The sequence below is a fragment of the Geofilum rubicundum JCM 15548 genome, from assembly GCF_000974365.1.
In the GTDB taxonomy this organism is placed as follows: domain Bacteria; phylum Bacteroidota; class Bacteroidia; order Bacteroidales; family Marinilabiliaceae; genus Geofilum; species Geofilum rubicundum.
Genome location: NZ_BAZW01000025.1, coordinates 1 through 55,214, shown reverse-complemented (window position 1 = coordinate 55,214; position 55,214 = coordinate 1). Strand labels below are relative to the sequence as shown.

Annotated in this window: 64 protein-coding genes and 1 pseudogene (1 of these 65 running past the window's edge); 30 read left to right on the top strand and 35 right to left on the bottom strand. The window is 44.5% G+C overall.

Translation table 11 applies throughout. The features are described 5' to 3' along the window. Both JCM15548_RS12050 and JCM15548_RS25505 read left to right on the top strand, forming a co-directional pair. Window positions 1–220, top strand: partial view of an AMP-binding protein gene (locus JCM15548_RS12050; RefSeq protein ID WP_262487025.1) — the 3' end only. It extends 1,310 nt beyond the left edge of the window; 220 of the gene's 1,530 nt are visible here — the last part of the coding sequence; the start codon falls outside the window, past its left edge; the stop codon is at window positions 218–220. Then, window positions 207–329, top strand: a complete 123-nt coding sequence (locus tag JCM15548_RS25505) for a hypothetical protein (RefSeq protein ID WP_369403698.1) — start codon at window positions 207–209, stop codon at window positions 327–329. The genes JCM15548_RS12050 and JCM15548_RS25505 overlap by 14 nt, the downstream gene beginning before the upstream one ends. Window positions 330–404: 75 nt before the next feature. On the opposite strand, the gene JCM15548_RS12045 is transcribed toward JCM15548_RS25505, so the two are convergent. The 5 genes from JCM15548_RS12045 to arfB form a co-directional block, all read right to left on the bottom strand. After that, complete coding sequence (locus JCM15548_RS12045; protein ID WP_062125659.1) at window positions 405–659, bottom strand: DUF3820 family protein; 255 nt, start codon at window positions 657–659, stop codon at window positions 405–407. 6 nt (window positions 660–665) lie between these two features. Then, window positions 666–1,499 (bottom strand): aldo/keto reductase, encoded by an 834-nt coding sequence (locus tag JCM15548_RS12040; RefSeq protein ID WP_062125657.1) that lies wholly within the window; start codon window positions 1,497–1,499, stop codon window positions 666–668. A 167-nt stretch (window positions 1,500–1,666) separates the two neighbouring features. Then, the gene (locus JCM15548_RS12035; RefSeq protein ID WP_062125655.1) at window positions 1,667–2,083 is read right to left on the bottom strand and encodes a DoxX family protein; all 417 of its coding nucleotides are present in this window, start codon (window positions 2,081–2,083) and stop codon (window positions 1,667–1,669) included. 92 nt (window positions 2,084–2,175) lie between these two features. Continuing rightward, window positions 2,176–2,652 carry a hypothetical protein gene (locus tag JCM15548_RS12030; RefSeq protein WP_062125653.1) on the bottom strand — a complete coding sequence of 159 codons (477 nt, stop codon included), beginning with the start codon at window positions 2,650–2,652 and terminating at the stop codon, window positions 2,176–2,178. A gap of 21 nt (window positions 2,653–2,673) precedes the next feature. Further along, entirely contained in the window at window positions 2,674–3,084 is a 411-nt protein-coding gene (gene arfB, locus JCM15548_RS12025) for an alternative ribosome rescue aminoacyl-tRNA hydrolase ArfB (RefSeq protein WP_062125651.1), read from the bottom strand. Between the two features lie 166 nt (window positions 3,085–3,250). On the opposite strand from arfB, the gene JCM15548_RS12020 reads away from it, so the two are divergent. From JCM15548_RS12020 to JCM15548_RS12010, 3 genes are all read left to right on the top strand, one after another. Then, window positions 3,251–4,531 carry a S28 family serine protease gene (locus JCM15548_RS12020; protein ID WP_062125649.1) on the top strand — a complete coding sequence of 427 codons (1,281 nt, stop codon included), beginning with the start codon at window positions 3,251–3,253 and terminating at the stop codon, window positions 4,529–4,531. A gap of 122 nt (window positions 4,532–4,653) precedes the next feature. Continuing rightward, complete coding sequence (locus JCM15548_RS12015; RefSeq protein WP_062125647.1) at window positions 4,654–4,953, top strand: hypothetical protein; 300 nt, start codon at window positions 4,654–4,656, stop codon at window positions 4,951–4,953. Between the two features lie 88 nt (window positions 4,954–5,041). After that, on the top strand, window positions 5,042–5,689 hold the full coding sequence (locus tag JCM15548_RS12010) for an energy transducer TonB (protein WP_162198228.1): 648 nt from the start codon (window positions 5,042–5,044) through the stop codon (window positions 5,687–5,689). Window positions 5,690–5,806: 117 nt separating this feature from the next. Here JCM15548_RS12010 and JCM15548_RS12005 read toward each other — a convergent pair whose 3' ends face one another. Next, the gene (locus JCM15548_RS12005; RefSeq protein ID WP_083985113.1) at window positions 5,807–7,969 is read right to left on the bottom strand and encodes a PAS domain-containing hybrid sensor histidine kinase/response regulator; all 2,163 of its coding nucleotides are present in this window, start codon (window positions 7,967–7,969) and stop codon (window positions 5,807–5,809) included. 366 nt (window positions 7,970–8,335) lie between these two features. Here JCM15548_RS12005 and JCM15548_RS12000 point away from each other — a divergent pair, with 366 nt between their 5' ends. Further along, on the top strand, window positions 8,336–9,523 hold the full coding sequence (locus tag JCM15548_RS12000) for an arginine--tRNA ligase (protein WP_262487024.1): 1,188 nt from the start codon (window positions 8,336–8,338) through the stop codon (window positions 9,521–9,523). Then, on the top strand, window positions 9,520–10,128 hold the full coding sequence (locus JCM15548_RS24000; protein ID WP_262487023.1) for a DALR anticodon-binding domain-containing protein: 609 nt from the start codon (window positions 9,520–9,522) through the stop codon (window positions 10,126–10,128). The genes JCM15548_RS12000 and JCM15548_RS24000 overlap by 4 nt, the downstream gene beginning before the upstream one ends. A 50-nt stretch (window positions 10,129–10,178) precedes the next feature. On the opposite strand, the gene JCM15548_RS11995 is transcribed toward JCM15548_RS24000, so the two are convergent. From JCM15548_RS11995 to JCM15548_RS11980, 4 genes are all read right to left on the bottom strand, one after another. After that, complete coding sequence (locus tag JCM15548_RS11995; RefSeq protein WP_062125640.1) at window positions 10,179–10,664, bottom strand: hypothetical protein; 486 nt, start codon at window positions 10,662–10,664, stop codon at window positions 10,179–10,181. Between the two features lie 81 nt (window positions 10,665–10,745). After that, window positions 10,746–11,966, bottom strand: coding sequence for an ornithine--oxo-acid transaminase (rocD, locus tag JCM15548_RS11990; protein WP_062125638.1), 1,221 nt, complete (start codon window positions 11,964–11,966; stop codon window positions 10,746–10,748). Between the two features lie 326 nt (window positions 11,967–12,292). Beyond that, window positions 12,293–14,275, bottom strand: a complete 1,983-nt coding sequence (locus JCM15548_RS11985) for a TonB-dependent receptor plug domain-containing protein (protein WP_083985112.1) — start codon at window positions 14,273–14,275, stop codon at window positions 12,293–12,295. Further along, a complete protein-coding gene (locus JCM15548_RS11980; protein ID WP_062125634.1) occupies window positions 14,248–14,664 on the bottom strand; it encodes a carboxypeptidase-like regulatory domain-containing protein in 417 nt (138 codons plus the stop codon). Before JCM15548_RS11980 ends, JCM15548_RS11985 begins: the two co-directional genes overlap by 28 nt. A gap of 374 nt (window positions 14,665–15,038) precedes the next feature. Between JCM15548_RS11980 and JCM15548_RS25500 the strand changes: the two genes are divergently transcribed. The 6 genes from JCM15548_RS25500 (at window position 15,039) to JCM15548_RS11965 (ending at window position 19,572) form a co-directional block, all read left to right on the top strand. After that, window positions 15,039–15,653 (top strand): class I tRNA ligase family protein, encoded by a 615-nt coding sequence (locus JCM15548_RS25500; protein ID WP_262487022.1) that lies wholly within the window; start codon window positions 15,039–15,041, stop codon window positions 15,651–15,653. After that, window positions 15,650–17,461 (top strand): class I tRNA ligase family protein, encoded by a 1,812-nt coding sequence (locus JCM15548_RS11975; RefSeq protein ID WP_262487021.1) that lies wholly within the window; start codon window positions 15,650–15,652, stop codon window positions 17,459–17,461. Before JCM15548_RS25500 ends, JCM15548_RS11975 begins: the two co-directional genes overlap by 4 nt. After that, a complete protein-coding gene (locus JCM15548_RS26730) occupies window positions 17,458–18,138 on the top strand; it encodes a class I tRNA ligase family protein (protein ID WP_500778317.1) in 681 nt (226 codons plus the stop codon). Before JCM15548_RS11975 ends, JCM15548_RS26730 begins: the two co-directional genes overlap by 4 nt. Before the next feature lie 20 nt (window positions 18,139–18,158). Beyond that, the gene (locus tag JCM15548_RS26725; protein WP_500778316.1) at window positions 18,159–18,455 is read left to right on the top strand and encodes a DUF5915 domain-containing protein; all 297 of its coding nucleotides are present in this window, start codon (window positions 18,159–18,161) and stop codon (window positions 18,453–18,455) included. 28 nt (window positions 18,456–18,483) lie between these two features. After that, on the top strand, window positions 18,484–18,861 hold the full coding sequence (locus JCM15548_RS11970) for a TraR/DksA family transcriptional regulator (RefSeq protein ID WP_062125631.1): 378 nt from the start codon (window positions 18,484–18,486) through the stop codon (window positions 18,859–18,861). A 105-nt stretch (window positions 18,862–18,966) separates the two neighbouring features. Then, on the top strand, window positions 18,967–19,572 hold the full coding sequence (locus JCM15548_RS11965) for a lipoprotein signal peptidase (protein ID WP_062125629.1): 606 nt from the start codon (window positions 18,967–18,969) through the stop codon (window positions 19,570–19,572). A gap of 47 nt (window positions 19,573–19,619) precedes the next feature. On the opposite strand, the gene JCM15548_RS23990 is transcribed toward JCM15548_RS11965, so the two are convergent. Genes JCM15548_RS23990 through JCM15548_RS23985 form a run of 3 tightly spaced genes read right to left on the bottom strand, consistent with a single transcriptional unit; the run spans window position 19,620 to window position 21,753 of the window. After that, window positions 19,620–20,186, bottom strand: a complete 567-nt coding sequence (locus JCM15548_RS23990) for an HDIG domain-containing metalloprotein (RefSeq protein ID WP_262487020.1) — start codon at window positions 20,184–20,186, stop codon at window positions 19,620–19,622. Further along, window positions 20,156–21,583: a hypothetical protein gene (locus JCM15548_RS11960; RefSeq protein ID WP_262487026.1), complete on the bottom strand. Its 1,428-nt coding sequence runs from the start codon at window positions 21,581–21,583 to the stop codon at window positions 20,156–20,158. The genes JCM15548_RS23990 and JCM15548_RS11960 overlap by 31 nt, the downstream gene beginning before the upstream one ends. A gap of 20 nt (window positions 21,584–21,603) precedes the next feature. After that, window positions 21,604–21,753: a hypothetical protein gene (locus JCM15548_RS23985; protein WP_227625750.1), complete on the bottom strand. Its 150-nt coding sequence runs from the start codon at window positions 21,751–21,753 to the stop codon at window positions 21,604–21,606. Between the two features lie 295 nt (window positions 21,754–22,048). Here JCM15548_RS23985 and JCM15548_RS11955 point away from each other — a divergent pair, with 295 nt between their 5' ends. Next, entirely contained in the window at window positions 22,049–22,822 is a 774-nt protein-coding gene (locus JCM15548_RS11955; RefSeq protein ID WP_062125627.1) for a C40 family peptidase, read from the top strand. Window positions 22,823–22,882: 60 nt separating this feature from the next. On the opposite strand, the gene JCM15548_RS11950 is transcribed toward JCM15548_RS11955, so the two are convergent. From JCM15548_RS11950 to JCM15548_RS11925, 6 genes are all read right to left on the bottom strand, one after another. Then, window positions 22,883–23,536 (bottom strand): WbqC family protein, encoded by a 654-nt coding sequence (locus tag JCM15548_RS11950; RefSeq protein ID WP_062125625.1) that lies wholly within the window; start codon window positions 23,534–23,536, stop codon window positions 22,883–22,885. After that, the gene (locus JCM15548_RS11945; RefSeq protein ID WP_062125623.1) at window positions 23,520–23,822 is read right to left on the bottom strand and encodes a LapA family protein; all 303 of its coding nucleotides are present in this window, start codon (window positions 23,820–23,822) and stop codon (window positions 23,520–23,522) included. The genes JCM15548_RS11950 and JCM15548_RS11945 overlap by 17 nt, the downstream gene beginning before the upstream one ends. A gap of 64 nt (window positions 23,823–23,886) precedes the next feature. After that, the gene (locus tag JCM15548_RS11940; RefSeq protein WP_062125621.1) at window positions 23,887–24,840 is read right to left on the bottom strand and encodes a PfkB family carbohydrate kinase; all 954 of its coding nucleotides are present in this window, start codon (window positions 24,838–24,840) and stop codon (window positions 23,887–23,889) included. Between the two features lie 212 nt (window positions 24,841–25,052). Beyond that, complete coding sequence (locus JCM15548_RS11935; RefSeq protein WP_062125619.1) at window positions 25,053–25,595, bottom strand: hydrolase; 543 nt, start codon at window positions 25,593–25,595, stop codon at window positions 25,053–25,055. Between the two features lie 40 nt (window positions 25,596–25,635). Next, window positions 25,636–27,168 (bottom strand): phosphohexomutase domain-containing protein, encoded by a 1,533-nt coding sequence (locus JCM15548_RS11930; protein ID WP_062125617.1) that lies wholly within the window; start codon window positions 27,166–27,168, stop codon window positions 25,636–25,638. Between the two features lie 6 nt (window positions 27,169–27,174). Next, window positions 27,175–27,792: an SIS domain-containing protein gene (locus tag JCM15548_RS11925; RefSeq protein ID WP_062125667.1), complete on the bottom strand. Its 618-nt coding sequence runs from the start codon at window positions 27,790–27,792 to the stop codon at window positions 27,175–27,177. A 163-nt stretch (window positions 27,793–27,955) separates the two neighbouring features. On the opposite strand from JCM15548_RS11925, the gene JCM15548_RS11920 reads away from it, so the two are divergent. Beyond that, window positions 27,956–28,348: a secondary thiamine-phosphate synthase enzyme YjbQ gene (locus tag JCM15548_RS11920; RefSeq protein ID WP_062125615.1), complete on the top strand. Its 393-nt coding sequence runs from the start codon at window positions 27,956–27,958 to the stop codon at window positions 28,346–28,348. 73 nt (window positions 28,349–28,421) lie between these two features. Here the strand turns inward: JCM15548_RS11920 and JCM15548_RS23980 are convergent, their stop codons facing one another. Together JCM15548_RS23980 and JCM15548_RS23975 are read right to left on the bottom strand one after the other, a co-directional pair. After that, window positions 28,422–28,763 (bottom strand): HAD family hydrolase, encoded by a 342-nt coding sequence (locus tag JCM15548_RS23980; protein ID WP_369403697.1) that lies wholly within the window; start codon window positions 28,761–28,763, stop codon window positions 28,422–28,424. Next, window positions 28,733–29,110 carry an HAD family hydrolase gene (locus JCM15548_RS23975; RefSeq protein WP_227625749.1) on the bottom strand — a complete coding sequence of 126 codons (378 nt, stop codon included), beginning with the start codon at window positions 29,108–29,110 and terminating at the stop codon, window positions 28,733–28,735. Before JCM15548_RS23975 ends, JCM15548_RS23980 begins: the two co-directional genes overlap by 31 nt. A gap of 114 nt (window positions 29,111–29,224) precedes the next feature. On the opposite strand from JCM15548_RS23975, the gene JCM15548_RS11910 reads away from it, so the two are divergent. The 3 genes from JCM15548_RS11910 (at window position 29,225) to JCM15548_RS11900 (ending at window position 31,256) form a co-directional block, all read left to right on the top strand. Then, complete coding sequence (locus JCM15548_RS11910; protein WP_062125613.1) at window positions 29,225–29,923, top strand: B3/B4 domain-containing protein; 699 nt, start codon at window positions 29,225–29,227, stop codon at window positions 29,921–29,923. 64 nt (window positions 29,924–29,987) lie between these two features. Continuing rightward, on the top strand, window positions 29,988–30,746 hold the full coding sequence (locus JCM15548_RS11905; protein WP_062125611.1) for an MBL fold metallo-hydrolase: 759 nt from the start codon (window positions 29,988–29,990) through the stop codon (window positions 30,744–30,746). A gap of 12 nt (window positions 30,747–30,758) precedes the next feature. After that, complete coding sequence (locus tag JCM15548_RS11900) at window positions 30,759–31,256, top strand: MarR family winged helix-turn-helix transcriptional regulator (protein WP_062125609.1); 498 nt, start codon at window positions 30,759–30,761, stop codon at window positions 31,254–31,256. A gap of 4 nt (window positions 31,257–31,260) precedes the next feature. Here the strand turns inward: JCM15548_RS11900 and JCM15548_RS11895 are convergent, their stop codons facing one another. From JCM15548_RS11895 to kamA, 5 genes are all read right to left on the bottom strand, one after another. Next, a complete protein-coding gene (locus tag JCM15548_RS11895; protein ID WP_062125607.1) occupies window positions 31,261–31,956 on the bottom strand; it encodes a GDSL-type esterase/lipase family protein in 696 nt (231 codons plus the stop codon). Between the two features lie 36 nt (window positions 31,957–31,992). Then, window positions 31,993–32,844 (bottom strand): sodium:solute symporter family protein, encoded by an 852-nt coding sequence (locus JCM15548_RS23970; RefSeq protein WP_227625748.1) that lies wholly within the window; start codon window positions 32,842–32,844, stop codon window positions 31,993–31,995. Further along, window positions 32,793–33,398, bottom strand: a complete 606-nt coding sequence (locus tag JCM15548_RS23965) for a sodium:solute symporter family protein (RefSeq protein WP_262487018.1) — start codon at window positions 33,396–33,398, stop codon at window positions 32,793–32,795. The genes JCM15548_RS23970 and JCM15548_RS23965 overlap by 52 nt, the downstream gene beginning before the upstream one ends. Before the next feature lie 71 nt (window positions 33,399–33,469). Then, window positions 33,470–34,234 carry a putative beta-lysine N-acetyltransferase gene (gene ablB / locus JCM15548_RS11885; RefSeq protein ID WP_227625747.1) on the bottom strand — a complete coding sequence of 255 codons (765 nt, stop codon included), beginning with the start codon at window positions 34,232–34,234 and terminating at the stop codon, window positions 33,470–33,472. Continuing rightward, window positions 34,221–35,546, bottom strand: a complete 1,326-nt coding sequence (gene kamA, locus JCM15548_RS11880) for a lysine 2,3-aminomutase (RefSeq protein WP_062125665.1) — start codon at window positions 35,544–35,546, stop codon at window positions 34,221–34,223. The genes ablB and kamA overlap by 14 nt, the downstream gene beginning before the upstream one ends. A gap of 538 nt (window positions 35,547–36,084) precedes the next feature. On the opposite strand from kamA, the gene JCM15548_RS11875 reads away from it, so the two are divergent. Further along, window positions 36,085–36,582 (top strand): NanQ anomerase/TabA/YiaL family protein, encoded by a 498-nt coding sequence (locus JCM15548_RS11875; protein ID WP_062125605.1) that lies wholly within the window; start codon window positions 36,085–36,087, stop codon window positions 36,580–36,582. 2 nt (window positions 36,583–36,584) lie between these two features. On the opposite strand, the gene JCM15548_RS23960 is transcribed toward JCM15548_RS11875, so the two are convergent. Continuing rightward, window positions 36,585–37,352, bottom strand: a complete 768-nt coding sequence (locus JCM15548_RS23960) for a M3 family metallopeptidase (RefSeq protein WP_227625746.1) — start codon at window positions 37,350–37,352, stop codon at window positions 36,585–36,587. Beyond that, window positions 37,282–38,622, bottom strand: coding sequence for a M3 family metallopeptidase (locus JCM15548_RS11870; protein WP_227625745.1), 1,341 nt, complete (start codon window positions 38,620–38,622; stop codon window positions 37,282–37,284). The genes JCM15548_RS23960 and JCM15548_RS11870 overlap by 71 nt, the downstream gene beginning before the upstream one ends. Before the next feature lie 282 nt (window positions 38,623–38,904). On the opposite strand from JCM15548_RS11870, the gene JCM15548_RS11865 reads away from it, so the two are divergent. Further along, on the top strand, window positions 38,905–39,882 hold the full coding sequence (locus tag JCM15548_RS11865) for a DUF6588 family protein (protein ID WP_062125603.1): 978 nt from the start codon (window positions 38,905–38,907) through the stop codon (window positions 39,880–39,882). An 80-nt stretch (window positions 39,883–39,962) separates the two neighbouring features. Here JCM15548_RS11865 and JCM15548_RS11860 read toward each other — a convergent pair whose 3' ends face one another. Beyond that, window positions 39,963–40,496, bottom strand: coding sequence for a nitroreductase family protein (locus JCM15548_RS11860; protein WP_062125601.1), 534 nt, complete (start codon window positions 40,494–40,496; stop codon window positions 39,963–39,965). Window positions 40,497–40,701: 205 nt separating this feature from the next. On the opposite strand from JCM15548_RS11860, the gene JCM15548_RS11855 reads away from it, so the two are divergent. Further along, the gene (locus JCM15548_RS11855) at window positions 40,702–41,472 is read left to right on the top strand and encodes a head GIN domain-containing protein (protein ID WP_062125599.1); all 771 of its coding nucleotides are present in this window, start codon (window positions 40,702–40,704) and stop codon (window positions 41,470–41,472) included. Window positions 41,473–41,475: 3 nt separating this feature from the next. On the opposite strand, the gene JCM15548_RS11850 is transcribed toward JCM15548_RS11855, so the two are convergent. Further along, window positions 41,476–41,679, bottom strand: a complete 204-nt coding sequence (locus JCM15548_RS11850) for a hypothetical protein (RefSeq protein ID WP_062125597.1) — start codon at window positions 41,677–41,679, stop codon at window positions 41,476–41,478. Window positions 41,680–42,015: 336 nt separating this feature from the next. On the opposite strand from JCM15548_RS11850, the gene gdhA reads away from it, so the two are divergent. The 3 genes from gdhA to JCM15548_RS23955 all read left to right on the top strand — a co-directional run bounded on the left by gdhA (window position 42,016) and on the right by JCM15548_RS23955 (window position 44,678). Continuing rightward, window positions 42,016–43,371, top strand: a complete 1,356-nt coding sequence (gdhA, locus tag JCM15548_RS11845) for an NADP-specific glutamate dehydrogenase (protein ID WP_062125594.1) — start codon at window positions 42,016–42,018, stop codon at window positions 43,369–43,371. A 102-nt stretch (window positions 43,372–43,473) separates the two neighbouring features. Continuing rightward, entirely contained in the window at window positions 43,474–44,469 is a 996-nt protein-coding gene (locus JCM15548_RS11840; protein WP_227625744.1) for a uracil-xanthine permease family protein, read from the top strand. 14 nt (window positions 44,470–44,483) lie between these two features. Then, entirely contained in the window at window positions 44,484–44,678 is a 195-nt protein-coding gene (locus JCM15548_RS23955) for a hypothetical protein (RefSeq protein ID WP_227625743.1), read from the top strand. A 46-nt stretch (window positions 44,679–44,724) separates the two neighbouring features. Here JCM15548_RS23955 and JCM15548_RS11835 read toward each other — a convergent pair whose 3' ends face one another. Continuing rightward, window positions 44,725–45,258: a UpxY family transcription antiterminator gene (locus JCM15548_RS11835; protein ID WP_227625742.1), complete on the bottom strand. Its 534-nt coding sequence runs from the start codon at window positions 45,256–45,258 to the stop codon at window positions 44,725–44,727. A gap of 291 nt (window positions 45,259–45,549) precedes the next feature. Between JCM15548_RS11835 and JCM15548_RS26345 the strand changes: the two genes are divergently transcribed. The 3 genes from JCM15548_RS26345 (at window position 45,550) to JCM15548_RS11825 (ending at window position 48,710) form a co-directional block, all read left to right on the top strand. After that, complete coding sequence (locus JCM15548_RS26345; RefSeq protein ID WP_305047390.1) at window positions 45,550–46,947, top strand: ATP-binding protein; 1,398 nt, start codon at window positions 45,550–45,552, stop codon at window positions 46,945–46,947. Between the two features lie 2 nt (window positions 46,948–46,949). Further along, window positions 46,950–47,516 carry a toprim domain-containing protein gene (locus JCM15548_RS26625; RefSeq protein WP_305047389.1) on the top strand — a complete coding sequence of 189 codons (567 nt, stop codon included), beginning with the start codon at window positions 46,950–46,952 and terminating at the stop codon, window positions 47,514–47,516. 99 nt (window positions 47,517–47,615) lie between these two features. Beyond that, complete coding sequence (locus JCM15548_RS11825; RefSeq protein WP_062125590.1) at window positions 47,616–48,710, top strand: glycosyltransferase; 1,095 nt, start codon at window positions 47,616–47,618, stop codon at window positions 48,708–48,710. Between the two features lie 81 nt (window positions 48,711–48,791). On the opposite strand, the gene JCM15548_RS11820 is transcribed toward JCM15548_RS11825, so the two are convergent. From JCM15548_RS11820 to JCM15548_RS23950, 3 genes are all read right to left on the bottom strand, one after another. Then, window positions 48,792–49,652 carry a sigma-70 family RNA polymerase sigma factor gene (locus tag JCM15548_RS11820; protein WP_062125588.1) on the bottom strand — a complete coding sequence of 287 codons (861 nt, stop codon included), beginning with the start codon at window positions 49,650–49,652 and terminating at the stop codon, window positions 48,792–48,794. Window positions 49,653–49,731: 79 nt separating this feature from the next. Continuing rightward, complete coding sequence (locus JCM15548_RS11815; RefSeq protein ID WP_262487016.1) at window positions 49,732–50,976, bottom strand: Do family serine endopeptidase; 1,245 nt, start codon at window positions 50,974–50,976, stop codon at window positions 49,732–49,734. Between the two features lie 38 nt (window positions 50,977–51,014). Then, window positions 51,015–51,197 carry a hypothetical protein gene (locus JCM15548_RS23950; protein ID WP_227625741.1) on the bottom strand — a complete coding sequence of 61 codons (183 nt, stop codon included), beginning with the start codon at window positions 51,195–51,197 and terminating at the stop codon, window positions 51,015–51,017. Window positions 51,198–51,813: 616 nt separating this feature from the next. Between JCM15548_RS23950 and JCM15548_RS23945 the strand changes: the two genes are divergently transcribed. The 3 genes from JCM15548_RS23945 to uvrB are packed head-to-tail and all read left to right on the top strand — an operon-like array spanning window position 51,814 to window position 54,646. Continuing rightward, window positions 51,814–52,335, top strand: coding sequence for a diaminopimelate epimerase (locus JCM15548_RS23945; RefSeq protein ID WP_227625740.1), 522 nt, complete (start codon window positions 51,814–51,816; stop codon window positions 52,333–52,335). Beyond that, the gene (locus JCM15548_RS23940; protein WP_262487015.1) at window positions 52,332–52,625 is read left to right on the top strand and encodes a diaminopimelate epimerase; all 294 of its coding nucleotides are present in this window, start codon (window positions 52,332–52,334) and stop codon (window positions 52,623–52,625) included. The genes JCM15548_RS23945 and JCM15548_RS23940 overlap by 4 nt, the downstream gene beginning before the upstream one ends. An 8-nt stretch (window positions 52,626–52,633) precedes the next feature. Next, window positions 52,634–54,646 (top strand): excinuclease ABC subunit UvrB, encoded by a 2,013-nt coding sequence (uvrB, locus tag JCM15548_RS11805; RefSeq protein ID WP_062125586.1) that lies wholly within the window; start codon window positions 52,634–52,636, stop codon window positions 54,644–54,646. Between the two features lie 109 nt (window positions 54,647–54,755). On the opposite strand, the pseudogene JCM15548_RS21950 reads toward uvrB, so the two are convergent. Next, window positions 54,756–55,214 (bottom strand): annotated as a pseudogene (locus tag JCM15548_RS21950) (hypothetical protein); the annotation flags it as partial.

Sequence of the window (55,214 nt, the reverse complement as noted above, 5' to 3'; positions counted from 1 at the left end):
GATAAAGGATATGATCATTCGGGGCGGAGAAAATATTTATCCCCGTGAAATTGAAAATTTCCTGTTTCAGATGCCACAGGTGGAATTGGTTGAGGTGGTTGGACTGGCAGATGAAAAATATGGCGAAATTGTGGGTGCCTTTGTAAAGCTGAAAGAAGGTCAGCCGTTAACGGAGGAGGAAGTTCAGGAATTTTGCCGGGGCAAAAATTGCCCGCTATAAAATTCCCAAGCATGTCTTTTTTGTGGATGATTTTCCGAAAACAGCCAGCGGAAAAATTCAAAAATATAAGTTGCGCGAAATGGGTCTTAACCTGATTGCTCAGAAGTAAAAAAAATGGCTGCCTTTTTCGGCAGCCATTTTTTATCTGTTGGGTTCAATTGGCCATTTTGGATTTGGTCCCGGTTTACCTGAGTGGCTTAAGCAAATATTCCAGTCCGTTAAGTTTTATTTCATAAAGTGTTCCCAGGAGTACCCCCAATTTGCCTTTGGGAAAGCCTTGCTGTGACATCCAAACCAGATAATGCTCCGGTATGTCACAAATAATCCGATCCTTATATTTTCCGTAAGGCATGCGCACCTTAACTAAATCCACTAAAACTTGTCGGTTAAATCCTACCGGATTTTCACTATTATTGACAGAGGACGAAACTGGTTCCATAAAAGACTAGAAGTTAAAATTGTCGGGATCGGCCCCCACGCGTTGATTTTGATTGAGGTGATCGATGTGTTTCACGTCCTCATCCGATAACACAAAGTCAAAAATGTCGGCATTACTATGTATGCGTTGTCTGTTGACACTTTTGGGTATGGTAATCACGCCCTTTTGTAAATTCCAACGCAAGACTATTTGGGCCACATTTTTATCATATTTATTGGTTAATTTTTGAAGGTCTTTGATGTCAAATATCTGCCCTTGCATCAGTGGACTCCAGGCCTCGGGTCTTATGTTTAAATCCAGGCATTTTTGTATGAGGTCTGGCTGGGTGAGGTGCGGATGGTACTCAATCTGGTTGACCATGGGACTAATTTTGGCGGTCTCCAGGAGTTCGTCCAGATGATGTGCCAAAAAGTTGCTGACGCCTATGGCTTTGACTTTTCCTTCTTCATAGAGGGTTTCCAAGGCCTTATAGGTATCCTTAAATTTGCCTGCTACCGGCCAGTGCACCAGATAGAGATCCAGATAATCGGTTCCCAGTCGCTCCAGCGACTCATAAAAGGCTTTGATGGTGCTGTCATAGCCCTGGTCAGAGTTCCAAACTTTGCTGGTGATGAATACTTCTGACCGGTCTAAGGGATGGTTTTTGATGGCTTCCCCAACACCGGCTTCATTTCTGTATACGGCGGCTGTATCAATATGCCTGTACCCGGCTTCGAGGGCATAGGAAACGGCATTCATTACTTCAGCGCCATCGCGACTTTTAAAGACACCCAACCCCAGATAGGGCATTTTAACGCCATTGGAAAGGGTAACTGTGCCATGAATATCTGTTATTTCCATATTGAAAAGGTTTTTTCCATACTGAATTTAAGCATTTTCTAATAGCTAAGGACCTATTGTAAATATAAGCATAAAAAGTTTGATTTTGGTTATCAGGAATGTTTTAATGCACGAAAAAGGGCTGTCGTTAGCGACAGCCCTTTGGTATCAAATAAATATATGTCAAATTATTTCTTTCCTATTAAAGCATCCAGGGAGTATTTACCAGATCCCAATAAAAAAATGCCTAAATAGCCAATAAGGTATATGGCGGCAAATTCCTTGGATCCGCCACCCGATGCGGCAAAAAGCGGATCACTAAAATGGACAATAAATACGGCGACTGCCATTGTAATTATTACGGGTAGGGCAGCCAATCGGGTTTTCAATCCAACCAAAACAAGGAGGGCAGCAAAGAACTCGGCCAATACAGCCATGGTTAAGTTGATGGTGGGACTTAAGCCGAAAAGCGCTGCAAACTGGATGTCACCGCTGATAAGCATTTGTAGTTTTCCCAGACCGTGCCCAAATGCCATAAAGAAACCCAGACCTGCCCGAAGAATCAGGGAGGCCAGGTCCTTTTCGTTTTTTAGTAAAACTTTCATACGTATAATGTTTAAGTATTAATGTCTGTTCATAATCATGATAAGAAAACATCATGGCGTATCAAAAGTTTAGCTAAATCGTTAACAGGTTGTTAATCGGGCCAGATGTAGCATTCCTCATCCTCGTCCCAAAAAGGCCCCCACTGAATTTCTGACAGCTGCCCGTCTTCAAACCACAGGTTCAGACTGGCTTCAGGAATACTACCTACCGATTGTTGCATGGTGTCATCCTCGGCTACGGTTTCGAGTTCAACATCTCCCAAATCCATTAATTCGACTTGCTGCATGACTTCTTCCTGACTGAGACCAATTAAATTTACGCCTTCGAACAGATAGTCGGATGAACTAACTGCCAGTGAGGTCAGTTTGAAATCATCTTCTTCATCGAACGAGGCGGAGAGTTCCAGTTCATCATAGTGCCAGGCCTCTGATTCGCCTTCGTCCTCCTCCAGAGGATTGTAATTTTCCACTTCATTGGGTTCTCCAATGGCGGCTTTTACTTCCTCACGGGTCATGCCGAATTTTAGTTTGTCAAGACCTTTGCCTAATTTAATGTCTTTGCTTACCATAAGATTTTGGATTTGTGATTGTTATATACTGTTTTTGTCCCTTAGTTTTTTCTTTTGTGCGTGCATGCGCTTACTTTCGAGTCGTTTTACTCTCGAGGCGCGGGTTGGTTTTGTGGCCACCCGTTTTTTGGGTTGTTTTAATGCCATGGCCAACAGCCGAAAGAATTTGTCGATGGCCAAGGCTTTGTTTTTCACCTGCGACCGATGATCCTGTGCTGTTATAATTAATTCCCCCTCGGCATTTATGCGGTTGCTGAGTTTTGTTTGGACCAGCAACTTCTCTTCATCGCTGAGGAGTTTACTTTGAACAACAGAAAACCTCAATTCAATACGTGAACTAACTTTATTTACGTGTTGCCCGCCTGCACCACTGCTGCGGGAGGCACTAAAAATCATTTCATTATAAAAATCTTTTTCTTTTACGGGTCTCATGCATCCAACAAATTGTTCATTCACCAAGAACAGGCCCTCAAAAGATGCCTGTCAATTGTATGTAATATAGCACAAAATTGCGTATAATTACATTCATATCCGTTAAAAATATCGGTTTTTCTTTGACAAATATTTGTGTTGATAAGTGTATAATATAATATTAAATATGGTGAAAAAATTTCTACCCATCCTGCTCTCTCTTATTGTTGTTTTGTTATCGTCTTGCGCAGTCAAGTATAAATCGCTGAATGCATTGTTTGATGCTTCAAATGAAGTTGATTATCTGTCTGCCCGTGGAGATGCCTTTTTTAAGGAGAATTACCTGGTTTACTTTGAGCAACCCCTCGATCATAAAAATCCGGATGCCGGCACTTTTAAACAACGTGTTTGGTTGTCTCATAGAAACATTACTGCTTCAGTGGTAATGGTCACGGAAGGCTACAGTGCTCCGGCACCTTATAAATCAGAGTTGGCAGAATTGCTGAGTGCCAACCAGATTGTGGTGGAGCATCGTTTTTTTGGTGAGTCGACACCGGAAGGCATGCCCTGGCAATATCTGACCATTGAGCAGGCTGCCAATGACCACCAGAATATTGTAGACTATTTTCAACAGCTCTATAAAGGTGATTGGGTTTCAACCGGTATTAGTAAAGGCGGTCAGGCAGCCATTATTCACCGGGCATTATTTCCGAAAGCCATTAAGGCAACGGTGACTTATGTGGCACCTTTTAATTTGGAGAAAGAAGACAGTCGCTTATTGACTTTTTTTGAAACCGTTGGAACAGAAGAAGAGCGAAGAAGGGTTCGCGATTTTCAGCTGGAAATTTTAAAGCGACGGGATGAAATTATGCCCCACTTTGTGGATTGGGTAAAGGAAAAGGACTTGAGTTTTTCAATGGATTTGAATGAGGTTTTTGAATTGGCTGTTTTAGAATATCCCTTTAGTCTGTGGCAGTGGTGCGTGCCCATTGATGAAATTCCCTTGCCGTCTGCTACCTCGCTTGAATTATTCAACCACTTATACCGTGGCATAGATTTTACTTATTTTTCTGATCAGGAAGCCATTGCCACAGGCCCGTTTTTTTACCAGGCCTACACCCAATTGGGCTACTATGGCTATGATACCAATCATTTAAAGGGGCATCTGGAATACTTCACCACCGATATTGTCAGTAATGAGTTAATGGTTCCGGATGTAGGCTTTACGCCCGTGTTTGATATTTCAGGTATTGATAAGGTAATCAGTCGTTTAAAAAAGCGAGATGCCGAAATGATGCATATCATTGGGGCCAGGGACCCATGGAGTGCCACAGCACCAGATGTTAGGGGGTTAAAAAACAGTGTTCTGATTGTTGATCCCCAGGGCTGCCACCTGACGCGTATTAGTAATCTTCCTGAGGCGTTGAAACATAAAGTATTGTCTGTTTTGGGCGAATGGTTGAATTAAAACTGGTTTCAGGGACCTCTGGTGGTTTGTTAGGAAATTTCCTCATTATACCATATATTTGACCTATGGATGAAGAATGTTTTATTGTTTCTCCGCTATGTTAAATGGTTAATTTTTAAGTTATGGCAAGCATTAGATCGTTGAAAAAGGATATTAATTTCCTCACCTCTGAGTTGGTAACTCAAGCATATTTAAATCAATTTCTTTTCAAGAAAATCAGTGATAAAGAACTGGCCAATTACATTGGAGATGCGCTTGATTTCAGAAATAAATATGTGGAGCGGACGAATCATCCGGATGGGAAAGATAACCCCAAACTGGTAAGGGGGTATTATAAGAATCTCAGGAAGGAGATGCTCGAGGAATTTGGCAAGTTGTATGAAACGCTGGCACAACAATTGAATGAGCAGTCGGCCAAGTAATTTTTTTTGCTTGTAATGCATTGAAGGTCAATAAAAAATCATATTTTTGTTGACCTTTGTTTTTTAACGGGTGTTTCTCATGACTTGTATGGCACAGATTAAATTATCTTTTTTAAGACTTCTTGTTCTTTTGGTGACTTTTTCGCAGGTTTCGGAGGTGGACGCTCAAAAACGACGGTCCGTTTTAATGAACGGGCAGTTGATTGAACAGTATTATGTCTCTGAAGAAGATACGACTCTTAAACATGGCGCCTACCAGTTATTCTACAAAACACATTTGATAGAGTCCGGACAGTTTAGAGAGGGACAAAGAGTGGGGGTGTGGACCTATTGTAACCTGGGCAATGTGCTCGAATTTAAGTATGATTATGACCAGGATTCATTGATTTTGATAGCCGGTGGGGAACAACAAAGTAGGTTGTCGGAAGAGTCACCTTGTATGTTTCTGGGCAGTTCTCTGGTTCCCTATGCGCACATTTCCACCCTTGTGGGATACCCAGCCAAGGCTTATGATAAAGGATTGGAAGGCAAAGTAGATTTGTTTTTAGTTATTTCACCCGAGGGTCGAATTATCAAACGCTATACCGGTCCTCATGATCCCCGGTTATTGGCTGCACCGGTGTTAAAAGCTTCTTCGTCTTTTCCTGACGACTGGCTTTGGATACCGGAGCGAAGGAACAATCAAAAACAAGAAAGCATTTATAAAATAACCATCTTGTTTGAATTAAATGAATAGAGGCCTTCACCATCCTTGAGATAAAATAGCGTTCTTCCATTACCTGCTTTATTGACATGGAGCAGGACTGTCTCCTTCAATAAATAATCGCTACAGGTCATTTTTGAAGGAAGCAGATTAGTTTTGATGAAATACAGTAGAGAGTATATTCATTGAAGTAACTTCTTTTCGCTCTAAAATGTTGAGTAGAATGGGGATGTTCACCGGAGTGCGTATGACTTCATTCAATCCCATGGAAAGGAGTCTTTCTTTTCGCTTGGAATCCAGCTGGTTGGATACGCCAATTAATTGTAAACTGTTGTTAATACTCCTTATTTTTGGCAGGAGCTCCTGCCAAAAGGGTAGCTGATCTACCGCAATTATTATGAACCGGATATTATTCGACAGCAACATAGATTTCATCTCCTGTGCATTCTGAGCCCAGAAAACCTGATAATTAACCGGCTTGGAATTTTGGCATAAATCCTGATAGATTTCTTCAGAAGGGGCCACCACCATGAGTTTGTTTATCATCGTCACCGGTCCGCAAGACACTTGCATAAATGGAGAACGTTGGGGGAACAGCAGGTCCGGAAGTACAAATCTGAATTCAGATCCTTTACCCGGCTCAGACACCACCCATTGATGCCCACCCAAAAACTGAACGAGTCTGGCAGCGACAGAAAGACCGACGCCCATTCCGCTAAATTGCCGTTCGTTGGTATCGTCGGCTTGTCTGAATTTCTCAAAAACCTGACGGTGCTTGTCCTCTGAAATCCCAACGCCGGTATCCCTGACGTAAAATTCATACAATTGAGGTGCTTTGGAACGTACGCCAATTTCAATTACGCCCTTTTGCGTGTACTTGATACTGTTGGATAAAAACACCTTCAAAATCTGTTTTAACCGGATTCTGTCACTGGCAATACCATTTCTTAGCATTTCCTGTGGTAACTCAAAAAAGAGTTTTACCTCATTTTCGTTTCTAATCTCCTCCAGCCAGAACTCATGTAATTGATGAAAGACGGTTTCAAAGTTGCAGATTTCAACTTTTAACTGAACCAGTCCGGCCTCAATCTTAGAAAAGTCAATCATGTTATTGATTTGAGTCAGCAGCTCTTTTCCGCTTTGACGAATCAGCTTGATGAATTCTCTGCGCTCTTTTTCACTGATATCCTGCTCGGCCAATAGTTCAGCAAATCCCATGATGGAGTTCATCGGCGTTCGTACTTCATGGGAAAGGTTGGCTAAAAAGGAGGATTTTAGCCGGTCACTTTCTTCCGCTTTGATTTTATATTCATCCAGCTCCTTTTTCTTTTCGATGGATTCGGATAAATCACGCAAAATAAAGAAGAGGGCCTCCTTCCCAAAGTATTTTATTTTAGAGACCTGTATTTCAACCGGAATGGGCGCACTGCTTTTGGGGTAGGTAATGCTTTTAAATACAATGCTGCTGTTACTGGCCATAATTTGTTGTCTTTGAGCGATTTCCTTTCGGAAATCGCCTGGAGAAAATTCATCCAATACCTTACCCATTAATTCGTGCCTTTCAACACCCTGCATTTCACAGGCGGCATTGTTGACTTGCAAAATACGCCCTTCGTAATCTTCAATAAAAATGGCATATGGGGCTATGTTCAAAAGCTGCAGAATAACCTCCCTGGCTTCGTCGCCCGAAGAAGCCGGTATTTCATCGTGACGGGGCATTCTTTCCAGCGTAACCAGAAGATTGGAACTATCGGTCAGATGGCTGTTAAACTTTTTGCTCACCAATTTATAGCGTGTTTTGGTAGTGGGGCTATAAAAGCCGGCCAAAGATTCCACATTTTCCGGTCCCGATTCCCGTATCGTTTCAGATAAAGTAGCGGAAATGTGGGCCGGAAGTATGTTGAAAATTAATAAGCGTTGCATGTTGGTTGGCGAGGAGCCAAAGACCGTTGCAAATATCTTGTTGACATAGAGTATGATACCATCGTTCCTGCAAATGGCGCTGGGTGTCGGATGGTCGTCAAGCACTTTGAAATGATCCGCATCCTCTGGTTTTGGGGCTGGTGATGGACCGGGAATGAGATGGTTTTGCCGGGATTTTTGTCGCTTCAGGTTGTTTCTGTGATTGACAATCAGAAAAATAGCCATGATAACGCCCACGCCAATGACGGCGGCCAGAAAAGTGGACGTGAACTGATCAACCGAATAACCCTGATCTGGATGGGCTGCCAAAAGTTTGATAGTCAGCCAGGTAAGGGGCATGTAGGAAGTTACTATTGATTGGATAATATAAATAGTAAAAAGTGTGCTCATCTATTTAAGGTATGTCAGGATTATTATATCAATACGACAAAAATATCTGTTGGTTGCAACATTTCATAATTTACGGTCAAAACAATTCGATGAAACTTGCTTAACATTAAATATACATCAATTTTCCATCTTTGAAAACGGAAAAACCCAATATTGTGTAATTATTATGATGAAGGGAACCTTGGTGGAGATAAACTGAACCGCACATTGGTTAAACAAGCCTTTTTCAAACTTAACTCCTGTGGATGTAATGAGCTATAATGGATAGATTTTTTATCTTTGCACAAATTTTTTGCGGGATTCACCCGTCGGAGGCGGACGCCCTATTTTACGGTACAGCTATTATAAAAATAATATTTCTCTATCATGACCATTGAACAGCAGTTAAGAAACGCAGCCCTTGATGCAGTGAAAGCCTTATATGGTGCTGACCTGGAAGAAAAAATGCTTCAGGTTCAGTTGACAAGAAAGGATCAGAATGGTGATTTTACCATTGTTGTGTTTCCCTTGTTGAAAGTATCCAGAAAAAAGCCTGAGGAAACCGGTGAGGAAATGGGACGGTTTATTCAGGAAAAAATAGCTTTTATTGAGTCTTTTGAGGTGGTTAAAGGTTTTTTGAACCTGAGACTGTCCGTTGATTACTGGTTAGAAGCGCTCAACGCAGTTGCTAAGGATGAGCGACATGGATTCCAGGAAGTGAACGATGCCTCCCCCTTAATGATGATTGAATATTCATCCCCCAATACCAATAAACCGTTACATCTGGGACACATTCGTAATAATTTATTGGGTTTTTCCTTGTCTCGCATTGCCGAAGCTACCGGTTACAAGGTTGTCAAAACCAATATTGTTAACGATCGGGGCATACATATTTGCAAGTCGATGTTGGCCTGGCAGAAATGGGGCAAAGGGGCTACCCCTGAGTCAACCGGTAAAAAGGGCGATCATTTGGTGGGGGATTTTTATGTGTTATTTGATCAGGAATACAAAAAAGAGCTGTCCCAATTACAAGCGAAGGGGGCTACAAAAGAAGCAGCCGAAAAGCAGTCGCAGTTAATGGCTGAAGCACGTCAGATGTTGCTGAAGTGGGAAGCCGGGGATAAGGACGTGGTAGAGATGTGGGAAATGATGAACCAATGGGTTTATGCCGGTTTTGATGTGACCTACAAAAATTTAGGCGTTGATTTCGATCAGATTTATTATGAGTCCCAAACTTACTCCGAAGGCCGTGACATGGTGCTAAAGGGATTGGATAAGGGACTTTTCTTTCGTAAGGATGATGGCAGTGTCTGGGCCGACTTGAGCAGCAATGGACTGGATGAGAAGTTGTTGTTGCGCAGCGACGGAACTTCGGTCTATATGACACAGGACATTGGTACGGCCAAATTGCGGTTTGATGATTACAGCATCAATAAAATGGTGTATGTGGTGGGGAATGAGCAGGATTATCATTTCAGAGTGCTTTCGATTGTTCTGGATCGTCTGGGATTTGAATGGGGAAAGGATCTGGTACACTTCAGCTATGGGATGGTTGAATTGCCCGAGGCAAGATGAAATCACGTGAAGGTACGGTGGTGGATGCGGATGACCTGATGCAGGAAATGATTAATACAGCCCGGGATATGTCTAAAGAGCTGGGCAAGCTGGAGGGATATACCGAGGAGGAGGCCGAGGCTGTTTATAGCATGGTGGCGCTGGGTGCCTTGAAGTATTTTATTTTGAAGGTGGATCCACGCAAGAACATGACATTTAATCCGCAAGAGTCGATCGATTTTAATGGTAACACCGGTCCCTTCATCCAGTATACGCATGCGCGCATTCGGTCTATCTTCCGAAAAGCCGATGAAAAAGGAATTGCCTGGAGTGGCGCTGCCCCATTGGGGGTTTCCCTTAACGAAAAGGAAAGCAATCTGGTTAAGTCCATTGTCAACTTCCCCAATGTTGTGAAAGAAGCCGGTGCGGCTTTTAGTCCGGCCATCATCGCCAACTACATCTATGATTTGGCTAAAGAATACAATCAGTTTTATCACGATAATCCCATTTTGTTTGAGGAGAATCAGGTTATTCGGGATATGCGACTGACCCTCTGCTATTCGGTGGGAGAAATTATTAAAAAAGGGATGTGGCTGTTGGGTGCCGATGTGCCGGACCGGATGTAAGAGTAGGACTGTGAAGCTTATGTTTAAGAGCCGTCATATATGGAGCTCCCTCAGCTGAATTCCCTTATCAGCTCAATGAGCACTTTGGTGCTCAGTTCAGGGGAGAACTCTTTAAGAATTTCCCCAATTTGTTCATTTTTTTGATGGGGTGGGATATCTGACTTTACAACCTCCATCATTTTAGAAATCTGGCTGGCTGTTAAGTATTGGCTTAACAGTTTAGCCATTTTTTCTTTGGTGCTTATGCTGCCTTCCTGATGGCTCAGCAGGTCTGTCCGACAAATATCCAGCAAATCCAGACAAGAAGATTTTACCGGGTCGCTACTGCCGGAAGTGTCTCGCAGCGACCAGCTGCTGTATTCATAATCCGTTTCCGCCAATTGTTGGTAGTAGGGGCTATCTGTCCCAAATATATTTTGCAGGACCAGCAGTGTGCCTCTTTTCCAGGCCACCCAATCAAAATGTTTTTGATCTAACTTATCGCTGCGCTCTTTTAGTTGAAGGATGGCTGCCTGAGGGTTGATGCTGCTTGTCATGGTGCTTAATTTTTAGATAAATTTAAGAAAAAATGGGATAATAACTACCATGTGTATCAAGTACCTCAATTTTAACAGCGATTAAAAGGCATCAAAGGTCTCTTGAATGATCTTCAGTGCATCCTTCATTTGCTCTTCCGTAATGACCAGTGGCGGTGTGAAACGAATGATGTCGCCATGGGTGGGTTTGGCCAGCAGTCCGTTCTCCTTTAAGGCCAGACAAACATCCCAGGCTGTTTTGTTGTTTTTGGGGGCTATGGTGACGGCATTGAGCAGGCCTTTGCCTCTGACTTCAACAATCATGTCGGATTTTATGCCATTCATGGTCTGGCGGAAAAGTTCTCCCAGCTTAAAGGCATTTTCTGCCAGCTTTTCGTCCCCTAAAATCTCCACGGCTTCAATGGCTATCGCGGCTGCTATGGGGTTGCCGCCGTAGGTGGAGCCGTGTTCGCCGGGTTTAAGGGTGAGCATGACCTCATCGTTGGCCAGTACGCAGGAAACGGGGTACATGCCACCTGATAGGGCTTTACCAAGAATCAGGATGTCGGGACGGACGTTTTCATAATCCACCGCGAGCATTTTGCCGGTGCGGGCCAGACCGGTTTGTATTTCATCGGCCATCATCAGGACATTGTACTGACTGCACAGTTCGCGGGCGGCGGTGAGAAAACCGTCGGTGGGGACAAACACCCCGGCTTCGGCCTGGATGGGTTCGGTGAGGAAGGCTACCACGTTGGGTTGTGCCAGGGCTTCTTCCAGAGCAACCACGTCGTCAAAAGGTATGTTGATGAAGCCGGGTGTGTAGGGACCGTAATCGTTGTAAGCATCGGGGTCGGACGACATGGAGACGATGGAGATGGTTCGGCCGTGAAAGTTGCCATTGCAGACGACGATTTGGGCCTTGTCGCGGGCCACGCCCTTGACTTTATAACCCCATTTGCGGGCCAGCTTAAGGGCTGTCTCTACACCCTCAGCACCGGTATTCATGGGCAGCATACGGTCGTAACCAAAGAGCTGGTGCATGTATTCGGACCATTGACCCAACAGGTTGTTGTAAAAGGCGCGGGAAGTGAGGGCCAGTCTGGCCGCTTGCTCACCCATGACTTTGACGAGGCGGGGGTGACAATGGCCTTGGTTGACAGCTGAATAGGAGGCCAGAAAGTCGTAATATTGTCGTCCCTCCACATCCCAGACATGAACGCCCTTACCTTTTTCAAGCACTACGGGTAGGGGATGGTAGTTATGGGCTCCATATTTTTCTTCACGTTGCATGTAGAATCCGGCGTTTTTGCTAGTTGTCATGGCAGGTATGTTTTGTGGTTGTATGACAAGTTACAAAAGAATGGGGGATATTTGGGATGAGAATTGTCATGTGAGGTTGATAGGTTATTAGGTTGATAGGGTGATAGGTCGATAGGGTGGGAAGGGTAAGTGGGGTTATTAGGTCGATAGGTCACGAGGTGAAGCGCAGCGGAATCCCGCAAGGCGGGACGAAGCGCAGCGGAATTTCGCCAAGCGGGACAGGAGACTAAGTGGAGCGGAATTTTTGCCGAGCATCAAAATAGAACTAAAATAGAAATTCGCCGAGCGGGGCTCCCTTCTCCCTGTTCCCCTTCAACCCTTATGGTTTAGAATTTGGCGGTGAGTTTTAGGTTGATGCGTCTGGATGTGAGGTAATTGGGGACGGCGTACTGGCGGTTGAATATGTCGGACACCCAGTAGTAGGAGATGGTATTACTGATGTTGGGAAGATTAAAAATTTCCAGTCCCAGCCACAGATTTTTGAGGTCTAAGAGGTTTCTTTTTTGGGAAGAGGCGGACTTGAGCAGGTCGTAGGAGAAGCCGATATCGACTCTTCGGTAGGCGGGCATGCGGTTGGTGGCCAGGTATCTTTCAGATCTGGGCGGTCCAAAGGGCAGTCCTGAGCCATAGAAGAAACTTAGATGGGCCTTAAAGTCGGGGTTTTTAGGCAAATGGTCCTGAAAGAACATGGAGAAATTGATGCGCTGATCGGAAGGTCGTGGTATATAACCAGGCTCACCCGCTTGTTCTGGATTGATCCACTGGTCGCCGGATAAATTTTCTTCGGTTTTCATGAGGGAAAGAGTGACCCAGGACTCTTCACCGGGAACGAGTTCTCCGTTGATTTTAAAATCTATTCCTGCTGCGTATCCCCGGGCTTCATTTTCACCACTATAAACAATGCGGACATTATCGACCTGATAAGGGATCAACTGATCCATGGCTTTGTAATAAAGCTCTGCCGTGAATTTGAAGGGGCGGTCCATTTTTTGAAAGTACAGGTCGTAACCGCTGACAATATGGATGGATTTTTGTGCCTGAATGGCTTGGTTGAGCGTTCCGTCTGGTCGGCGCATCTCTTTAAAAAAGGGGGGTTGGTAGTAGTAACCGCCCGATAAGCGGATGCGGTAGTTTTTATCACCCCCGGGGAGGTAGCTGAGTAATAAGCGGGGACTGATGGTGCTTTCGTTGGTAAAGGAGTAGTGGCTGGCACGTAGGCCGGCATCCACCATTAATTGACCATTGGGTAAATGATAGGAGAACTGATTTTTTAAATACCCGGAGAAACGGTGGTTGGATAAATCGTGGTTGGCTTTTTTGAGATGGGCCAGTTCTATTTTGTCTCCCGTGTAAGGGATGGAATAGCCGGCCGAATCGATCAGCTCCCATTCGGAAATGTTGTCTTTAAAAGCCTCATGCCTGTATTGGAGTCCCCAGCTGGTCTGGCCAATGGCGGATTGGTGTTCACCCCCTAGGTCAACCGCATTAACAACGCCCAGAAGGTCATTGCGGGCATGTTGCAGGTATTCGCCCACACCAATTTGAGTGCCGCCTTCTTCTTCCTCACTGAAGGGATCTTCAACCTCCTGGAGCCAATAGGCTCCGGCTATGTCATAACTTTCTTCTTCAAAGGTTCTGAAACCGGTAAAGGTGAGTTTGTATCGTTGTTGGTCGGTGACCTTGAAATTGGTTGAAAAGGAAGCGTAACCGGTCTGGAAGCGGTCGGCTTCTTTTCCTTCAAAAAAAACTTTTAGACGTTTGATTTCTTCGATGGTGCCAAAGGTGGTTTCCCGGTCTTCGGGGGTAAATTCATAACTGTTGAGTGAATAATATCCCAGAAGTTCAAAAGAGATGCGCGGTGACAGCTGATAGGTCAGGTAGGCCTGCACATCTGTAAAATTGGGGCGGTAATCGCCTTTCTCATCCAGCGACCCCAGAAGATAGCGGTTGGTTTTGTATCGGGCTCCGGTTATCCAGGTCAGTTTTTGGTTGAAGGCAGCACCTTCGAGGTGTCCGTTGGCGCCCAACATGCCGGCTGATAGACTGCCAGCGGTTTGGGTGGGCTTTTTGTAGGTTATGTCCAGAACGGAGCTCATTTTATCTCCATAAGAAGCGCTGAAACCGCCGGCTGAAAATTCAACCTCTTCGACCAGATCGGGATTCACAAAACTCAGGCCTTCTTGTTGTCCCGAGTGCATCAAAAAGGGCCGGTATACTTCTTGTCCGTTGACATAGACCAGGTTTTCATCAAAGTTGCCACCGCGTACGCGGTACTGACTACTCAATTCGTTGCTGGAAGATACCCCCATTTGTGAGCGAACCAGTCCCTCGATACCGGGACCGGCTGCCGATGGCAGTGCCCGTACATGAATGGGTCGATGCGTTGACTGTGATGGTTGGTAATGCGGTTGCCTATTACTTCTACTTGCTGGAGGGTGCGCTGATCCTCGCTGAGCTGTATTTTTAAGGGTTTCGCCAATTGATTTTCGATGATTAACTCCCGGGGGTGATACCCGATGGCACTGATGGCAATGGTCAGGGGGAATTCGCCTGAATAGGTGAATTCAAAAGTGCCGTCTGTCCGACTTACGGCACCCACTCCGGATAGGTGGGAGGTGATGTGTGCATTGATGAGCGGCACGCCGTCAGAATCGGTAACGCGCCCCAGAATTGAGGATCGCTGGTTTTGCTGGGCCATGGATGAATGGCCGGTTGCCGATAATAGAATCAGAGAATATAGATATATTAGAAAACAGGCAGATTTCCTCATGTGGTGTTGTCTCTCAATAAATGTCAAAAGCTATTGGCTATAATTGTGCCACAAATTTAATTGAATCGGAGATGTAAACAAATTCCGGGCTTTTATACCAATAAAACTAAAATATTGGTTTTTTATTGTCGTCGCTATTGAAAAGGATGAAAGGGTGTTCGACAGGTAATTTATGGCTTCAATCATGTATATTTCCAGGTGGGTCAAAGAGGGTTGACAAATCGTCTTTTGTCCTTGTTTTTCCAGTCTTCATCATCTATATTTGTACGTTTTTTAAAAGCGTACAAAATAGGCCATATAAAATGAGTAATAAATTCCCTGAATATAAAGGACTTGACCTTTCATCCATCAACAAGGAAGTGTTGAAGCGGTGGGAGGAGAACGATACTTTTGAGCAGAGTCTGAAAGCACGTGAAGGACAACCTTCGTTCATTTTTTATGAGGGACCGCCTTCGGCCAACGGCATACCGGGCATTCACCATGTAATGGCACGGACCATTAAGGATGTTATTTGCCGCTTTAAAACGCAAAAAGGTTTTCAGGTGCATCGCAAAGCCGGGTGGGATACCCATGGTTTACCGGTCGAATTGGGTGTTGAAAAAAGTCTGGGAATTACAAAGGAAGATATCGGTAAAACAATTTCTGTGGCAGAATACAACGCAGCCTGCCGCAAAGATGTGATGAAATATACCGATATGTGGGAAGATTTGACCCACCAAATGGGCTATTGGGTGGATATGGATAAGCCCTACATCACTTATGACAATCGTTATATTGAGACCCTTTGGTGGATGCTCAAAGAGCTTTACAACAAGGGTTTGTTATATAAGGGCTATACCATTCAGCCCTTTTCTCCTGCAGCCGGTACCGGATTAAGTACCCATGAATTGAATCAACCGGATGCTACCGGGATGTGAAAGATACGACCTGTACCGCCCAGTTTAAAGTGGTGAAAAATGGTGCATCAGTTGGTTTGTTTGAGGGTGCCGATACGGATGTTTATTTTCTGGCATGGACCACCACGCCATGGACGCTACCTTCCAATACCGCTTTGGCTGTCGGACCCAAAGTCACTTATGTGCGGGTGCGGACCTTTAATCCATACACGGGGGCACCAGTCACGGTGGTTCTGGCCAAAGATTTATTGGGGGCTTATTTCAGTGAGAAGCATGCCGACTTGGCATTGGAAGATTATAAAGAAGGCGACAAGCATATTCCTTTCAAAATAACAGGTGAGTTAACAGGTGAACAGTTAAGTGGCATTAGCTATGAACAACTGATACCCTGGATTACGCCCAATGGTGATGCCTTTAAGGTGATCACAGGTGATTTTGTGACCACGGAGGATGGTACCGGTATTGTGCATATTGCACCGACTTTTGGGGCGGATGATGATCGGGTGGCTAAGCAGGCAGGCATTGCGCCTTTGATATTGCTGGACAGAGAAGGCAAGCGACAACCGATGGTGGACCGAACGGGTAAATTCTTTCTGATAAAGGATCTGGACCCCGGTTTTGTGCGTGAGCACGTCCATATAGACTCCTATGGTGAGTTTGCGGGGCGCTTTGTGAAAAATGCCTATGATGAAAAGCTGGCGGATGAGGATGCCACTTTGGACATCGATATTTCGGTCATGCTTAAAAAGGAAAATAAAGCTTTCAGGGTTGAGAAGCATGTGCACAATTACCCGCATTGCTGGCGTACCGATAAGCCTGTTTTATATTATCCGTTGGATAGCTGGTTTGTGAAGACGACCGCCATCAGAGAGCGAATGATTGAGCTGAACAAAACCATTAACTGGAAACCCGAAAGTACCGGTACCGGTCGTTTTGGCAAGTGGCTGGAGAATCTGGTGGATTGGAATCTTAGTCGTTCCCGCTACTGGGGTACGCCTCTTCCGGTCTGGCGTTCAGAAGACAGAACCGCTGAAATATGCATTGGCTCTGTGGAAGAATTGATGAATGAAATTGAGAAAGCGGTGAAAGCGGGAGTCATGGAGAAGAATCCTTTTGAGGGATTTAAGCCCGGCGACTTCAGCACTGAAAATTATGAGAAAATTGATCTTCACCGGCCTTATGTGGATGATATTGTTCTGGTTTCGGAAGATGGGAAGCCCATGTACCGGGAGGCGGACTTGATTGATGTGTGGTTCGATTCAGGTGCCATGCCTTATGCCCAGGTGCATTATCCTTTTGAGAATAAGGATGCGATGCCTTTCCCGGCTGATTTTATAGCAGAGGGTGTGGATCAGACCAGGGGATGGTTTTTTACGCTACATGCGCTATCTTCAATGTTATTCGATTCGGTGGCCTTTAAGAACATTATATCCAATGGTTTGGTACTGGATAAAAACGGCAACAAGATGTCGAAGCGTCTGGGTAACGCCGTTGATCCTTTCAAGGTGATTGACGAGAATGGTTCAGATCCCTTGCGCTGGTATATGATGACCAATTCGCAGCCCTGGGATAACCTGAAGTTTGATATGGCCGGGATTGATGAGGTGAAACGTAAGTTCTTCGGGACCTTGTATAATACCTATTCTTTTTTTTCTTTGTATGCCAATGTGGATGGCTTTAAAGGGGATGAGACGGTGGTGCCTGTTAAAGACAGGCCTGAAATTGACCAGTGGGTCATTTCCTTGCTGAACAGTCTGATCATGGAAGTCACCACGCTTATAACAGTTATGAGCCTACAAGAGCCGGTAGAGCTATTCAGGAGTTTGTGACAGAGAATCTGAGCAACTGGTATGTTCGTCTGAACCGCAAGCGTTTTTGGGGGGGAGCCTTTGATCAGGATAAGTTGGCAGCCTACCAAACCCTGCATCAGTGCCTGGAGACAGTGGCCCTTTTGGCTGCGCCTATTGCTCCTTTCTATATGGAAAAATTGTTCCAGGATCTTAATAGAAATGAAGCTGCCCAGTCGGTTCATTTAACCCTCATGCCTGAATGGGATGAAGCGTTGATTAATAAGGACCTGGAGGAGCGCATGACCTATGCCCAGCAAATATCCTCCATGGTTTTGGCTTTGCGCCGCAAAGTCAGCATTAAAGTACGTCAGCCCTTGCAGAAAATTATGGTGCCCATCCTCAATCCGTCTTTTGAAGCGCAGTTAGAGGCTGTTAAAGATTTGATTTTGGGAGAAGTGAATGTTAAAGAGCTGGAATACCTGAAGGATAGCGGCGGGGTTCTGGTGAAGAAGATTAAACCCAATTTCAAGTCGCTTGGTCCCAAGTACAGCAAGCTGATGAAGCAAATTGCTGCCGGTATTGGCACCATGACGGCTGCAGACATCGGTCTGTTTGAGCAGACAGGCGAGTTCTCCATCCATGTCAATGGCGAAGAAATTGTACTGGTCCCTGAAGATGTGGAGATCATCAGCGAGGATATACCGGTTGGCTGGTAGCCAACGAAGGGCGCATTACGGTGGCACTGGATATCACCATTAGTGATGAGCTGAGGGAAGAGGGCATTGCGCGTGAATTGGTTAATCGTATTCAGAATTTGCGCAAGGACAGTGGCCTGGATGTGACGGACAAAATTAAGTTGAGTATTCAGCAACATGAGGCCATTAATGGGGCGGTTGAAAAACACAAAGGGTATATAGGTGCGCAGACCCTTGCTGCCGAGGTAAAGCTTGTTGAAAAGTGTAACGAATCGACATCTGTCACCGTAGAACTTGAAACGGATTTAGAAACTGCTATATTTATAGAAAAATTGTAATATTTACCGACCCAAAACTTGAAATGTTATGAACGAAAAGACCAGATACTCGGAAGAAGAATTGCAGGAGTTTAAGCAAATTATTCTGCAAAAACTGGAAAAAGCCAGAAAGGATTACGAACTGCTGAAAAACACCATTACTTTGGGAGATGGTAACGACACACAGGATACGTCACCTACCTTTAAAGTATTGGAAGAGGGCGCTGCTGTACTTTCAAAGGAAGAAGCCGGGAAACTGGCCCAAAGGCAACAGAAATTTATTCAACATTTACAAGCGGCACTGGTGCGTATTGAAAATAAGACCTATGGCATTTGCCGGGAAACGGGACAGTTGATTCCTAAAGAACGGTTGCGTGCAGTACCGCATGCCACTTTGAGTATTGATGCCAAAAGGAATCAAAAATAGATGTCCTGCCTGTGATAAACGGCCATGGATATAAAAGTCAAGGTGGTGGTATGTCTTGAGAGATATGCTGTCACCTTTTTTGTTGACATCATTAAATAGTTTTATATGAGCAAGTTACAAAAATCTTTGATCATCATTGGTGCCATATTGTTGGTCGATCAGGCTTTAAAAATATGGATTAAGACCAATATGATGTTGGGGCAGGAGTACCGGATATTCGACTGGTTCAGTATTTACTTTATTGAGAACAATGGCATGGCCTTTGGCATGGAACTCGCTGGGGAGTACGGCAAGATGATATTGAGCATCTTTAGGATTATTGCGGTTGGGGGAATTGCCTGGTATTTATATACACTGACCAAAAAGAATGCTCCCATGGGTTTAATTATGAGCGTTAGTATGGTTATGGCCGGGGCCATTGGTAATATCATTGACAGTGCCTTTTATGGTATGTTGTTTGACGCCAGCTATGGCAGAGTGGCCACTTTTTTACCAGCTGAAGGTGGTTATGCTACTTTTCTTCATGGAAAAGTGGTTGATATGTTTTATTTTCCTTTGTTTTCAGGTGTTTATCCGGAATGGTTTCCCTGGATAGGCGGGGATAAATTTATTTTCTTTCGCCCAGTCTTCAATATTGCTGACTCCTCAATAACGGTTGGTATTTTTATCATCTTGATTTTCCAAAAGCGATTTTTCCCGGAAGAGAATTAATTGAATGGATATCCAAAAAAAAGACCGGTTCATACCGGTCTTTTTTTTTACTTTTTCTTCTTTTTTAATTCAGGATACTCGATGCGTGCGTGGTAAATATTTTTAAGCTTCTGCTTAAAAATATCTTTTACCTGTGAAATTTCTTTAAAGGTAATGGGGGCCTCTATGAATTGGTCCTCGGCTATCTGGCTGTTGATAATATTTTCCACCAAGCGGTCAATTTCATCATCTGTATAGCTTTTGAGGCTGCGGGAGGCCGCTTCTACCGAGTCGGCCATCATTAAAACAGCCGTTTCTTTGGTGAATGGCGTAGGTCCGGGATAGCTGAACATGCTAATATCCACGTCCTCATCCGGGTTTTGGTTGATGAAGGAATTGTAAAAATATTTGGTCTGCATGGTTCCCTGATGCGTGGCAATAAAATCGATGATTTGACGGGGCAATTTTTCCTTCTGTGCCATCTTTATACCACTTTCAATGTGGTGGATGACTATTTGCGCACTTTCGTCATAAGGCATTTTTTCATGCGGATTGAGGCCATTGTTTTGATTTTCAGTAAAGAAAATGGGGGAACCAAGCTTGCCTATGTCGTGATACATGGCACCTGCACGCACCAGCAAGGGATTGCCTCCAATTTTGTAGACGGCCTCCTGGGCCAGGTTGCGACTTGAATGGAGTGCTGAAAGGTTCCCGGTGCTTTTTCTGCCAGTCGACGAAGAACCGGGTGATTGGTATCCGCTAACTCTACCAGTGTGACGTCTGACAAAAATCCAAAAAGCTTCTCAAAAATATAGATTAAAGGATAAACCAACAGCAGTAAACCGCCATTGATGAAGAACTGCAAAAACATGTTGTGGTCTATTCGGCTGATATCCCCTTCCTGCCAAAGCGAGAGTGCTGCATAAAACAGTGAATAGGTCAGGATGATCAAAAGGGCAGCCCTTATAAGCTGAGAACGACGAACCATCCGGTACAGACTGAACATGGAGGTGAGTCCTGCCGGAATTTGCATGATGACAAATTCGAAACTGTTGCGCGCAAAAAAGGCAGCCATCAGAATGGTGGTTACATGCAGAAAGAAAGCCAGCCGGGAATCGAAAAAGATCCGGATGATGATGGGCAATATGGCAAAAGGAATGATGTAAATGGGAAAAGTGTCAGCCCGGTAGGCTACTTGTGCCAAGGTAATCATGGATACGACCATCAGCAGAAGGAAAAGTACCGATGACAGCTTATTGTAAACATCTTCCCGAAAGAAATAAAGGAAAAAGAAGATGATGATAAACAAAAGCGTAACGATGAATCCTTGTCCCAATAATATGAAATACTGACTCACGCCTTTGCCCAGACTGGCTTCATATTCCAATTTGAGAGAGTCCAGAATCTTACCGGTGTCTTCTGTAATCAGTTCTCCGGTATCAATTATGCGTTGTCCCGACACCACAATGCCACTGGTGAGACTAATGTTTTGAAGCAGGACCTCCTTTTCCTGTTCGGATCGCTCTGATTCAAAAATCAGATTGGATTCCAGATAGCGGTTGAGCTGCATGTCGCTGATAAACCGGTCTATATCTTCGGGATTGGCCGTTGAGCGATTGTTAATGTATTTGGTGAGTTCGGATGATAAGTGTCGGTAGGCTGCCTGATATGTATAGAACTCACCCAGTTCATAGGGTTCTGCAAAATTGTTTTTGATAAGCATGATCACCATGGAGGATGGTTTCCCCTGGTACTCTTCGGGCAGGGAAATGACGCCTTTTTCATAAATATTGGTGATGACTTTTTTGGCATGTACCCGGATGCCTGAGTACAGATTGAAATCTGCATTGCCTGGCAAGGGATCGGTCAGAAATTGGTATTTGGAAAGGAGTCTTGCCCTATCGGCATTGTACTCCCTTTCAAATTCATCCACAAAATTATCCTCCTGATTCGCCTGAAAGGTAAAATAGGGCTTGAAATTTTTTAAGGCATTCTCTCGTTCTACCTTTAATTCGGCTGGTGTTTTATAAATGGGAAAATCAAAAGGAGCGATTAAGGTGGCGTGTTTCCAGGGTTTGCCTTTGGCGTATTCGTATTGAAATTTTCCTGACGGGGAAATATATAAACGACCATGGCAATGGCCGCCACAAAAAGTAAAATGCGGTTGATGGATCTGGAGTATTTTTTTACTGTATCTATCATATGGTTCAGTCTTTGTGTGCTAATGTACTATAAAAGTTATAATAAAACACATTTTCAGGGTCTTTGCCATTATCAAACCAATACTTCCTGAATGGATAATTTATAATGTGTTTGACGTGTCAAAAATAATTCTTTTTGGTAGAATACCACTTTTCCTTGATAGAAGGTCTGATCGAAATCGTTTGTGTCATTTTCTTTTTATATATCTTTAAATGCCGTATTTTGAAGGAAGCGATTCTGGTAAAGTGGTGGTAATTATAAGTATACTTTGTGCTAATGTTAATTTGAAGGTTTTATGACTGGTTCTATTAGTCCGTTTAGTGCTATTCCTGTGAGGAGGTTGCCGGAGGAACAAGCTGAGCTTGAAACGCAGATCTTGTTTGGTGAGGTGTTCTTTGTTTTGGAGGAGGTTAAGAATTGGAAACGCGTCCGGTTGGATCTGGATGGGTATGAGGGATGGGTGGATGAGAAATATGTTATCCCTTCAAGCGCTCTGGAAATAGAAAGATGGAACAGTGCGCAGGGGTTGTTGGTGAGTACCCCGTTTGTGAGGCTGATACGCGAGCCCTATAAATCTGTTCAATTGATTTCTGCCGGTAGTCGACTTTATTTCAATGGCGAGGATCGTAATTCTTTTACCATTGGGAACCGTGAATATTACCTGCAGAGCGCTTTGCCTGATCGCAAACCGGATTTGGAAGAGGTGGCCAAAGGCTTTTTAAATACGCCCTACCTTTGGGGGGGACGCACTTTTTTTGGTATAGATTGTTCCGGATTGACCCAGGTGGTGTTTAAGATAATGGGCCATAATTTACCCCGTAATGCTTCGCAACAAATGGAATACGGAAGAATGATTTCCTTTGTAGAGGAGGCCAGAGCAGGAGATTTGGCATTTTTTGATAACGAAGAAGGGGCCATTGTGCATGTTGGTATCTGTCTGGGGCAGGGCCGCATTTTACATGCCAGCGGTGAAGTTCGGATGGATCACCTCGACCATCAGGGCATTTTTTGCCGGGAACGGCGAAAATACACCCACCACCTTCGGGTGCTTAAACGCATCATTGAATAATTGAATCTACCATTGTCGTTTTAGCAGAAGGGGATTCTTTGGTTTTGCTTGTGGTAATTGTTATATTGGCCGACCATTATGGTTTATAACAGTAAGGCTGTCGCGCAATACCAACAGTGATTCGGGGCCTTTATTAAAAATCAAATCCAGAATACTTAAATTGGGAACAAAGGGTTTCTCTATGCCAAAGACTTGTCGGTATTGCCGGGGCAAAAATTGCTTATCCGTATGAAAGTCCTTTTTGGGGTGAATGACTTCTCTTAAATCTAACATTTCAGTATTTCCGGAATGGTATTCCCGGCTATAGGTAATGGGGGTATCCACACCGGTACACTCCATGGTTATGCGAAGTGCTTCAGCGTTCAGGTCACTCAGTAAATCCCATTTTTTGGTGAAAAGCGGTTCAATATCGTCTTTGTAATAAAGATAGTAGGGCGAGGAATTGTATGCTGCTTCAATGGATTTCCAATGGACTTCGTTCCAGGGGGTATCATAGGATACCCGGACCTCTTTGGTGGCTGTTTTTTTTCCGGATTCTTTCACTACCGGTACGGTTAAAGGCATTGGACCATTGGCGCCGTATATGACGTATCTGTTGCGGTACGACTGTCTTGAATAATGACAATGCAGCTCAATGACCGCCTGGGAGCAGGCAGCCAAATGAGCAAAATAGTGTACGGGTGCAAACAGAGCGGAACTAAAAATCTTTTTCAATGTAATTGGGTGACATGGGATCATACAAGTTTTCTTTCTTTTGCTCCTTATCCTTTTCCACTTCTTTGGCATCAGGCAGGAACTTTCGATAGGCATAAAGCGCGCCGGTAACCAGACCGGTGAGGAAAGTCCCAATGAGTAAAATGGCCAGGGAAACTTCAACATTCCACAAAAACACACGTACGCCAATGGCTTCTGAGTTTTGAACCGAGAAAATGACCAGCAAAACAGCCAGAATTATAAATATCCAGAACGAGAACTGGACTTTCTTTCTTAATACTGTCATGATATTACAATTTTTGGTTTGGTGTTGAAGCAATTTAAGAAGATTTATTGGATTTAATATCTGCTTATTGGTCCATTAGTGCAAAATATTTTTCCAAATCATGGGGCAAATCCTCACCATACTTTTTGGGTACATAGTTTTCCAGTGAACAACAAACCTTGGACGCAAAGGACACGGCAGGTGCAATTATTTGACGCCATTGCCCCTCGCTTAACCGGTTGATCGTGGATGTGTCCACCTGGTTGTGCATTAAGCCATGTATAATACCAGCATTGAAATTGTCGCCGGCTCCTATCGTGCTGACCGGTTCGATGGGCAAGGAAGGGTACCATTGCCCGAAGTTGGGCGTGTTCAGATAGGTTCCCCGTGAATTGGCCGTAATAATGACATTGGGACAGAATGACCTTATTTTATGGGCCATTTCATGGATGTCATCCAGTCCGTATATGTTCTTAAAATCTTCATTGCTGCCCCGAACAATATGGGCCAGTGAAAAGTTTTCTTCTAAAGCGGCCTGCATTTGGTCGCGCTTATGCGCATGGTGATTGCGGTAATTGGGATCATAGACAATAATGGCTCCTTTGTCTCTGGCGGCATTTAAGTATTTGACCAGTTGGGGCCTGAACGCCGGGTTAATTGAAAAGAAGGAGCCGAAAACGACAATGTCGTTTTCTTCAAAAGGCGGAAATTCTTCGTGCAAAGCCTGAGCCGCATAATCTTTGAAAATCTCATACTCGGCATCATTGTTTTCATCCAAAAAGGCCAGGGCCAAGGGGGAGCGATTTCCTTTTCGACGAAAGAGGTACTTGTCGGAAATCCCATTTTTCAAAAGAAAATCATCAATGATATCTCCTATGCGGTCGTCCCCAATTTCGCTGATAAGGTAGGGGCGGTAGCCCATACGACCCAATGATACGATGGCATTTAAGGTGCTGCCGCCGGCCGTGGCTCCAATGGGCTGGTTCTCTTTGAAGATAACATCCAGCAAAGCTTCCCCAATTCCGTATATTTTTCTCATTTAATAGGTCGTTAGGTTGATAGATTGATAGGTCGTTAGGTTGAGAGGCAAGCGAAGCGCTTCCGAAAAATCGGAACTGCACCTAAGGCTTGAGGTCCCGCATGGCGGGATCGTTAGGTCAATAGGTCATGAAGTTAATAGGTTGTTAGGGGATAAAGCTGTTATATTCAGTAGGTTATGCCTCTGTAACTGATTTTCAATTCTAAAAAAGATTATTTTACCAGTTTGGAGATGGCCTTAAATGCATCACTTCCGGCATACCGGCACAATTCAAACAACAGCGATTCGTAGCTGGTAACCGTAATGCCTTCCTGTAACATGCGGTTAATGGCTATTCGCTTATTATCGGGATGACGGGATGCCACACAGTCTTCCACCACTACCGGATGAAAACCATTTTCTTTTAGGTCGATGGCTGTCTGTAAGACACAAATGTGGGATTCAATGCCTGCCAGAATGACGAATTGTTTCGGATTGCTTTCTATTTCGCTCAGAAAGGCCGGTTCATCGCAGCAGCTAAAAGCCATCTTTTCGGTGTTCCAAACATCACCCAACAGGGATTTTATTTCGGGAATGGTATCTCCTAGGCCTTTTCGGTATTGTTCGGTGACTTTTATGGGCACCTCTAATTGTTGCAAGCCTGAAATAAGTATCTGAAGATTTTTAGCCAAGTGTTGGTGCTCATGAATATGTGGGAAGAGGCGTTCCTGAACATCTACAACAATGGCCACTGATTTTTCTTTTAATAGTCTCATAATCTTTTCTCTTTCCGGTTTCTTGTTGAGGAATAAACAGCTATTTGTATTTAATATCTCTGAAGCCGCTTAAGTCGAGCTTGTCATAGTTGGCAAAAAATTCCTTAAGCAGTTGAACGTTTTCTTCCATTCCACCCTCCACTTCTGATTCAATATTGAGGGGCAGAACCGGATCATGAAGCGACATGCGAAGCAGAAACCAGCCTTTTTGAAGGGGATGTTTGCAATGAATACGAACCCCCTCATAATTATCGGGTGCAATATCCCATCCATGTCTGTTCCCGGCCAGCAGGCCCAGATCGGTAATGACTTTTTCGCCAATTTCTTTAAAATTGGGGTCATTGATGCCGATTCTTATTTCGCTGCTCTGAACCGGCAAGGGCAGTTTCTCAATGAGGTTAACCAGGCGTTTGCCTTGCTTGCGGACCTTGGCCATGGTAATGATGAGCTTTGTCACGAGATAGGCGCCATCATCCATGAAATGATTTTCTTTGAGGGCGGCGTGACCTGATGTTTCAATGGCCAGCCAACATTCCTGACCTTCCTTGTTGAGGCGAATGGCTTCGTTGATGACATTTTTGTAACCACGCTGAAAACGGTGGTGCTTACCTTTTAAGTGCTCATTGATAAACCATGCCAGTCCGTTCGATGTTATCGAATCCGTTACAATGGTTGATCCGGGATGCTCTTCAAGTACCACCGCCGAAATAAGGGCGATCAGTTGATTTCTGTTAATGGGTGAACCGTCCTGAGCTACAAGGGCAGCGCGATCCACATCTGTATCGAAAATGATGCCCAAATCAGCTTTGTTTTCTTTGACTTGGCGCACAATAGAGGCCATGGCCATTTCGTCTTCTGGATTGGGAATGTGATTGGGGAAGCGGCCATCCGGTTGGAGGAACTGACTGGCTGAAATGTCAGCCCCCAGGGGTTTCAGTACCTTGGTGGCATAAAATCCGCCGGCACCATTGCCCGCATCCACAGCAATGCTCAATCCTTTAAGTGGTTCGTTGTAATGATCCGGATGATTCACCTGTTCACGAACCAAATTTATGAAATGTTGGGCATATTCCGTCATGAAATCATGCTCACCAATTTTTCCATGATCAGACTCTTTAAAGTCTTCCCCGCTCTCAGCAAGGGTTAAAATTTCCGTGATGTCACTTCTTTCCAATCCGCCTTCAGAGGTATAAAATTTCAGTCCGTTACGGTTCGAAGGCAGGTGGCTGGCCGTGAGCATGATGGCCGCATCAACAGGTGTTTGTCCCATGACGGTGCTCATAAACATGGCGGGCGTGGATGCCAGACCATAATCGTATACATCAACACCACATTGTTTTAATGCCTCAGCAAGGGCGGTTTTGAGCGTGGGCCCTGAAAGTCTTGGGTCCGTTCCCACAGAAATTTTCAACTTTTTTTGGGCGTTTTTTTTGCGTAGCCAACCCACGAATGATTCTCCCAGTCGGGCCACCACTTCGGGGGTCAGATTGACGCTCTCATTGGCGACGCTTTTCATGGCAACGCCGCGAATGTCAGATCCGTTTTGCAATGCTTTCCAGTTGATGTAATTCATAATTGGTTATTTTTTGTCCAGGCTTGCCGCTTTTCGCGATTTGTCACCTAAATACCCTCCATGGTGACGCAAGGAGTAATCATGGTTGGTGAAGCCGATACGTTTCATTAATAAAACCACCAAAATATCACCAATGACAGTCATGGTGGTGGTAGATGTGGTGGGTGTGAGTCCAAGGGCACAGACTTCCTGGGGATTTCCTGTGTGTAGCGTAGCTTCAGCAGCCTCGGCCAACAGGGATTCCTTAATGCTGGTGATGACAATGAAGCGGACATGGGGTCTTAAGCCTCTGGCCAATTCAACCAATTCAATGATTTCGCGTGTTTTGCCTGAATTGGAGATGAGCAACATGACATCGTTTTCCTGAATGACCCCCAAATCACCATGTTGCGCTTCTGAGGGGTGGAGGAAAACAGCAGGTGTGCCGGTACTGCTAAAAGTCGTAGCCATGTTGATGGCAATTTGGCCAGCCTTGCCCATTCCACTGGTTATGAGCTTTCCCTTTTTCTGATGTACCTGTTCATGAATGATGTCGAGGGCTTTTCCAAATTCATCGTTCACGGGAATGTTTTTAATGGCTTCAGCTTCGGTGGCCAGTAATGATTTTATCTCTTCAAGTATCATTTTGAATTTTAAAATGGGTGGTTTAATCTCCTGAAAATTGTAATTTACGTACAAATGTATCAAAAAAATAGCGAGAACGGGTCCGGATGCGACATCATATTTTAAGTGCCTTTTTTCGCCTTGCAAAAATTGATGTATATTTGATTGAATAATTTTTACGTATATGATTCAGCAATATTCCATAAAGCTTCCTGAACTGGGAAGGGGTTTTCATTTAATCACCAACTATATTGAATCCGAATTGTCTCAATTACCACAAACTGGTTTGGTGAATATTTTTATTCAGCACACATCTGCTGCTCTATCGCTCAATGAGAACGTAGATCCAACGGTCAGAGAGGATTTTGAGAGCATCATGAACCGTTTGGTGCCTGAGAACATGAGTTACTATAAGCATACCATGGAAGGATCGGATGATATGCCGGCGCATGTTAAATCGTCCCTAATGGGCCAGTCGCTCACCATTCCTATTACCAATGGCCGAATGGCCCTGGGGATGTGGCAGGGAATTTATCTCTGTGAATTCCGAAATTACGGGGCCCCCGAAAGGTTGTGATAACGGTTTATGGGTGACATTAGGCTCGCTGGTCATTTCGTGACCCAAGCCATGTGTGGTTTGCTTACGGTTACTACTGTCTGATCAGACTTTTCCAGTTATCAGCCAATTCCTGAGTGCCGCTTAATACCATGCCGGCGCCTGCCCTGGAAAGAATTTCGGCTTCCAGAATACCCGTATTCACAGCGATGGTGGTAATGCCCGCTCCGCAGGAGGCTTCCACACCCAAGGGGGCATTTTCTATGACCAGCGCCTCTCCAGCCTCGCAATTGGCCTTTTTCAGTGCCATCAGGTAAGGTTCCGGATCTGGTTTACCTTTTTTGACATCAAAACCGCTAACTACATTTTCGTCTTCGATATTGAAGTCCTTTTTCAATCGGGATATCAGGGAAGGCTGCTTGGAACCGGTGACCACAATGACACGGAATCCGGCTGCATGGTTTGTTGCACAACATTTTGCATGCCCGGCATTATCCCGGGAGTGGGTGCTGATTGCATCAATTCTGTTTTATGGTCGTATATTTTTTGAATGTCAGCTTCAGTGGCCGGGCGATGAGCGTATTTCTCAAAAGCGACCTCTATGGTTGATGGTCCGGTACGTCCTTCGTTGAGATAGGCATCATAAGCCGGAAAGCTGATGCCGGCCGCCTGAAAACTCTCTACCCATGTCTGGGCATGGTTGGTCATGGAGTCATATAAAACGCCGTCCATATCAAAGAAGACGGCCTTTAGTGTGTCTGGAATAATCGTATGGTGTATCATGTGTGCAAAGATGCGAAAAAAAGGCGTTTTTTTACTTAATTTTGAATCGTTCAATATAACCTCCCTGCAGACCGTGATAGCTGGCGCAACCAGGTTTAGAATAAACTACAGTATATGAGTGCTTTGAAAATTGATATTCAACCAGAGTTAAGTGATTTGTTTCCCGATTTAACCATTGGCTGTATTTTGGCCGGGGTAGAAGTGACCCCTTCGGACGGTGAATTAAAGGAGGAGATGCAAGAATTATGCGATAAGTTGGTACCGGATCTGACACCCGAATCGATTCGGCGACACCCGGTGGTGGAAATGACCAAAAATGCCTACCGCAAAATGGGAAAGGATCCCAACCGTTACCGGCCGGCGGCTGAAAGTTTGTTGCGTCGTTTGGCATCGGGCAAGGGGCTCTACCACGTGAACAACATGGTGGATATACTCAATATGGTTTCGGTGGCCACCGGCTTTTCCATTGGCGGATACGACGGGGATAAAATTCAGGGATCTGTCACTTTTGGGTTGGGGCGTAACCAGGAGCCCTATCGGGGCATTGGCCGGGGGGAACTGAACATTGAAAACCTTCCGGTGTTCAGGGATGAAACAGGAGCTTTTGGCACCTCGACAAGTGATTCTGTGCGGACCATGGTAACCGGGGATACGCGAAAGTTTTTGATGGTATTTCCTGCTTTTGAAAAAATGGATGAGCCATTGAATGGGGCGCTGGAGTATGCTGAAAAATTGTTGGTAGAGCTGGGTGGCGTTAAGGAAATGACGGTGGGTTGGCAGGGCAAAGGGGCCGCAAAAAAAGAGTTACAATAGGAATAATAACGGAAGGATTGCATGGGCGGTGTGCGGTGTAATCAGACCACAGACAATAATATATATGTTGGAAATATGTGCGTTGGCATCGGGGAGCAATGGAAACTGCTATTACATAGGCAATGGAAGCGATGCCATTTTGGTGGATGTAGGAATCAGTCGGCGCCAGGTGCTGGAACGTATGGCGCAAAAGGGTTTAAACCCTGAAAAATTACGGGCCATTTTTATATCTCATGAACATGGTGACCATTTCAGAGGGGTACGCGTGTTGAGCAATAAATTGGACCTTCCGGTATACATGACGCAGAAATCATACGACAAAAGCTGGGGGCCCAACCGGCCCCAAAAAATCCTTTTATTTGAAGCTGGTGCCACCATTGAAATAGGCGGTTTTAAGGTGCATAGTTTTACAAAGAACCACGATGCAGCGGAGCCCTGTAGTTTTAGAATTGAATTTGAGGGGAAAAATGTGGGGGTATTCACTGATATCGGCACGCCTTGTGACAATGTTACCCGTGAACTGGCCTTGTGCCATGCCTTGTTTCTGGAATCGAATTACGATGAAGAAATGCTTTGGTCGGGACCCTATCCCCAGCACCTGAAGGTACGGGTGGCCGGAGATAAAGGACATCTTTCAAATGCCCAGGCATTTGAATTGTTGGCCCAGAACCATCATGCCGAACTGCAGGTGGTCTATTTATCCCACCTCTCCGAGGAAAACAACCGCCCCGATATTGCTGCTGCTGCCTTTCAAACGCTGGAAGATCGTTTTAGTGTGAGGGTCACCAATCGATATGCGGTAGGTGATGTGTTTAGTTTGTAGAAAAGCGTATCCATGGATTATAAAAGTATTCTTATAAAGGTTCGGCGCATTGTGCGTTCCATCAATCTGGAATCCAAAAAAGTGCAAAAGGATTTCGGGGTCAGTATTCCCCAGATTTTATGTTTGGAATTTCTTAAATCATCCCCCAACTATCAGGCGACGCAACGGGCCATTCGTGAACATCTGAACTTAAATTCCAGCACGGTGACAGGGATTATTGGTCGCCTGGAAAAAAACGGACTGTTGGCACGCCTGCCCAAATCGGGCGACAAGCGTGTTACACACATAACCCTGACGTCCGCCGGGGATAAGCTGCTTGAAAGGACGCCAGACCTGCTTCAGCAGCGTCTGGCATCAAAATTAAAAAGTATGACTTCTGATGAATTGGCCCATATGTCCGATATCCTTGGCCAGTTGATTGAAATGCTTGAAATTGAAGAGTCTGAAGAATTCCCGGTGATATCGGCGGACGGGCTGTATGAGGGAGACGGCTTGTCTCCCCTGGAGTAGTGGCCTATTCGACCGTCCGGCCCGTTAATGCTTCATAGATGGTGTGGGCCATTATGCCCGCTCCTTCGGCATTGGGATGAATCTGATCGGGAAACAGGGTATCACGCCCCATCATGGGCGTGTATAAATCAATGCAGGGTAAATGGAGTTCCTGAGCCAGTTCTTCCACCATGGGGTTAAGTCCGTGCACAATGGTGCTGTCGCTAATACCCCAACGCTCGGGGAAGGCCGGTACGGCTTTTAACAAAACCACAATGGGTTGGGAGGGCAGGGCCTGAAAAGAGGCGATCAGTTTTTTGTAGTCCTCCTTAAAAGATGAACTGTGCTGCCAGTTATGCGGTTTGGTATCGTTGGTTCCCAATTTAATAAGCACGACATCGGGATCAAAGTCCAGTGCCGACTGGTAATCCGGTTCTTGGATGTAGGGCAGATCACCACTGCTCATCAGCGTACGGGCACTTACCCCAAAATTTTGTACTTCCCAATTTTCACCGAGCATACGCTGCAGTTGGGCCGGGTAACTCAGGCTGTCGCGGTGCTCAATGCCTGCGCCAAAGGTAATACTGTTGCCCACACAGGCCACTTTCACCGGCTGGTTGTACTGTCTGACATCCACAATGCCCTTATGGGACTGTTGGCAGGCAGCCGTCACTAAAACAAAAGCCACAATTAGGGCTTTAAGGAGGTTTTTCTGTTTCATTTGAATGTAAATTAGTATTCAAAAGTAGGAAAAATTTCAATCTTTTTGACCCATCATTTGAACCAATAACATCAACAGTAAGGACAGACTTAATGCCGGTACGACTGCGTCAAGTTCCCAGGGCAACCGGAATCCTGTAATTTGAAGGACCAGCAAGGTGGCACTGCCTGCGATCATGGAAGCGATGGCAGCTTTCCGGGAGGGCTTTTTGAACAGCAGGAAGCCCAGGACCGGTGCCATGAGTCCACTCACCATAAAGCCGTACGAGAGCAACATCAGTTCAAGAACGGAGGGGACGTATAGGGCCACCGCAATGGCCAGAATGCCGATGATGAGGGTCATCCACTGAACAACTTTGAGGGCATTTTTGGATTTTTTGTAGTTGAAAAGATCCCGGCTGATGTTACCGGATGCCGCCATCAGGCAGCTGTCGGCCGTCGACAGAATCGCAGAAAAGTAGGCCGCCATAATCAAGCCCAAAGCGCCAATGGGCAATACATGCTTAAGCATGAGTGGCATGGCAGATTCATTGTCGGCCATGGCCATTTCTGCTGCCGGAATAATGCCTGAAGCAAATGCTGCTTTGGCCAGCATGCCCAAAAAGACCCCCAGAAAAGCCATGAATGGATATTCGAACAGGCCCGCAATGAACCAGGCGCGCTTGGCTTCTTTGGCCGATTTGGCCGCAAATATGCGCTGGTACAGGGTCATGCCTATGAACCAAATGGGAATGATGGAGAAGGTCCAGTTGATAAGGGTGCTGATTTTTACATTGCTCAACTGTAGCATTTCAGCACTGAGGAACAATTTGGCGGCCTCCCAGCCCCCAAGCGCTTTCAGGGCATAGGGGACGCAACCAGCGACAATCCCGAAAGCAAAATGATCCACTGAACGGTGTCTGTATAGATGACTGCTTTTATACCGCCCAATGCGGTGTAAACCACTGCAATAGCCCCCATTATCAGGACTGCTTCCGGGATGTTGACCCCCACAAAAGTGGCTGAGGTCAGTTTGGCACCGGCCAGCACCTGACTGGCGGTAAAGCCCATGTAACCAATGGCCGATATAATGGCGGCGGCCAAAGCCACCGTTTTTCCATAATTGTGTTTGAGTATTTCCGGAAAAGTCTGTAGTCCGTTAGCCAATCCCGTTTTATGCACTTTGGGGATGAGCACCACTGCTGTTAACCAGGCACCAATGAGACCGGTAAACAGAATCCATGATCCTGCCAGTCCCATTACAAAACCCAGTCCACCCAAACCGATGGAAAATCCGCCACCGACATCGGTGGCGACTACGGAGAGCCCCAAATGCCATTTGGTCATCTGGCGACTTCCTACAAAATAGTCTTCGGTATTGTTGTTTTTTCTGTGAAACCAAAATCCAATCAACAGCATTATGGCAAAGTAAACCACCACAATACTCAAATCAATCCAATGCATATGCTCTTATTTTGCGCTTTTCCACCAAACGTTCATGCTCTCTATTTTTCCGGCTATTTGCGTGTTGCGGGTCAATGTGCCGGCGTATTTGTAGCCAGATTATAGAAGGTTTTGTTCATGGGCAGAGAGTGAAGTCGGGCAATGGTGTAAAATGTTTTAAAACCGTCTTTGGTCAGTTCTTCCTCCATAAATGTGAGTAAGTGCACGGCCAGTCTTTTGCCCCGGTGGGTGGGGAGCACGGCAAAATCCGTCATCTCGGCATTCTTTTTTACATCGTTGCATTCGGCAGAGCTGATGGCAATCAAGGCGCCTTCACAAAAGGCTCCGAAGTAACGGGTACCGTCTTCACGCATGCTTTGAATTAAAAAGGCCGGATCATAAATGGGAAAGGGATAGGTGGAGAAAACCTGTTTGAAGACCGGAACCATGGCCTCTGCATCGCTTTCATTTAGTGGTCGCAGTTTGTAGGCATTATCGATGGGGGTCGGCTCAAATTCAACCGGCTCCAGCAATAATTGCTGAAAGGCTTCCAGTTCTTTCGCTTCCGGCTTTTGCCTTTCGGCATCCGTGTATTTCATTAAAAAGAGGGCGTCTTCTTGGCCGCCATAGAATTCGGGAACCAATGCTTCAATCACATATCCTGCATTCAGGAAGGCCGGTCCGTATTTGGCCGCCACCTTGGCAAATAGCTTGGTGTACCTGCCTTCAGCAGCAATTTTATCTAACTTTTCAATTATTTGCGGAAAGTCCGCCGGGTGCAAATCCATCAGATACACACGGCTGCTTTCTGAGCCATGTGATATCCTGGACTGACCACAGTTTTCAATCTTGTCCATCTTCGTTTCGTCTTTCGTATCGTTCGTTATTGGAAGGGATGAGTGATATGGTGTCATCATAATCAGAGAGCAATTGCTCAATACCAATGGCATTCATTTCGTCGCCTTCGGCTACGTCCAGTTCGAGATTGCATTTGTCACAATTTCTGTCGCAAATGGTGGATTCGTATTTATCAGGTTCCTGGTAAGAGGTAATAACCCCTTCGTAGTTTCTCAAAATCACTTTGTTGGTACTCCAGGAGATGATGTAGTTGGGCATGACAGGAATTTTTCCACCGCCCCCGGGTGCATCAATGACATAAGTGGGTACGGCAAAACCGCTGGTGTGGCCTATCAGACTTTCCATTATTTCAATCCCCTTGCCAACGGGTGTTCGGAAGTGCGACAATCCTTCCGAAAGATCACACTGGTACAAATAGTAGGGACGCACGCGGTTCATCACCAGTTTATGAACCAAATCTTTCATGATTCTGGGGCAGTCGTTGACATCGGCCAGAAGTACCGACTGGTTGCCCAATGGAATACCGGCATCGGCCAGTTTGGTCAATGCTTCCCGGGCAGATGTGGTTAATTCACGCGGGTGGTTAAAATGGGTGTTGATCCACAGCGGGTGGTGTTTTTTAAGCATGTTCACCAAGTCGTCGGTGATGCGGTAGGGGAGTACAACCGGGGTACGCGTTCCTATTCTGATAACCTGAACATGAGGAATGGCTCTTAACTCTGTTAAAATCCAGTCGAGATAATCATCGGAAAGCAGAAAGGGGTCACCGCCTGACAACAGAACATCTCTGACCTGAGGATGGTCTTTTATGTATTGAATACCTTCTTTAATTTGACTTTTGTCAGGAATAGAGTCCCGATCGCCCACTTTACGCTTGCGTGTGCAGTGACGACAGTACATGGCGCAAACATTGCTTACCAATAGTAAAACACGGTCGGGGTAGCGGTGGGTGATGCCGGGGACCGGACTGTCATGGTCTTCTGAAAGGGGATCGCCCATTTCACTATTGGCCACGATTAATTCGCGGTTGTCTAAAAAGGCTTGTTTGTATACCGGATCATGCCGGAAGTTCTCTTTTTTTATGAGGGATAAGTAGTACGGCGTAATAGAAAGCGGAAAGCGATCCTGGGTTTCTTCAAACTTTTTCTTTTCTTCTGCTGAAAATTGGATGCCTGTCAGATTTTCAAATTCATCAATTGTTTTGATGGCATGTCGCATGTGCCATTTCCAGTCACGCCAATTCTTTAACTGTGATTTAGGTTCAATCTTGTGGGCGATTGTTTCCTGGTGTTTCGTGAAAATTTTTTCCATGGTTTTTGTGTTGTGACCCATGTTTGCCGGGGATTTATGTTTCCTGAATGGTTTAATATTAAATGGATGGATGATGGATCATCCGGTTCTCGCTGTGATTGCTCTCCCGGTAATTGATAGGTCGTTTGTTAATGGCCCGCTTACGGGTTTTTGGAAACATAAATGTGTTCTGCACGACAAATATAACTAAATATTTTAACTTTTATGAGGCGATATCCGGCTCTGGAAGGGTGTCGGAGATTGTAAGGAGCTGATTTATAATGGATGTAATATTTATATCGATTTAACTCTAAAAGAGCGCATTAAAATAGAAATACTGAGCTGTATTTTTATGTAAAATGCTTATTAATAGTGTTTTATGTTGTCAATTGATTTGTTTAATGACGTGTTTGCCTACTTATTTATATTCTGTACGAATTATTAATATAAGCTTATATCAATTTACAAACTTCTTAAATAAAAATCCAGTTTTATTGTCCTTGGGTGGTATTCATTCTGCTTTATTCTTAATTTTACGACCAATTAAATAATGAAAAATATGATTATAGATACACTTGAAAATGCTTCCCGTTATTATATGCTGCATCCATCCATGGAACAGGCATTTGATTTTCTGGAAAATGTGACAGCTGAGGATTTTCCGGAAGGGAAAACAGAATTAATTGGTGAGCACCTTTTTGGCAATGGTATGGTACGCGATACCAAAGGTTTTGAGGACAGTATTTGGGAGTCGCACGAAAAATATCTGGATATTCATTATCTGGCCGAAGGGGAGGAGAAGATCTTTTTTGCTGCGGAGGAAGATATGAAAGAGGTCACGCCTTATGATGCAGAAAAAGATATTTCTGTATTTGAAGGGAGTGGCCACGAGGTTTTTGTTCCGGAAGGTGGCTTTGTTATCTTTTTTCCCGGAGAAATTCACAAAGCTCTGGTTCATGGTGAAAAGCCCAACAAAGTGAAGAAAATGGTCATCAAATTAGGGGGGAGTAAAGCTTTCTCCGAAAAAAAAAGCCGGCATCGCCGGCTTTTTTTTTAAGACTATTTAACCAGGCCACTTCTGACTAAGAGCGGCTCCACAGAAGGCTCAGCACCACGAAAATCAATGTATAATTCCATGGGGTGACGGGTGCCTCCTTTTGACAAGATCGTTTCACGGAATTTCTCAGCAGTGGCTTTGTCAAAAATCCCATTCTCTTTAAAAGCGGCGTAGGCATCTGCATCCAGGACTTCTGCCCATTTGTAACTGTAGTAACCGGCGGCATATCCACCATCAAATATGTGTCCAAAAGCGGTGCTCATTGAGCTGCCTTCCACTTCAGGAAATAATTCGGTTCGGGCCATGGCTTGTTTTTCAAATTCTCCGGGACTGATGGCAATGGGCTCTGTAATGGAGTGCCAGGCCATATCATTGAATCCGAAGCTGAGTTGTCGAACGGTCAAATAGCCACTCTGGAACTTGTCGGCTTCAATGATTTTTTCGATGAGGGCTTCCGGCATGGCTTCACCTGTCTGATAATGAAGGGCCACCTGTTCCAACCACCCTTTTTCCTGGGCCCAGTTCTCCATGATTTGTGAAGGCAATTCTACAAAGTCGCGGTAGACACTGGTGCCGGCCTGACTTTCGTAGGTGACCTCGCTGAGCATGCCGTGCAGGGCGTGGCCAAATTCATGCAAAAAGGTGGTTACTTCATTGTAGGTGAGCAAAGACGGCCGTGAGGCAGTGGGTTCGGTAAAGTTACAAACTACGGAAATGTGGGGGATGATGTTTTCGCCATTTTCCAGATGCTGGTCGCGGTAGGAGGTCATCCAGCTCCGCCCTGCTTGGTTTTACGCGGGTGAAAATCCAGGTACAAAACGGATAGGAGACTGCCGTCTGTGTCATAGATTCATAGGCGAATACATCCGGATGATATACCGGAATGTCCTTGTTTTCCTTATAGGTGAGGCCCCATAATTGATGGGTTAAATTAAAAATGCCCTTTTTAACATTTTCAAGCTGGAAGTAGGGTTTGGTCATTTCTTCATCCAGATCGAACAAAGAAGTTTTCAATTTCTCAGAGTAATAAGAAAAATCCCATCTCTGAAGGGGCCCTTGCAGTCCGTTGGCCGCTGCAAATTCGGCTACATCGGCTACATCTTTTTGCGCAAAGGCAAAAGATTTATCGTAAAGCTCATCTAAAAAGCTGTTCACTTTTTGAGCACTTTGAGCCATACGCTCTTCCAAAACGTAATCGGCATGAGAAGCAAAGCCTAACAATTTGGCCTTATTTAACCTTAGTTCAGCCTGACGCAAAATGATATTCTTATTGTCGTAGTCGTTATTGCGGTTGCCACGTGAAGCAGAGGCTCTGAACAACACTTCCCGCAGTTCGCGCTTATCGGCATACTTTAAAAAGGGTACCATGCTTGGCGCGTGCAATGAAAACAGCCATCCCTCTTTGCCTTCGCTTTGGGCCAGTTGCTGAGCTGTTTCTTTAACGGCATCGGGCAAGCCTGCTAAATCATCCGGGTTGGTAATGTGCAGTTTAAAATCGTTGGTTTCGTTCAGCAGGTTCTCTCCAAATTGAAGGGATAGTTGAGATAGTTCGGAAGTGATCTCTCTGTACTTTTGTTTGGCTTCGCCGTTTAATAAGGCACCTCGGCGGACAAAGCCCTTGTAGGTGTCATCGAGCAGGGTGGTCTCTTCTGTGTTGAGGTTGAGCGCTTCTTTTTGCTCATAAACTTCTTTGACACGGGCAAACAACCGTTCGTTTAACCAGATGTCGTTGCTGTATTCCGATAGCAAGGGAGAAACTTCCCGGGCTATTTTTTGGATGTCATCGCTGGTCTCCGCTGAGTTGAGATTGAAAAATATGGAGCTGATGCGACTTAACCGTTTACCAGATTTTTCCAAAGCAACAATGGTGTTAGCAAAGGAAGGCATTTCCTTATTTTCAATGATCAGACGAATATCTTCTCTGCCTTCTTCCATGGCCGCATTTAAGGCCGGAAGGTAATGCTCTGCCTTTATCTGGTCAAAAGGAGCTGTTTGATGGGGGGTGTTGAATGCTTGTAGCAAAGGGTTTGTATCAACCATTTTGTTTTCGTTTTTACAGTAGGTAAATAATAGTATGCAACCAAAACAGGCCACCAGGTGTTTTGTTTTAGTTAGTTTTTTCAAAAGTGTTGTCATAAATTTTAAAAATGAGTAAGTAGTATGAATAATTTCTTGCAATTTTACGCATTCATAATTGTATGACAAAGATAGTTCAAATATTGGTTGATGTGATTTTTGTCAGGTTTCATCTATGGCAATAGACAATAGATCCATTATTAAACCGTTATTTTTAGTAATCTTAATTAGCTAAAACCGTTGCTTATGTATGTTAAAAAATCAGGATTATTGGTCATCGCAGCCCTGTTGTTGGCTGGGATAAATATGCGGGGACAGAAAAGTGTGACTGAATTTCTGGAGATGGGGGTGGACGACGCCAAAATAATGTCTGAGGCCTATCTGCGTCCCTATGGAGAAATGCTCGGAAAATCGCTGAATGGTGGTTGGTACAATTCTGCCGGTGTTCATAAAATAGGTGGCTTTGATGTCACCTTTGGTATTAATATGGCCATGGTGCCTGCCGCTGGGAAGAATTTTGATGTCAGTGCGCTTAATTTTAACACCAATTTACAAGCGGAAGATCCCAATCTTACCATAGCTCCTACAATTGCAGGTGAGATGCCGATGTCGTTACGTCCACGTATGGAATTGGAGGGAGAATATCTACTAACAATGCCCAATGGTACCGGATTTGACAAGTTGCCTGCCCCTATGGCACAAGTAGCTGTGGGACTGCCCTTTCATTCTGAGGTGTCGGTTCGTTTTATGCCAAGCACGTCTCTAGGGGATGCCGGAAAAGTCAACCTTTATGGTTTTGGCATCAAGCACAGCATCAAGGAGTACATCCCTTTTTTGAAGCGCATGCCCTTTATCCGGACGTCTGTCATGCTGGGGTATACCAATATGGGGTCAGAAATTGGCGTAGATTATGGAGATGGAGCTAACCAGAGTCTGGATATTTCTTCCAGCGCTTTCACCAGCAGGTTACTGGTTGGTGTAAATATTCCGTTTTTGGCGGTATATACCGGTATGGGGTATGGCTCTACTAACAGTGATTTTGCCTTAAAGGGCGATTATGGTCCAGAAGTAGGAACGGATCCCTTTACCCTCGGTTATGCCACCAATGGCTTTGACTTTAATGCCGGTCTGCGTCTGCGCTTTGGTTTTATTGCGCTTCACGGGGATTATACTTTTGGTGATTATTCTATGGTCTCTGCAGGTATTGGGATCAATTTCAGATAATATCCGATATTTCTAAAATGCAAAGGGCGGTCTTAACGAACCGCCCTTTGTGCTTTAGGGATATTTCTATGCCGCCCCGGTTATTCGAAGGGGGTCGTCAGACCATTATGAAAGGCGATATCTGCCAAATCTTTCCTCTTTTTTTCTGAGGGCAGCAGGGTTTCCTGAGGATAACCCATTGGGATAATAGCAATGGGTTCCAGGTTTTCGGGCAAATGAAAGGATTCCCGGATAATTTGTGGATTGAAGTTGCATACCCAGCAGGTGCCAATGCCCATACTGGCAGCCATTAGGGTAATGTGATCAATGGCAATGGCAGCGTCTATATCACAATGATCCTTATTATCCGCTGCTCTTTTCCATGACTCCGAATGATCTCCACATATCAAAATGGCCTGAGGAGCAGATTTTATCCATTGCCTGGGGTATGACAGCCAAAGATTCTCCAGCAAATGCTCATCATCAACCACAATAAAACGCCATGGCTGAAAATTAACTGCTGAGGGAGCAAGTCGGGCTGCCTCAAGAATTTTCAGGGTGATTGGACGGTCAATTTTTTGATCTTTAAAAGCGCGCACTGATTGCCTAAGTGTCATTAGTTGAGAGAATTCCATCACAGATAGTTTTAATTTTGCACTTTAAAGATATATAAAAATGGCAGACTTTCTGAAATTCGTATTTGCCAGGTTGATTTGGCGTGCAGGTTCCTGACTGCTTATTGGGTGGTTGGTGAACAAATTAGGGCATTAATGTGGCCCGGGTTGAATGTATTTGTTGTATGAAACCTTATATTTGTAGCTGTCACCAAATGGTACTTTTTTGCGCTTAATTGTTATTTCAATATTACTCATTTTTTTGGTCTCCTGTGAAGGCATCCTTAATTTGGAGGTCATAGGAGACGGGAATTCTGTATCTCCTGTCAGGCGTAATCTGGACGCTTTTAGCGAGATCGAATTTTATGATGCCTTTGAACTGGAAATACGTCCTTCAGCCCAACAACAGGTTTTTGTACAGGCAGATTCTAACTTGTTAAGATATATTACAACGGAGGTTAACGATGACCGATTGACCATTCAAAGATTGTCCAATTATGACCTGTTTCCCAGAAAACCCATCCGGGTTCTGGTCCATACCCCTGATATAAGCACCGTTGATGTATATGGTAATGGCATTGTGACAATAGACTCCCTGAATGCTGCCAGCATGGAACTAAATATTTACTCCAGGGCGACTGTTGGATTGAATGGACTTGAGGTAGAAACAATGTCCATACTTTCGAACAGTGGCGGATCCATTTATCTGGATGGATTGTTTGAGAACCTGCTTTTCCGACAAGCCGGATCTGGTCATGCGGAGCTGAGAGGCCGTGCCGGAACTGCCCAAATAATTCAGGAGGGTTCCGGGGTGGTGGATGCCCAGCCCTTTCTTACAGATAGTGTTTCTGTCCGCCTGTTTGGTTCCGGTTTGATATATTTTCTTTCCGGGGAGTTTAGTTCTGTTAGTATTGATGGCAAAGGACGTGTGTATTTTTCAGGAACCGATCCCAAACATACCCATATCGAGGGAGGTGGCAGTATTTTTAGAAATTGAGGTTTAGATACATCCACAAACAAAATCTTCTCCCAGCGAATCAAGGGCTTCTTGCTCCGCTTTTTTTTCTGCGTTGGTTTGGTGACAAGCTGGGCACACCGGTAGATTAAACCGTTTGTTCATTATGACTGGTTGGGTTATGATCTCCTGTTGGCAGGCAAAACAGATGGTGTTTTCAGATTGGTTTTCTTTGATTAAATTATTCATGTTTAAACAGTTAATCAGGGATGCGATGGCTGGGTATTTAAACTGTAAATATAAAGTTTTAAATACTTTTTGATTGGAAAAGTACCGTTTTAACTTTTGCCCAATTTTGCATATTATTTGGTTATTTATGCGAATGTGGGCGTTTTTGCATTAGTTTGTAATTTAAATCACAAAAAAAAGCAAAAGTTATAAGTAAAAGTAAGGTGGAATTGTTATTTTTGTCACTCGAAAAATAGAAACGGAATTTTGACGTGCATGTACGGAAGTGAAAATATCAAATTGTAAGTTGACATGCCAACTGCATTTTACCAACATTAATCATTAAAACTTTAAAGGATGAAAAACCAGGTATCCCGTTATGTAGATGATTTTATGGCTGGCGTTATAGCACGTAACCCGGCTGAACCCGAATTTTATCAGGCTGTTCACGAAGTGGTGGAGAGTCTGGCCCCCTTTATTATTGAAAACCCTGTTCTAATGAAGAATAAAATTCTTGAACGAATGGCAGAGCCGGAGCGTGTTATTATGTTTCGTGTGCCTTGGCTGGACGACAGGGGAGAAGTACAGATCAACAGAGGTTTCAGGGTTCAGATGAACAGTGCCATTGGTCCTTACAAAGGCGGGATTCGTTTTCATGCTTCAGTCAACTTAGGAATTCTTAAATTTTTGGCCTTTGAACAGGTCCTGAAAAACAGTCTTACTTCCCTTCCAATGGGTGGTGGTAAAGGTGGCTCCGATTTTAATCCCAAGGGAAAATCCGACAATGAGGTCATGAAATTCTGCCAGTCTTTCATGACTGAGTTGCAGCGTCATATTGGACCAAATACAGATGTTCCTGCCGGTGATATTGGTGTTGGTGGACGTGAAGTGGCCTATATGTATGGTCAGTACAAGCGTTTGCGCAATGAATTTACCGGAACACTGACCGGAAAAGGATTAGACTTCGGTGGTAGTCCATTGCGCCCTGAGGCAACGGGTTATGGAACGGTTTATTTTGCCAAGGAGATGCTTCAGACACGTAATGAAAGCTTTAAAGGCAAAACAGTAGCTGTTAGTGGTTCTGGTAACGTCGCCCAGTACGCTGTTGAGAAAGTGCTTGAAATGGGTGGAAAAGTCGTGACGCTTTCTGATAGCAACGGTTCGATTTATGATCCTGAGGGCATTACCAAAGAAAAACTGGAATACGTAATGGTTTTGAAGAATGCTATTCGTGGCCGTATAAAGGAATATGCCGAGAAATATCCTTCTGCTGAATTTTGGGAAAATGAAAGACCCTGGAAGGCCAAATGTGATGTGGCCCTGCCATGCGCTACTCAAAATGAGTTAAATGGTGATGATGCCTTAAAACTGGTAGAGAATGGATGCATTTGTGTGGCTGAAGGAGCCAACATGCCTTCAACACCTGAAGCTGTAAAAGTATTTTTGGAACGTAAAATCCTGTTCGGTCCTGGTAAAGCAGCCAATGCTGGTGGGGTAGCCGTTTCAGGTCTAGAAATGAGTCAAAACTCCATGCGTTTGCAGTGGACCGCACAAGAAGTGGATGAAAAATTACAATCCATCATGAAAAATATTCATGATGCTTGTGTTAAAAACGGCAAGTCGGCCGATGGTTTTGTAAACTATGTTAACGGAGCTAATATCAGTGGGTTTACTAAAGTTGCCAATGCAATGCTTGCGCAAGGTTTGGTTTAATCGTCGCTGTCTCAGCCTAAAAAAAGCCCTCAAAAAGATTATCTTTTGAGGGTTTTTTTATTTCTTTGGGAAAATTTTTTCATCAATCAATCCCATAAATCAATGAGTAATTTTACAAATGACCTGCCCCGAAACACCATTCTTGGCGTTCAATTTCTGTTTGTAGCCTTTGGTGCTACCGTTCTAGTGCCCTTGTTGGTGGGTATTAATCCCTCTATTGCGCTGTTTTCCGCCGGAGTAGGAACGCTCATTTTTCATTTAATTACCCGAGGGATGGTTCCTGTCTTTTTGGGCAGTAGTTTCGCTTTTATTGCACCCATCGTTGAAGCCACCAGATTATTTGGTTTTGCAGGTACCTTATCTGGTATTATTGCGGTGGGACTGGTTTATGTGATTATGTCGGCAGTGGTTAAATGGCGGGGAATTGTTTTTATTGAAAAGATATTTCCGTCCGTGGTTGTCGGACCCGTTATTATGGTTATTGGACTGTCCCTGGCATCTGTTGGAGTAGATATGGCCGGTACCGATTGGTTGTTAGCGGTTGTATCCCTTTTAACAGCGATTGTTGTGGTTGTATATACCCGGGGACTTATTAAGTTGATCCCCATCTTTTGCGGCATTGCTGTGGGATATATTTTGGCTTTGATTATGGGAAAAATAGATTACTCCTTAATCAATGAGGCGTCGTGGATTGCTTTTCCTGAGTTTGTTAAACCTGAGTGGCATTGGGGGGCTATTATTTATATGATTCCCGTAGCCGTAGCACCATTAATTGAACACGTGGGGGATATGTATGCCATCGGTGCAGTAGCTGAAAAGAATTTTGTCAGGAAGCCCGGTCTGCATCGTACGATGTTGGGGGATGGTATTGCCACCGCTTTTGCCGGCTTGGTTGGAAGTGTGCCCAATACCACCTATTCCGAGGTGACCGGGGCCATTTCACTGACTAAAGTGACCAATCCTTTGGTTCTGCGCATTGCTGCTATAACAGCCATTGTTTTTTCATTAATCGGGAAAGTCAGCGGGGTCTTAAAATCGATTCCTCAAGGCGTTCTTGGTGGCATCATGCTATTGCTGTTTGGTATGATAGCTCCGTAGGAATCAAAACCTTAATGGATTCAGGCACCGATCTTAATAAAACACGGAATCAGGTTATCACTTCGGTCATATTGACGGTTGGCATTGGTGGTGCCATGGTAGAATTTGGTAATTTTTCGATGGCCGGAATTGGATTAGCAGCTGTGGTTGGAGTCATTCTCAATCTCATACTGCCCAACAAATCCAAGCCTGTGCACATGGAGAAGTAATGGATTTTAAAGGTGCCTTGAAATCGGCCAATGGATGGTGATCAACCTATTCGTTGGCCGATTTTTCGGTTACCGTATCGTTGTCCAGATTAACCACCAGGGTGTAACCGATCTGACTAATGCTCAGGTAGAGTTTCTTTTGCCCTCTGATATCCGTTACAGTGCCACTCACACCCTTTAATGGACCAGATGTGACGGTTACCGTTTGTCCCTTTTTTATCTCTCCTGTTTCCACACTGAAGCTCAATTTATTGTCCACCGTTCTGCGCATGGCTTCCATTTCTCTTTCCGGAATAATTACAGCTTTCCCTTTGTAGGAGACGTAAGCCACAACACCTCTGACATCAAACACCCGCTTGTAGTCATTTAAAGGGATTTTAATAAAGATGTAGGAATTAATTACCGGACTTTCTACCCATTTTTTGCGATCGCTCCATTGCCGGAGTTCTCTTTTGAGTGGCAGATAAGCTTTTATCCCCATTTGGATAAACTGGTCCAGTACTTTTTTCTCTGCTCTTGACTTTGTATAAAGTGCGTACCAGTGTGCACTATCTGTATCGGTCGTTTTCAAATCGGTCAAATTCATTTTCGGGTCAAAAATAGAAATTATTGACTTTTAAAACGAGAATTATGGATACAAATATCATTTGCTGTTTTGAGAATTTCAAACAAGCGATTTTTGGGAGTAAAGGTTATTCACAATTTTTGCAAATTGTTTCTTCCGAATGTTTTATTTTTCAGATAATGAATGGTTTGTGAAATGTGAGCTGTTAATAAAAAAGACCGGCGAAAGCAGTCTTTCAGCTTAATTATTGCTATATTTGTGGCTCTTCCAAAAAAAGGCGGAAGATTAATTCAATTATAAATAATCATGAGTGATAATTTAGAGCTTACGCCCCAAAAAAACAATGGCGATTATTCAGCAATAGTATTCAGGTATTGGAAGGTTTGGAAGCTGTCAGGAAGCGTCCGGGCCATGTATATTGGAGACATAGGTGTAAAGGGATTACATCATCTGGTTTACGAGGTGGTTGATAACTCTATTGATGAAGCAATGGCCGGCCATTGCGACTATATTGAAGTGGCCATCAATGAAGACGGTTCCATCACTGTGATGGATAACGGACGGGGTATTCCGGTTGATATGCACGAGAAGGAGGGAAAGTCTGCCCTGGAAGTGGTAATGACGGTGCTTCATGCCGGTGGAAAATTTGATAAGGACAGCTATAAGGTTTCCGGTGGTCTTCACGGTGTTGGTGTATCTTGTGTAAATGCCTTGTCTATTCAACTTATTGCCGAAGTTCACAGGGAAGGCAAAATATACCGGCAGGAGTATTCTTGCGGGAAGCCGCTAATGCCAGTGAAGGAGATTGGCACTACGGACAAAAAGGGCACATGGATCATGTTTAAGCCAGATGATTCCATATTTATTACTACCGAATACAAGTATTCCATACTGGCGGATCGTATGCGGGAATTGGCCTTCTTGAATAAAGGAATCAGCATCATTCTTACGGATAAACGTGAAGTGAGTGAAAATGGGGAGTTTAAATCTGAGACTTTCCACTCTGATGAGGGATTAAAGGAATTTGTCCAGTTTGTTGACTCTAACCGTGAGAAGTTGATCGACAACGTTATCTATATCAATTCTGAAAAGAATGAGACGCCTGTTGAGATAGCTATCGTTTACAATACTTCTTTTACCGAGAATGTTTATTCTTACGTTAATAATATCAATACCATCGAAGGTGGTACACATTTAACCGGGTTCAGAAGAGGTTTGACACGGACCCTAAAGACTTTTGCCGAAAAATCCGGCATGCTTGGTAAGCTTAAGTTTGATATCAATGGTGATGATTTTCGTGAGGGATTGACCTCGATTATTTCAGTAAAGGTAGCGGAGCCGCAATTTGAGGGGCAGACAAAAACCAAGCTGGGAAACAGTGATGTGAGTTTGGCCGTTGATCAGGCCGTCAGCACCATGCTACAAAACTTCCTGGAAGAGAACCCCAAAGATGCCAAAGCCATCGTTAATAAAGTGATTTTAGCTGCTACAGCCCGTCATGCCGCCCGAAAGGCCCGTGAATTGGTTCAGCGTAAAAGTGTGCTTTCAGGAGGAGGTTTACCGGGTAAGTTGGCCGATTGTTCCGAAAAGGATCCCGCCTTGTGTGAGGTCTTTTTGGTTGAGGGTGATTCTGCGGGAGGTACAGCCAAGCAAGGTCGGAACCGAAAGTTTCAAGCCATTCTGCACTTCGGGGTAAAATTCTGAATGTGGAGAAAGCGCTTCAACATAAAGTCTTTGAGAGCGAAGAGATAAAAAATATCTTTATTGCGCTTGGGGTGACCATCGGAACGGAGGATGATTCTAAGGAATTGAACCTTTCCAAATTAAGATACCATAAAATCATCATCATGACCGATGCCGATGTGGATGGACGCCACATTAACACTCTGATTATGACTTTCTTCTTCCGGTATATGAAGGATCTGATTTCCAATGGTCATTTATACATTGCTACCCCTCCGCTGTATTTGATGAAAAAAGGAAAAATTGAAGAATATTGCTGGGATGATAAGCAACGCCGGGAGTTTGCTGAGAGATACGCTGGTGGACGGGAAGATTCCATTCACATTCAACGCTATAAGGGTCTTGGTGAAATGAACGCAGAACAGCTATGGACAACAACCATGAATCCGGACGTGAGAACCTTGCGACAAGTCACCATTGAAAGTGCCACGGAAGCGGATCGGGTGTTTAGTATGCTTATGGGAGATGATGTTCCCCCTCGCAGGGAATTTATTGAGCAGAATGCGACCTATGCCAATATTGATGCCTAATCTTTTATACATTGGTCACAATGGTATTGTTTAAATAAAATATTACAACCTTCCTGAGTCATTCAGGAAGGTTTTTTATTGGCCTGAATATTAAATGATATGAAGCGTAAGCGGATAATTATAACGGTCAGCAATAATCTGGTTACCGACAACCGGGTGACCAAACTTTCCGGGTATCTGGAGGATTTAGGTTGGAAAGTACTGCTTTTGGGGCGCCAATGGCCGGGGGGGGATATACCAGCAGGTCGTCCCGGAGTTATACGACGCTTTAAACTGCTGTTTAATAAGGGACCTCTTTTTTATGCGGCGCTCAACTTTCGGTTGTTTATTTATTTGTTGGGACAAAAGGCGGATAAATTGGTGGCGGTTGATTTAGATACCTTAGCGGCCGCCTGTTTGGCCGGTAAATTGAAAAGGATTCCTGTTGTTTTTGATAGCCATGAGTACTTTCCGGAGGTGCCCGAAATTCGCCATAAAACTTTTGTAAAGTGGTTCTGGCTGAGGTTGGAGTCCTTTTTGGTACCGATGGTGGATGAAGGGATGACGGTCTCACAGGGAATTGTTGAAATTTACAGAAAAAAATATGGCAGAAATTTTAAATTGATTCGTAACGTACCAAATACGCCGGTTCATGTGATGGAAATCAGGCCGGTTTCTGAACAAGCTGTGGTGTATTATCAGGGGGCATTAAATGTCGGGAGGGGATTGAAGGAGTCGGTCAGGGCTTTGTTGTTTTTGCCCAATTACCGGATGGTCATTGCAGGATCAGGTGATGAGGAAACGGAATTGCATGATTTGGTAAAGGTGTTGGGCCTTGAAGATCGGGTGCGCTTTACGGGCCAGCTCCCCTTTGAGGCTTTGGCTGCTGAAGCGGCCCAGGCGCATGTGGGGTTGTGCATTTTAGAAAATATGGGCTTAAATTACTACCATTCCTTACCCAATCGGATCTTTGATTATCCAGCTCTGGGTTTGCCCGTTATAGCGACTTCCTTCCCGGATATGGCTGAAATTGTTAATCAATACCAGACTGGACTATTGGTGAGCAGTCTTGACCCTGAAGAAATTGCCAAAGCTATTCAGAAGGCCTGTGAAGATGCCCCACTTCGTGACAAATGGAAACATTCATTAAAGGAGGCTGTGGATAAATTAAATTGGGAAAAAGAATGTGGGGGGCTGAATGAAATGTTTGGATGATGTGATGGTTCGGTGATGGAGAAAGTTAAAAAGGGCTGATTCGAAAGAATCAGCCCTTTACTTACAATTCAAAATAATATGTTATCCTAAATAAGATTTTAAAAGCTTACTTCTGGACGTATGTCTTAACCGACGAATGGCTTTTTCTTTTATCTGACGAACCCTTTCGCGTGTCAAGCCAAATCGTTCACCAATTTCCTCAAGTGTCATCTCCTGACAGCCAATGCCAAAGAACAGCTTAATGATATCACTTTCCCGTTCGGTCAGCGTGGCTAATGCACGCTCAATTTCCTTGGCCAACGATTCATTAATCAAGGCACGGTCCGCGTTAGGAGAGTCGCTATTGACTAAAACATCCAGCAAACTATTATCTTCACCTTCAACAAAGGGAGCATCCACCGATATATGGCGGCCGGCCACCCTTAAAGTATCGGCCACTTTGTCAGCAGGAAGCTCCAGCTGGTCTGCCAATTCTTCTGGTGAAGGTTTTCGTTCATGCTCTTGCTCAAACTTTGAGTAGGCCTTGTTGATCTTATTCAATGAACCTACCTGGTTCAATGGCAGTCGCACAATCCTTGACTGTTCTGCCAAAGCTTGTAAAATTGACTGACGAATCCACCAAACAGCATAAGAGATAAATTTAAAACCTCTGGTTTCATCAAATTTCTCAGCTGCTTTAATCAATCCCAAATTACCTTCATTAATAAGGTCAGGTAAGCTTAAGCCCTGATTTTGGTATTGCTTGGCTACTGAAACCACAAATCGCAGGTTGGCCCTGGTCAGTTTTTCAAGAGCAGCCTGATCGCCTTTCTTAATGCGCTGTGCCAGTTCAACTTCTTCCTCGACAGATATGAGTTCTTCACGACCGATCTCCTGAAGATATTTATCCAACGAAGCGCTTTCGCGATTGGTGATTGATTTTGTTATTTTTAATTGTCTCATGTTCCCTCCAAAATACGGCGCGAAATTACTACATTTTATTCAGTAAAGCAATACCCATGCTGTGTTCAGGTGCTATTTATTAATCCTGCAGGTTGATGGCATAATACGTCACCTGGCCGTTGGGATACAATCCTGTAAGGAATAAACCTTCGTTCAGCACTTCTATTACTTTCTTTAAATCTTCTTCACTATTAATAGGTACACGGTTGGCCTGAGTAATAATATAGCCATCCTGAATACCGGCGTCACGGAATTTTCCGGATGTAACGTTGGTCACTCTTAATCCATTCCTGATTCTAAGTCTTTGCTTGTCAGCATCACTAAGGCTTTCAAACGTCGCTCCAAGGTTCTCCAGTTTTGATGATGTTTTAACAACATCCGTATTACCGTGAATATTACGTAAAGTTACGGTAAAAGGTTTTCTTTTTCCATCCCGAATTACTTCAACTTGCACATTATTTCCGGGACGATGACGGCTAACGCGTTCCTGAAGCTGAGGGACTGTGTTAACAGCCTCTCCGTTAACGGATATGATCACATCTCCGCTTTTGATACCTGCTGCATCGGCACCGCCGTCAACAATCACTTCTGCTACATAAACACCCCGGGCACGGTCCATGTTCAATTCATTGGCTAATTCATTATCCATTTCGCGGATATTTACACCAATAAGACCTCTTTGTACTTCTCCGAATTCCATCAGGTCAGAGACCACCTTCTCAACAATGCTGACGGGAACTGCAAAGGAGTATCCCGAAAAAGACCCGGTTCGGGAAGCTATGGCCGTATTGATGCCTACCAATTCGCCCTGGGTATTTACCAATGCACCACCGCTGTTGCCCGGATTGACTGCTGCATCGGTCTGTATGAAAGCTTCGATGCTCATTTGCCCCAGAATTTGAATGCTTCTTGATTTGGCACTGACAATACCGGCTGTTACCGTCGATGTCAGATTAAACGGGTTACCCACCGCTAAAACCCACTCACCAATTTTCAGGGCATCTGAATTACCAAAGGTCATATGGGGCAAATCGGATGCTTCTATTTTCAGAAGGGCAATATCCGTGGTTGGATCAGCGCCGACCTTTACTGCCTTGAAGGTTCTTTTGTCATTTAAGATGACTTCAATCTCATCGGCTCTGTCAATAACGTGATTGTTGGTTACAATAAACCCGTCATCGGATAGTATAACACCTGATCCGGAGCCAAGTACCGGCTGTTGGGGGTTTTGCTGCATGCCACCGTTGGGACCGAAGAAAAACTCAAACAGGGGATGGTTGGGGTATCCCTGACCGGAAGTTGTGGCCCGGCCTTTGGTTTGCACGTGGACAACGGCGTGGACTGAATTTTCAGCAGCAAAAGTCAGGTCGGGCAGCCCCCCCTGCGGTGCAGAGGCAGATTGGCATAGCGCGCGGCATGTTCTACCTGTACCGGAACCTCAACGGTTCTGGGTTCATTATCTATAAAAACGGTAAACGTAAGAACACCAATAAAAGCGCCTATAATAGCTATGGCAAATGTGGTAAATAATTGCTTTGGATTCATAACGAATTTTTTAAAGGTTTTCTTGTCAATCATCAAAATGTATGCCTTGGGATATGGTTTAACAGATTTTAACTGCATGTGTTCAATATCACCGTAATAAACAGGAATTAAAACAAATTGAGAAATAGGAAAGGAGAGAACCTGACAGTTGAGATACCGGCTTAAAACTTGTTAAAGATGCTGGCTTGATGGGTTGAATGTATGTACCTGTTTTATAAGAGTTGATCGTTATTTTTGATAACGGCATGGGAAGGTCGGAACGTAGAAAGAATAACTAAAAAATAGCCCCCTGCTTTTCTCTCGGAAACCCTAACCCTTAACCAAAACCGAAAAGATAACCACAGGGGGCTTTTTTTATTTAACCAAAAAATAATACAATATCGTTCTTTTGTCAATTCAAATATCACCATTTTTTTAAGCCTGGCTTAAATTCTTTGACTAAATGCCTCCGATTATAGATTAATTGTCGTTTTTTGGATTTTGAACAGATGTTTCGCACAATCAAATTCAGCCTTGTCGAAAGTTTTGAAAAGTAATTTTACCATTGATTCAGTGGACATATTGTTACGCTTATGTATCTTTGTGGTCAGTAATATTCGAATTTATACAAGAAGAAATGCAGAACACGACTTTTCATAAATACCATGGTACCGGCAATGATTTTGTAATTGTTGACAACAGGGACGGGGCCTTTGATGCGAATGACACCCTTTTTGTGAAATATATTTGTCATCGAAGGTTTGGGGTGGGGGCCGATGGCTTCATGTTGTTGGAAAAGTCGAAGAAGCATACTTTTTCCATGCGTTATTACAACAGTGATGGTAATGAAAGCACCATGTGCGGCAATGGGGGAAGGTGTATCGTGGCCTTTGCCCATAAACTGGGGCTGGTCCCGACCGGAGAGTTGTTTGAATTCGAGGCGATTGATGGTTTGCATGAAGCGGGGTACGATCCAGAGCACATTCGGTTAAAAATGATTGATGTTTCAGGAATTGAAGAAATGGCCGGCGGTTACTTTCTGAATACAGGTTCCCCGCACTTTGTCAGCTATACCGAAGATCTTGATGCCGTGGATGTGTTTACCCTGGGCAGAAGCTCCGTAACAATAAGGTGTTTGGAGAAGGTGGGTGTAATGTGAATTTTGTTACCTCCCAATCAGAGGGGGACATTTCGGTAAGGACCTATGAGCGAGGGGTAGAGGATGAAACGTGGTCGTGTGGTACCGGATGTGTGGCTTCTGTGTTAACAGACTATTATAAAAACCGCCAAATTCGAAATTATCAGGTTAATGTTCGGGGAGGACAGTTAAAAGTTGAATTCACCCCATTGGGAGATCAGGGCTATAAGGATATTTGGCTGGAAGGTCCCGCAACCTTCGTTTTTAAGGGAGAAATAACCCGGGGAGAGGGTTTGGAATTGATGAAATAAATTTACACATGGGTTTTAGACTAGAATCTGATTTTAAACCAACCGGTGATCAGCCGGAAGCCATTCGACAATTGCTGGAAGGTTTTAAGATGGGTAGCGACTACCAAACTTTGCTGGGAGTCACCGGATCGGGAAAAACATTTACCATTGCCAATGTGATTGAATCACTTGATCGGCCGGTTTTGGTTCTAAGTCACAATAAAACATTGGCTGCTCAGCTATACGGGGAGTTCCGACAGTTTTTTCCCAATAATGCGGTAGAATATTTTGTTTCTTATTACGATTACTATCAACCTGAAGCCTATTTGCCAGTCACTGATACCTATATCGAGAAAGATCTGGCCATTAACGACGAAATTGAAAAGTTGCGCTTAAGCACCACTTCCGCTTTATTGTCGGGTCGAAGGGATGTCATAGTGGTTTCTTCCGTCTCCTGTATTTATGGTATTGGTAACCCTGAAGATTTTCACTCCAATGTGATCAGTTTTAAGAAGGGAGAACAGTTGGGGCGAAATCAATTCTTAAGAAGGCTGGTGGACAGTCTCTATTCCCGAAATGAAATTGAATTTAACCGGGGACATTTCCGGGTCAAGGGAGATACCGTAGATATATTTTTGGCATATGCAGATCATGCTTGCCGGGTGATATTTTGGGGGGATGAAGTAGAGAGTATAGAGACTTTTGATCCCATAAATAACATCAAATTGGAATCTCATGATCAGTTTTTAATCTACCCGGCCAATATTTTTGTTACAACCAAAGAGCGCATTCATGAAGCCATTCATCACATACAGGATGATTTGGTGCTTCATCTGGAGCAGATGAGGAATGAAGGTAAAAAACTGGAAGCCAAACGTCTGGAGGAGCGGGTGAATTATGATCTGGAGATGATTCGGGAATTGGGACACTGTCCGGGTATTGAGAACTATAGTCGCTATTTCGATGGTCGCCTGCCCGGTACCCGTCCTTTCTGCCTTTTGGATTACTTTCCCAAGGACTTTCTAACAGTCATTGATGAAAGTCACGTAACCATCCCGCAAATACGTGCCATGTATGGCGGGGATTTTAGCCGAAAACAGAATCTGGTAGAATATGGTTTTAGACTTCCTTCTGCATTGGATAACAGGCCGTTGAAATTTGATGAGTTTGAACAACTGGCCAAAAGCACCATTTATGTGAGTGCCACCCCTGCAGATTACGAGTTGGCTAAAAGTGAAGGTGTCATGGTGGAGCAGGTCATACGTCCCACCGGATTGCCAGATCCAGAGATTGAGGTGCGCCCAAGTCTCAATCAGATGGATGATTTGTTGGAGGAGATAAGGATCAGAAGTGATAAATCTGAACGGGTTTTGGTCACCACGCTGACCAAACGTATGGCGGAGGAGCTCACTGTTTACCTCGGACGAATGGGGGTGAAATGCGAGTATATTCATTCGGACGTGGATACCCTCGATCGGGTAAAGATTATGGAGGGGCTTCGGGAAGGGGCTTTTGACGTGTTGGTGGGGGTTAATTTGCTGCGGGAAGGATTGGATTTACCGGAGGTTTCGCTGGTGGCGATACTGGATGCGGACAAGGAAGGTTTTCTGCGTTCAGCCCGGTCGCTAACGCAGACTTCGGGACGTGCTGCCCGAAATTTGAACGGAAGGGTGATTATGTATGCAGATACCATCACCAGATCCATGAAAGAAACCATGGACGCCACCAATTACAGGCGCGAAAAGCAGTTGAGGTACAATGCGGAAAATGGGATAACACCGCGACAGGTGGTTCGTAAAATGGGGGCCACCATTCCCGGAAGTAAGGACTCAAAAGGGACGAAAGGTTATGTTGAACCCGAAACGGTGGATGTGGCTGCAGATCCGGTGGTTGCTTACATGGATAAGCATGCCTTAAGCAAGGCGATTGAAAAAACCAGAAAGGTCATGGAAGCTGCTGCCAAGGAGCTGGACTTTATATCTGCAGCGCAGTATAGGGACGAACTTTTCAGATTGCAGGAGTTGCTTAAAAATAAAAAGTAATGGATTTGCCAGAAGCCTGTGAAAAGGGGGAGTTGTGGGTTTTTAAAGGACGAATAAAAAAGAGGCAGTCTCGAAAGACTGCCTCTTTTTTATTCAGGTCCTCACACGCTTAGAAGAATAAAAATCTGTTTCTTGTGTGACTGCTTGGACGACTACTTCGACTGCGTGTTTTAGGCTGGAAGAAGCGTCTTGTTTTGGTGTAACTTCTTCGGTTGTAGCGTGGGTCGTTCCTGAACGGACTGTCTGAAATCAGGAAGGTTACGCCTACAGTGGCCGTGTAATAGAAGTCATAGGGGTCTGTTTCATGAACCGTACCATCCGGCCAACTATTATACCATACATCGTGGCCGTCCAGCTGGTCGCTAAAAGGCAAAGCTCCTGTAATTTCAAGATTGGCACTAAGAACAGGGCTAATCCAAACAGAAAGGCCGCCACCGCCTGAGACCATGGGGGCGATATCAGTGACTTCCCGCCAAACCTCTCCGGGTTCGGCTCCGGGGGTGCTGGCACTGGCGGGGCCCCAGTATTCCGTTGCTGAAAAAAAGACCATTCCGGCTTGTGCCAGAAT

Bases quoted from the DNA above. Each gene is read 5' to 3' on its own strand.
- JCM15548_RS24000 (WP_262487023.1), top strand. From the start codon at position 9,520: ATGAAATCACGTGAAGGTACGGTGGTGGATGCGGATGACCTGATGCAG.
- JCM15548_RS12005 (WP_083985113.1), bottom strand. From the start codon at position 7,969: ATGAGCACACTTTTTACTATTTATATTATCCAATCAATAGTAACTTCC.
- JCM15548_RS12010 (WP_162198228.1), top strand. From the start codon at position 5,042: ATGGCACAGATTAAATTATCTTTTTTAAGACTTCTTGTTCTTTTGGTG.
- JCM15548_RS11870 (WP_227625745.1), bottom strand. From the start codon at position 38,622: ATGGTTGATACAAACCCTTTGCTACAAGCATTCAACACCCCCCATCAA.
- JCM15548_RS11980 (WP_062125634.1), bottom strand. From the start codon at position 14,664: ATGGCCCAGCAAAACCAGCGATCCTCAATTCTGGGGCGCGTTACCGAT.
- JCM15548_RS11825 (WP_062125590.1), top strand. From the start codon at position 47,616: ATGAAGCGTAAGCGGATAATTATAACGGTCAGCAATAATCTGGTTACC.
- JCM15548_RS11875 (WP_062125605.1), top strand. From the start codon at position 36,085: ATGATTATAGATACACTTGAAAATGCTTCCCGTTATTATATGCTGCAT.
- JCM15548_RS12040 (WP_062125657.1), bottom strand. From the start codon at position 1,499: ATGGAAATAACAGATATTCATGGCACAGTTACCCTTTCCAATGGCGTT.
- JCM15548_RS12045 (WP_062125659.1), bottom strand. From the start codon at position 659: ATGGAACCAGTTTCGTCCTCTGTCAATAATAGTGAAAATCCGGTAGGA.
- JCM15548_RS11905 (WP_062125611.1), top strand. From the start codon at position 29,988: ATGTTGGAAATATGTGCGTTGGCATCGGGGAGCAATGGAAACTGCTAT.
- JCM15548_RS11840 (WP_227625744.1), top strand. From the start codon at position 43,474: ATGAGTAATTTTACAAATGACCTGCCCCGAAACACCATTCTTGGCGTT.
- JCM15548_RS23985 (WP_227625750.1), bottom strand. From the start codon at position 21,753: ATGATAGATACAGTAAAAAAATACTCCAGATCCATCAACCGCATTTTA.
- JCM15548_RS11965 (WP_062125629.1), top strand. From the start codon at position 18,967: ATGAGCAAGTTACAAAAATCTTTGATCATCATTGGTGCCATATTGTTG.
- uvrB (WP_062125586.1), top strand. From the start codon at position 52,634: ATGGGTTTTAGACTAGAATCTGATTTTAAACCAACCGGTGATCAGCCG.
- JCM15548_RS11945 (WP_062125623.1), bottom strand. From the start codon at position 23,822: ATGACAGTATTAAGAAAGAAAGTCCAGTTCTCGTTCTGGATATTTATA.
- JCM15548_RS11930 (WP_062125617.1), bottom strand. From the start codon at position 27,168: ATGAATTACATCAACTGGAAAGCATTGCAAAACGGATCTGACATTCGC.
- JCM15548_RS23960 (WP_227625746.1), bottom strand. From the start codon at position 37,352: ATGACCTCCTACCGCGACCAGCATCTGGAAAATGGCGAAAACATCATC.
- ablB (WP_227625747.1), bottom strand. From the start codon at position 34,234: ATGGACAAGATTGAAAACTGTGGTCAGTCCAGGATATCACATGGCTCA.
- arfB (WP_062125651.1), bottom strand. From the start codon at position 3,084: ATGAGACCCGTAAAAGAAAAAGATTTTTATAATGAAATGATTTTTAGT.
- JCM15548_RS12000 (WP_262487024.1), top strand. From the start codon at position 8,336: ATGACCATTGAACAGCAGTTAAGAAACGCAGCCCTTGATGCAGTGAAA.
- JCM15548_RS11865 (WP_062125603.1), top strand. From the start codon at position 38,905: ATGTATGTTAAAAAATCAGGATTATTGGTCATCGCAGCCCTGTTGTTG.
- JCM15548_RS11900 (WP_062125609.1), top strand. From the start codon at position 30,759: ATGGATTATAAAAGTATTCTTATAAAGGTTCGGCGCATTGTGCGTTCC.
- JCM15548_RS23950 (WP_227625741.1), bottom strand. From the start codon at position 51,197: ATGAATCCAAAGCAATTATTTACCACATTTGCCATAGCTATTATAGGC.
- JCM15548_RS26345 (WP_305047390.1), top strand. From the start codon at position 45,550: ATGAGTGATAATTTAGAGCTTACGCCCCAAAAAAACAATGGCGATTAT.
- JCM15548_RS11895 (WP_062125607.1), bottom strand. From the start codon at position 31,956: ATGAAACAGAAAAACCTCCTTAAAGCCCTAATTGTGGCTTTTGTTTTA.
- JCM15548_RS11985 (WP_083985112.1), bottom strand. From the start codon at position 14,275: ATGGGGGTATCTTCCAGCAACGAATTGAGTAGTCAGTACCGCGTACGC.
- JCM15548_RS11940 (WP_062125621.1), bottom strand. From the start codon at position 24,840: ATGAGAAAAATATACGGAATTGGGGAAGCTTTGCTGGATGTTATCTTC.
- JCM15548_RS23965 (WP_262487018.1), bottom strand. From the start codon at position 33,398: ATGCATTGGATTGATTTGAGTATTGTGGTGGTTTACTTTGCCATAATG.
- rocD (WP_062125638.1), bottom strand. From the start codon at position 11,966: ATGACAACTAGCAAAAACGCCGGATTCTACATGCAACGTGAAGAAAAA.
- JCM15548_RS11925 (WP_062125667.1), bottom strand. From the start codon at position 27,792: ATGATACTTGAAGAGATAAAATCATTACTGGCCACCGAAGCTGAAGCC.
- JCM15548_RS11850 (WP_062125597.1), bottom strand. From the start codon at position 41,679: ATGAATAATTTAATCAAAGAAAACCAATCTGAAAACACCATCTGTTTT.
- JCM15548_RS11910 (WP_062125613.1), top strand. From the start codon at position 29,225: ATGAGTGCTTTGAAAATTGATATTCAACCAGAGTTAAGTGATTTGTTT.
- JCM15548_RS12030 (WP_062125653.1), bottom strand. From the start codon at position 2,652: ATGGTAAGCAAAGACATTAAATTAGGCAAAGGTCTTGACAAACTAAAA.
- JCM15548_RS11970 (WP_062125631.1), top strand. From the start codon at position 18,484: ATGAACGAAAAGACCAGATACTCGGAAGAAGAATTGCAGGAGTTTAAG.
- JCM15548_RS12015 (WP_062125647.1), top strand. From the start codon at position 4,654: ATGGCAAGCATTAGATCGTTGAAAAAGGATATTAATTTCCTCACCTCT.
- JCM15548_RS11860 (WP_062125601.1), bottom strand. From the start codon at position 40,496: ATGGAATTCTCTCAACTAATGACACTTAGGCAATCAGTGCGCGCTTTT.
- kamA (WP_062125665.1), bottom strand. From the start codon at position 35,546: ATGGAAAAAATTTTCACGAAACACCAGGAAACAATCGCCCACAAGATT.
- JCM15548_RS11920 (WP_062125615.1), top strand. From the start codon at position 27,956: ATGATTCAGCAATATTCCATAAAGCTTCCTGAACTGGGAAGGGGTTTT.
- JCM15548_RS11955 (WP_062125627.1), top strand. From the start codon at position 22,049: ATGACTGGTTCTATTAGTCCGTTTAGTGCTATTCCTGTGAGGAGGTTG.
- gdhA (WP_062125594.1), top strand. From the start codon at position 42,016: ATGAAAAACCAGGTATCCCGTTATGTAGATGATTTTATGGCTGGCGTT.
- JCM15548_RS23975 (WP_227625749.1), bottom strand. From the start codon at position 29,110: ATGATACACCATACGATTATTCCAGACACACTAAAGGCCGTCTTCTTT.
- JCM15548_RS11935 (WP_062125619.1), bottom strand. From the start codon at position 25,595: ATGAGACTATTAAAAGAAAAATCAGTGGCCATTGTTGTAGATGTTCAG.
- JCM15548_RS23945 (WP_227625740.1), top strand. From the start codon at position 51,814: ATGCAGAACACGACTTTTCATAAATACCATGGTACCGGCAATGATTTT.
- JCM15548_RS25500 (WP_262487022.1), top strand. From the start codon at position 15,039: ATGAGTAATAAATTCCCTGAATATAAAGGACTTGACCTTTCATCCATC.
- JCM15548_RS11820 (WP_062125588.1), bottom strand. From the start codon at position 49,652: ATGAGACAATTAAAAATAACAAAATCAATCACCAATCGCGAAAGCGCT.
- JCM15548_RS12035 (WP_062125655.1), bottom strand. From the start codon at position 2,083: ATGAAAGTTTTACTAAAAAACGAAAAGGACCTGGCCTCCCTGATTCTT.
- JCM15548_RS11995 (WP_062125640.1), bottom strand. From the start codon at position 10,664: ATGACAAGCAGCATCAACCCTCAGGCAGCCATCCTTCAACTAAAAGAG.
- JCM15548_RS12020 (WP_062125649.1), top strand. From the start codon at position 3,251: ATGGTGAAAAAATTTCTACCCATCCTGCTCTCTCTTATTGTTGTTTTG.
- JCM15548_RS23955 (WP_227625743.1), top strand. From the start codon at position 44,484: ATGGATTCAGGCACCGATCTTAATAAAACACGGAATCAGGTTATCACT.